44 protein-coding genes and 2 pseudogenes (2 of these 46 only partly in view) are annotated in these 57,671 nt (G+C 43.0%); 39 read left to right on the plus strand and 7 right to left on the minus strand.

Annotated elements, in window-relative coordinates:
* Nucleotides 1-339, minus strand: partial view of a TetR/AcrR family transcriptional regulator gene (locus OB236_RS11820; RefSeq protein WP_262684184.1) — the 5' portion only. 252 nt of this gene lie to the left of the window's left edge; only the first 339 of its 591 coding nucleotides appear in the window; its start codon is at nt 337-339; the stop codon falls past the left edge of the window.
* 184 nt (nt 340-523) lie between these two features.
* Between OB236_RS11820 and OB236_RS11825 the strand changes: the two genes are divergently transcribed.
* The 6 genes from OB236_RS11825 (at nt 524) to OB236_RS11850 (ending at nt 6,435) form a co-directional block, all read left to right on the plus strand.
* Complete coding sequence (locus tag OB236_RS11825) at nt 524-1,555, plus strand: aldo/keto reductase (RefSeq protein WP_262684185.1); 1,032 nt, start codon at nt 524-526, stop codon at nt 1,553-1,555.
* 786 nt (nt 1,556-2,341) lie between these two features.
* Complete coding sequence (locus tag OB236_RS11830; RefSeq protein ID WP_262684186.1) at nt 2,342-2,611, plus strand: CD3324 family protein; 270 nt, start codon at nt 2,342-2,344, stop codon at nt 2,609-2,611.
* A gap of 243 nt (nt 2,612-2,854) precedes the next feature.
* Nucleotides 2,855-3,826 (plus strand): alpha/beta hydrolase, encoded by a 972-nt coding sequence (locus tag OB236_RS11835; protein ID WP_262684248.1) that lies wholly within the window; start codon nt 2,855-2,857, stop codon nt 3,824-3,826.
* Nucleotides 3,827-4,355: 529 nt separating this feature from the next.
* Nucleotides 4,356-4,703: a VOC family protein gene (locus OB236_RS11840; protein ID WP_076238140.1), complete on the plus strand. Its 348-nt coding sequence runs from the start codon at nt 4,356-4,358 to the stop codon at nt 4,701-4,703.
* 191 nt (nt 4,704-4,894) lie between these two features.
* Complete coding sequence (locus OB236_RS11845) at nt 4,895-5,365, plus strand: pentapeptide repeat-containing protein (RefSeq protein ID WP_262684187.1); 471 nt, start codon at nt 4,895-4,897, stop codon at nt 5,363-5,365.
* Between the two features lie 173 nt (nt 5,366-5,538).
* Nucleotides 5,539-6,435, plus strand: a complete 897-nt coding sequence (locus OB236_RS11850) for an RCC1 domain-containing protein (RefSeq protein WP_262684188.1) — start codon at nt 5,539-5,541, stop codon at nt 6,433-6,435.
* A gap of 380 nt (nt 6,436-6,815) precedes the next feature.
* Here OB236_RS11850 and OB236_RS11855 read toward each other — a convergent pair whose 3' ends face one another.
* Complete coding sequence (locus OB236_RS11855) at nt 6,816-7,208, minus strand: MerR family transcriptional regulator (RefSeq protein WP_262684189.1); 393 nt, start codon at nt 7,206-7,208, stop codon at nt 6,816-6,818.
* 123 nt (nt 7,209-7,331) lie between these two features.
* Between OB236_RS11855 and OB236_RS11860 the strand changes: the two genes are divergently transcribed.
* The 4 genes from OB236_RS11860 to OB236_RS11875 all read left to right on the plus strand — a co-directional run bounded on the left by OB236_RS11860 (nt 7,332) and on the right by OB236_RS11875 (nt 13,768).
* On the plus strand, nt 7,332-8,090 hold the full coding sequence (locus OB236_RS11860) for an SDR family NAD(P)-dependent oxidoreductase (RefSeq protein ID WP_262684249.1): 759 nt from the start codon (nt 7,332-7,334) through the stop codon (nt 8,088-8,090).
* 805 nt (nt 8,091-8,895) lie between these two features.
* Nucleotides 8,896-9,669, plus strand: a complete 774-nt coding sequence (locus tag OB236_RS11865; protein ID WP_262684190.1) for a TerC family protein — start codon at nt 8,896-8,898, stop codon at nt 9,667-9,669.
* Nucleotides 9,670-10,410: 741 nt separating this feature from the next.
* Entirely contained in the window at nt 10,411-10,647 is a 237-nt protein-coding gene (locus OB236_RS11870) for a hypothetical protein (protein WP_262684191.1), read from the plus strand.
* Nucleotides 10,648-11,116: 469 nt separating this feature from the next.
* A complete protein-coding gene (locus OB236_RS11875) occupies nt 11,117-13,768 on the plus strand; it encodes a family 16 glycoside hydrolase (protein ID WP_262684192.1) in 2,652 nt (883 codons plus the stop codon).
* Here OB236_RS11875 and OB236_RS40050 read toward each other — a convergent pair.
* Nucleotides 13,707-14,090 carry an SDR family NAD(P)-dependent oxidoreductase gene (locus OB236_RS40050; protein WP_408638447.1) on the minus strand — a complete coding sequence of 128 codons (384 nt, stop codon included), beginning with the start codon at nt 14,088-14,090 and terminating at the stop codon, nt 13,707-13,709. The genes OB236_RS11875 and OB236_RS40050 overlap by 62 nt on opposite strands.
* Before the next feature lie 257 nt (nt 14,091-14,347).
* Nucleotides 14,348-15,568, minus strand: a complete 1,221-nt coding sequence (locus tag OB236_RS11880) for a leucine-rich repeat domain-containing protein (RefSeq protein ID WP_262684193.1) — start codon at nt 15,566-15,568, stop codon at nt 14,348-14,350.
* 165 nt (nt 15,569-15,733) lie between these two features.
* Between OB236_RS11880 and OB236_RS40055 the strand changes: the two genes are divergently transcribed.
* From OB236_RS40055 to OB236_RS11955, 16 genes and pseudogenes are all read left to right on the plus strand, one after another.
* Nucleotides 15,734-15,802 (plus strand): hypothetical protein, encoded by a 69-nt coding sequence (locus OB236_RS40055; RefSeq protein WP_408638452.1) that lies wholly within the window; start codon nt 15,734-15,736, stop codon nt 15,800-15,802.
* A 474-nt stretch (nt 15,803-16,276) separates the two neighbouring features.
* On the plus strand, nt 16,277-16,609 hold the full coding sequence (locus OB236_RS11885) for a winged helix-turn-helix transcriptional regulator (RefSeq protein WP_262684194.1): 333 nt from the start codon (nt 16,277-16,279) through the stop codon (nt 16,607-16,609).
* Between the two features lie 338 nt (nt 16,610-16,947).
* Nucleotides 16,948-17,676 carry an NAD(P)-dependent oxidoreductase gene (locus OB236_RS11890; protein ID WP_262684195.1) on the plus strand — a complete coding sequence of 243 codons (729 nt, stop codon included), beginning with the start codon at nt 16,948-16,950 and terminating at the stop codon, nt 17,674-17,676.
* A 14-nt stretch (nt 17,677-17,690) separates the two neighbouring features.
* Complete coding sequence (locus tag OB236_RS11895; RefSeq protein ID WP_262684196.1) at nt 17,691-18,149, plus strand: DUF2269 domain-containing protein; 459 nt, start codon at nt 17,691-17,693, stop codon at nt 18,147-18,149.
* A 523-nt stretch (nt 18,150-18,672) separates the two neighbouring features.
* Nucleotides 18,673-18,828 carry a hypothetical protein gene (locus OB236_RS11900; RefSeq protein WP_262684197.1) on the plus strand — a complete coding sequence of 52 codons (156 nt, stop codon included), beginning with the start codon at nt 18,673-18,675 and terminating at the stop codon, nt 18,826-18,828.
* A gap of 256 nt (nt 18,829-19,084) precedes the next feature.
* On the plus strand, nt 19,085-19,819 hold the full coding sequence (locus tag OB236_RS11905; protein WP_262684250.1) for a PHP domain-containing protein: 735 nt from the start codon (nt 19,085-19,087) through the stop codon (nt 19,817-19,819).
* Between the two features lie 116 nt (nt 19,820-19,935).
* Nucleotides 19,936-20,829 (plus strand): annotated as a pseudogene (locus OB236_RS11910) (dihydrodipicolinate synthase family protein).
* Between the two features lie 199 nt (nt 20,830-21,028).
* Nucleotides 21,029-21,757 carry a histidine phosphatase family protein gene (locus tag OB236_RS11915; RefSeq protein WP_262684198.1) on the plus strand — a complete coding sequence of 243 codons (729 nt, stop codon included), beginning with the start codon at nt 21,029-21,031 and terminating at the stop codon, nt 21,755-21,757.
* Nucleotides 21,758-21,881: 124 nt separating this feature from the next.
* Nucleotides 21,882-23,444 (plus strand): extracellular solute-binding protein, encoded by a 1,563-nt coding sequence (locus OB236_RS11920; protein ID WP_262684199.1) that lies wholly within the window; start codon nt 21,882-21,884, stop codon nt 23,442-23,444.
* A gap of 107 nt (nt 23,445-23,551) precedes the next feature.
* Nucleotides 23,552-24,457, plus strand: coding sequence for an ABC transporter permease (locus tag OB236_RS11925; RefSeq protein ID WP_262684200.1), 906 nt, complete (start codon nt 23,552-23,554; stop codon nt 24,455-24,457).
* 9 nt (nt 24,458-24,466) lie between these two features.
* Complete coding sequence (locus OB236_RS11930) at nt 24,467-25,333, plus strand: carbohydrate ABC transporter permease (RefSeq protein ID WP_262684201.1); 867 nt, start codon at nt 24,467-24,469, stop codon at nt 25,331-25,333.
* Nucleotides 25,334-25,347: 14 nt separating this feature from the next.
* A complete protein-coding gene (locus OB236_RS11935) occupies nt 25,348-26,304 on the plus strand; it encodes an ABC transporter ATP-binding protein (protein ID WP_262684202.1) in 957 nt (318 codons plus the stop codon).
* The gene (locus tag OB236_RS11940) at nt 26,288-27,151 is read left to right on the plus strand and encodes an ABC transporter permease (RefSeq protein WP_262684203.1); all 864 of its coding nucleotides are present in this window, start codon (nt 26,288-26,290) and stop codon (nt 27,149-27,151) included. The genes OB236_RS11935 and OB236_RS11940 overlap by 17 nt, the downstream gene beginning before the upstream one ends.
* 2 nt (nt 27,152-27,153) lie before the next feature.
* Complete coding sequence (locus OB236_RS11945; protein ID WP_262684204.1) at nt 27,154-28,593, plus strand: GldG family protein; 1,440 nt, start codon at nt 27,154-27,156, stop codon at nt 28,591-28,593.
* A complete protein-coding gene (locus OB236_RS11950) occupies nt 28,594-30,075 on the plus strand; it encodes a DUF4340 domain-containing protein (RefSeq protein WP_262684205.1) in 1,482 nt (493 codons plus the stop codon).
* 17 nt (nt 30,076-30,092) lie between these two features.
* Nucleotides 30,093-30,812 (plus strand): metallophosphoesterase family protein, encoded by a 720-nt coding sequence (locus tag OB236_RS11955; RefSeq protein WP_262684206.1) that lies wholly within the window; start codon nt 30,093-30,095, stop codon nt 30,810-30,812.
* A gap of 560 nt (nt 30,813-31,372) precedes the next feature.
* Here the strand turns inward: OB236_RS11955 and OB236_RS11960 are convergent.
* Nucleotides 31,373-35,644, minus strand: a complete 4,272-nt coding sequence (locus OB236_RS11960) for an S-layer homology domain-containing protein (protein ID WP_262684207.1) — start codon at nt 35,642-35,644, stop codon at nt 31,373-31,375.
* A 1,796-nt stretch (nt 35,645-37,440) separates the two neighbouring features.
* Here OB236_RS11960 and OB236_RS11970 point away from each other — a divergent pair.
* The 11 genes from OB236_RS11970 (at nt 37,441) to OB236_RS12020 (ending at nt 54,038) form a co-directional block, all read left to right on the plus strand.
* Nucleotides 37,441-37,710 carry an RICIN domain-containing protein gene (locus tag OB236_RS11970; RefSeq protein WP_262684251.1) on the plus strand — a complete coding sequence of 90 codons (270 nt, stop codon included), beginning with the start codon at nt 37,441-37,443 and terminating at the stop codon, nt 37,708-37,710.
* 100 nt (nt 37,711-37,810) lie between these two features.
* Nucleotides 37,811-39,730 carry a family 43 glycosylhydrolase gene (locus tag OB236_RS11975; protein WP_262684209.1) on the plus strand — a complete coding sequence of 640 codons (1,920 nt, stop codon included), beginning with the start codon at nt 37,811-37,813 and terminating at the stop codon, nt 39,728-39,730.
* Nucleotides 39,731-40,530: 800 nt separating this feature from the next.
* Nucleotides 40,531-42,009, plus strand: a complete 1,479-nt coding sequence (locus tag OB236_RS11980; protein ID WP_262684210.1) for an Lsa family ABC-F type ribosomal protection protein — start codon at nt 40,531-40,533, stop codon at nt 42,007-42,009.
* Nucleotides 42,010-42,478: 469 nt separating this feature from the next.
* Nucleotides 42,479-43,456, plus strand: coding sequence for an ABC transporter permease (locus tag OB236_RS11985; RefSeq protein WP_408638448.1), 978 nt, complete (start codon nt 42,479-42,481; stop codon nt 43,454-43,456).
* 52 nt (nt 43,457-43,508) lie between these two features.
* Nucleotides 43,509-44,393, plus strand: coding sequence for a carbohydrate ABC transporter permease (locus OB236_RS11990; RefSeq protein WP_262684211.1), 885 nt, complete (start codon nt 43,509-43,511; stop codon nt 44,391-44,393).
* A 57-nt stretch (nt 44,394-44,450) separates the two neighbouring features.
* Complete coding sequence (locus OB236_RS11995) at nt 44,451-46,064, plus strand: type 2 periplasmic-binding domain-containing protein (RefSeq protein ID WP_262684212.1); 1,614 nt, start codon at nt 44,451-44,453, stop codon at nt 46,062-46,064.
* 37 nt (nt 46,065-46,101) lie between these two features.
* On the plus strand, nt 46,102-46,791 hold the full coding sequence (locus OB236_RS12000) for a DUF1961 family protein (protein ID WP_408638453.1): 690 nt from the start codon (nt 46,102-46,104) through the stop codon (nt 46,789-46,791).
* Between the two features lie 83 nt (nt 46,792-46,874).
* A complete protein-coding gene (locus tag OB236_RS12005) occupies nt 46,875-49,892 on the plus strand; it encodes a chondroitinase family polysaccharide lyase (RefSeq protein ID WP_262684214.1) in 3,018 nt (1,005 codons plus the stop codon).
* 28 nt (nt 49,893-49,920) lie between these two features.
* Nucleotides 49,921-52,161 carry a helix-turn-helix domain-containing protein gene (locus OB236_RS12010; RefSeq protein WP_262684215.1) on the plus strand — a complete coding sequence of 747 codons (2,241 nt, stop codon included), beginning with the start codon at nt 49,921-49,923 and terminating at the stop codon, nt 52,159-52,161.
* Between the two features lie 40 nt (nt 52,162-52,201).
* A complete protein-coding gene (locus tag OB236_RS12015; protein WP_262684216.1) occupies nt 52,202-53,620 on the plus strand; it encodes a sulfatase-like hydrolase/transferase in 1,419 nt (472 codons plus the stop codon).
* A gap of 256 nt (nt 53,621-53,876) precedes the next feature.
* On the plus strand, nt 53,877-54,038 hold the full coding sequence (locus OB236_RS12020; protein ID WP_262684217.1) for a hypothetical protein: 162 nt from the start codon (nt 53,877-53,879) through the stop codon (nt 54,036-54,038).
* 407 nt (nt 54,039-54,445) lie between these two features.
* On the opposite strand, the gene OB236_RS12025 is transcribed toward OB236_RS12020, so the two are convergent.
* Nucleotides 54,446-55,276, minus strand: a complete 831-nt coding sequence (locus OB236_RS12025; RefSeq protein WP_262684218.1) for an SDR family NAD(P)-dependent oxidoreductase — start codon at nt 55,274-55,276, stop codon at nt 54,446-54,448.
* A gap of 199 nt (nt 55,277-55,475) precedes the next feature.
* On the opposite strand from OB236_RS12025, the gene OB236_RS12030 reads away from it, so the two are divergent.
* Nucleotides 55,476-56,426, plus strand: a complete 951-nt coding sequence (locus OB236_RS12030) for an AraC family transcriptional regulator (RefSeq protein ID WP_262684219.1) — start codon at nt 55,476-55,478, stop codon at nt 56,424-56,426.
* A 55-nt stretch (nt 56,427-56,481) separates the two neighbouring features.
* Here the strand turns inward: OB236_RS12030 and OB236_RS12035 are convergent.
* A pseudogene (locus tag OB236_RS12035) lies at nt 56,482-56,742 on the minus strand (transposase); the annotation flags it as partial.
* A gap of 871 nt (nt 56,743-57,613) precedes the next feature.
* Between OB236_RS12035 and OB236_RS12040 the strand changes: the two are divergent.
* Nucleotides 57,614-57,671, plus strand: partial view of an NUDIX hydrolase gene (locus OB236_RS12040; protein WP_262684220.1) — the 5' portion only. Its footprint extends 440 nt past the window's final position; 58 of the gene's 498 nt are visible here — the first part of the coding sequence; the start codon lies at nt 57,614-57,616; the stop codon falls past the right edge of the window.

Here is a 57,671-nt window from a genome sequence, read left to right on the forward strand (position 1 = left end):
ATGGAATAGTGCTTTAAAAAAACTAGCATGCTTATGCAAGTATTGAAAGGCTTTGGTGATTGGAGGATAAGCTCCTTGATGATCAGGATGTTGCATCAACTCTTGAAGATTGATAGGTTCGAATACACTCAATAATCCTTGAATAAACGACGTTTCCTCAATCAGATGAAAAATATCTTTATAATGCAAATAAAAGGTGCCTCTATTTATTCCCGCTATTTCACAAAGGTTTTTAACTGTCAGCCCTTTAATACCTTCTTTCTCTAAAATATACAACAATGCGTTCTCCATTAGCGTACGACTGCGGATTACTCTCATATCAGTACTATTTTCGATCATTTGTTATCCTCCCACTATGAATATTGTACTTAATTATCAACACTATTGTCGATGTATCTATTAATCAACACTTGGCCTTTTATGTTCATTGACCCTCTCGTCATGCTTGATTATAATCGGTTCTATAGCCTTAATCAACACGAGTTCATTACCTTTGGGCTGTATAAATTTAAGGAGGAGAACGATGGAATATCGATATCTTGGAAGGACTGGTACTAAAGTCAGCGCGTTTGCGTTAGGCGGATCAAGTTTTGGATCTAGGACAAGCGAAGAAGAGAGCATAAAAATTATTGATGAAGCATTGAACTTTGGCATCAATCTGATTGATACATCTAATAGATACGGAAAGGGGGAATCAGAACGTATTATCGGTAAAGCTATTAAGAACAAGCGGCAGAATGTCATATTAGCTTCTAAATTTGGAGCGGAGGCTACTAATGAATTAAATCAAAGTGGTGCATCTCGTCGTTGGATACGAACTGCTGTTGAACAAAGTCTATTACGTTTGCAAACCGATTATATAGACCTTTATCAGCTTCATCTTCCTTTTGAATTTGTTGCCTATGAGGAGATTCTAATAACGTTGAACGATTTGGTGAAGGAAGGGAAAATTCATCATATCGGCACTTCAAATCACCTGGGTTGGCAAATTGTTCAAGCACAAGCCATTAGTGATCGATATCATATTCAGCGATTTGTAAGTGAGCAAACACCATATTCTATTATTAATCGACGAATGGAATTTGAACTTGCTGAAATAGCTAAACAATATGACCTTTCTCTATTTGTGTACAGTCCCTTATCTGGTGGCTTACTAACTGGAAAATACACGGCTGGTCAGGCCGCACAAAGCGATTCACGAGCTGCTACATTAAAAGGATATGTGGATACATTAGATCCTGAACTAGCTGAAAATGAATATAAGTTTAAGATAATTGCAAAGTTGCAACAGCTGGCAAATGAAGCGGGGATTTCACTAGCGGATATGGCGATAGCTTTTACCCAAAGTCATCCATCCGTCACATCAACTCTATGGGGACCACGCACTTTAGAGCAATTGAAAGCCTATATTTCCGGTTCACAGATGAGGCTCGGCACAGATGTGTTGGATGCTATTGATGCAATTGTTCCACCAGGCAAACGTATCGATGACAAAGAGCAAACTTGGACTCCTGAGTGGATGAGTACCGAACGGCGCAGGCGACACATTAACTGAAGAGTCATTGGAAGGGGAATTAGCCTGCTCTTAAATAATTGATTTCGATTGGTAATATCACTTATGATGACACTTTCTGTGAAAGTAATGAATGGTGTTTTTGTAGGGTGTAAGGACTGTTCTGATATTTTCTCTCAGTGGTTTGACTACTGAGAGATTTTTTTGACTGTATTTTGAAATTTTTGAGAAATCCATAGCAAATCAGAAGTATGTTCACCAAGGAAATAAAAGTTCACGCAACCGTCCATCGTCGAGATGCGGTATTTATGAGTCGGACGAATAAGGCAGGGAGATCGTGTTTGACTAAACGGGAGCTATGCTCGTTGACCCAAACATAAGAACACAAATGCTGCATCCTGTCGGGATAGAGTTCAGACGGGCTTTTTATGTTGTAAATGAAGAACGGATGCAGTACACGGCAAGCGAAGCCGACAGATGGATTTGCACATCGTTTTGTCGTTTCTCTGTCGGGCGGATAAGATGGAAGAGGAGACGACTGTGCGTGAGGTATCGGATGAACGGGCAATAACATGAAAAAAGGGGCAAATGATCATGTCAACATGATTACAGGGCGAATTAATTTGAAGTATGGTATACTGGAAAAATAAAGGGGGTGCTTTACTGATGGAGAATCTCTTAAGATTGTCTGTGACTTCTTTCACTCATGCAAAGCCAATATTGGAAAAGCGTTACTTTGTATGGGGCGAAATTTTTTCTAACGCTGAATAAGCTTTTTCTAATATTGTGGCTTTGCAACCTTATTTCCAAAATAAGGAGTGAAGCGGATTGAAATATACGAATGCAAAAAAAATATTACCCGAAAAGCTAATCATAGAGATTCAACAGTATGTCCAGGGAGAGACGATTTACATTCCTAAGCAGGAGAAGGAATATAATCATTGGGGAAGCTTAAGTGGTGGAAGACAGTGGTTAGATCACCGAAATGCTGCTATTAGACACGCTTTTAAGAAAAATAGCAGTATTGAACAGCTTGCTAAGGACTATTTTCTCTCCATTGAAACCATTAAGAAAATTGTTTATTCAGGAAATAAGTAGCAAAGGACACTGATGAAGTTTCTTCATCAGTGTTTTTTATGTCGAAAACGATTCTAAATTATTGTTTTCATTTTAATAGCTTATTGTGCTCTTTAGAATATGAATAGGCGGAACAGGAGGCAATGCGGCAAGAGAAAAAGTATCTTTTGAAATCAAAGGGGAATACTGAACCCATCATCATGCGATTTCAGGGAGAGCAACAAGTGAATGGAAATTATCAAGAAAGCGGGGGAAACGGTAACTATGAACGAACAAAAAAGCAGAAGCAGGCATCTGATTGATCAGGAGATTATTAGTGCGATTGATTTATATCCGACAAGCGATCTTTCTGATACTACGCTAATGGAATCACGGCAAAATCAATCAAAAATGGTACCGCAAATCGATGTAACGCAGCTGTTTCCTGTCACATTCGAAGAAAGGGCGGTGCCCAGTTATTTTGGAGGCCCCGATATTCGCATAGAAATTATTAAACCCCACCAACCCAAGTACAATAAGATGCCGTTATATTATTCGATTCACGGTGGGGGAATGGTTTTAGGAAGTCCGGTCGTTGATCGTCGAGGGAATGCGGCACTGGCTGCGCAACATGGTTTTTGCTGCGTATCTGTGTACTACAGACTAGCGCCGGAACATATTCAGCCAAGTCAATTGCAGGATTGTTATTCAGGCCTGAAATGGTGCATTGAACATGCCGAGGAATTAGCGATAGATACTCAGAAAGTAGCACTTGCGGGCAGCAGCGCCGGTGGCGGATTAGCAGCGGGTCTTTCCCTATACGTTCGCGATCAGAAGGAATTCGACATCCATCATCTAAGACTGCGCAGCCCAATGCTCGATGACCGTACGAGTATCTCGTCAGAGCATCCATATGCTGGCGAGTTTGTTTGGACAAGAAGAAGCAATTATTTTGGCTGGAAATCGGTATTAGGGCATGAACCCGGTCAAGAGGGGACAAGCGAGTATTACGTGCCTGCGTATGCAAAATCGTTGGCTGGTTTACCACCAACTTATATAAGCATAGGTAGCATTGACTTGTTTATAGATGAAGCCTTAATGTTTGCAAAACAACTAGCCTTTGACGGTGTCTTAATTGAATTACATGTATACCCTGGATATCATCATTTGGCTCCAGCGTTTCCGAATGCTCATTATTCTCAAGAAGGCGCCAAATCAAGTGAATACGCCTTACTGAAAGCTCTGGAATTACTTTGATAGACTTTATAAAACAAATACGCTTATCAATAATCCCCGGAAATAATGAAGAGAAAAAAGCTGCTGAAAAATATTTGGCAGGCTTGAAAATAATATCAATAATTCGATAAAACTAATTTTTTACAAACATATTGATCGGAAGCACCGGAAATAAAACCACAAGGACAACATACCGATGCCACTGAAAAAGTCCGCAAAATCAAAAAAGTAACTTCTACACAATTTATGTGTGCGAAAGTTGCTTTTTTGTAATCCAAGTGAAGCTTTTTATTGTGCAAAAGGGCTTTTGCAAATTCTGCCCATAGAACGTTGGTGTACGACAAGAATGTAGGAAGACTTGTATCGGGTGATAAAAACATTATCTCATTCCCGACGAATTCTCTTTAAAGCGAAAAGGAGGTATACGAAAACTCCCATCGGGATTAATACGGACGGGCAGTATAGTTGAAAAAGGAAATTAAATTTAAATCTCGAATATCTAATGTAATCGGATAACTAAAAATTTGATGACAGACAGGAGTTAGATACGATGATAAAAGGTTTCGGAGGAATATTTTGGAGAACTAAGAATCTTGAAGCTATAAAAAAATGGTACAGTGAAGTGTTGAAGATTGAAATAGAAAATTGGAATGGGACTGTGATAAAACCCGAATTAGGAAATGAGACTATCTTTTCTTTCTTTACCGAGAATGACAGTTATTTTCCAACTGAACAACAAGTGATGTTAAATTTCCAAGTACATAATCTGAACGAGACTATTAAGCATCTTGAACATATTGGTGTACCTCTTGCAAAGAAAAAAGAGATTAGTGAATTTGGAAAGTTTATTTGGATTGAAGATCCTGAAGGTCGACTGGTCGAGCTTTGGGAGAAGTAACGAGTTGTATTATAGCTCAATAAACAACTAAGACGCGGCTGCTGGCATAGATCGGCTGCCGCATTGTGCTAGCTAACGGGTAGTAGAGCGTGATGGTTACATGCTTGTTATTTTAGATATATGGGAAATAAAGGGATTCCCAAAGATGTATTGAATATTGTTTGATATTAGTGATTTGGAGGTTGATGAAGATGGAAATAAAAGTTGAACGTTTAGATTTTGAAATGGCGGACATTTCTGGGTCGAGGTTTCAGAAGGTTAAAGCAGAGGAATTAAATTTTGACAATGTTAATATGGCCAAGACGCAAATTAATAATGCAAATATGAGAGGAATGGCATTAAACGATGTAAATATGTCCGAGCTTAGAATTTCGGATGCTAATCTCTCAGGTACAGAAATCAAAAATGCTAATTTTAGTCATGCTGTTATTGACCATGTTCATTTATTTGGTACTGAATTTCGTAATGTAGTTCTCCCTATGGAAGGCGATGGTAATTACAATCCAAATGGTGTTTACAAACCAATTAGCTTTATTAATTGTGACCTCTCTAACAGTCAATTAACAAACTGTAATTTAGCAAATATGGATATTCGCGATTGCGATATATCTGGATTGAAGATTAACGGGGTGTTAGTAGAAGACCTAATAAATAAAAAATAAAAATGAATCATCAATTATTCAAGTAACGAAAAACGAGAGTGCAGGAGCTGCTTGTGGCGGTTCCTTTTTTATTTCCGTTGAAGTAAAGGGCAGCATAGTTTAATGGTGTTTGCGAAGTTCGCAAGGAGCATGACCTGATAATAAAATAGGTCTTGTTTTCAAGGAGGTAAAACATGGATTACACTTCACCGATTGAAGCGGCGTTAAAGGTGAAACGGTGGCCTAAAGATACCATAGCGGCGGGTCGTCGTCATACCGTTGGTCTTAAATCGGACGGAACGGTGACGGCTGTGGGTGATAATAAATATGGCCAATGCGATGTAAGCGGCTGGCGCGATATGGTGGCGGTGGCGGCTGGTAATGTTCATATGGCAACGAACACGGGTAATGCTCATACAATCGGGCTTACATCTGACGGCACGGTGGCGGCTGTGGGTTGGAATAAGCATGACCAATGCGATGTAAACGACTGGTGCGATATTGTAGCGGTCGCGGCGGGTTGGCGTCGTACCGTCGGGCTTAAATCGGATGGCACGGTGGTCGCTGTGGGTCGAAATAATGAAGGCCAATGTAATGTAAGCAGCTGGCATGATATGGTGGCGGTAGCGGCGGGTGACTGGCATACCGTCGGGCTTAAATTGGACGGAACGGTGACGGTTGTGGGTAATAATCGGTATGGCCAATGTAATGTAAGCGACTGGCGCGACATAGTGGCGGCAGCGGCGGGTTACCTTCATACCGTCGGCCTTACATCTGACGGCACAGTGGCGGCTGTGGGTTGGAATAAGCATGACCAATGCAATGTAAGCGATTGGCGCGATATGGTGGCGATAGCGGTGGGTAGTAATCATACAATCGGGCTTAAATCGGATGGTACGGTGGCGGCTGTGGGTTGGAATGAGCATGGCCAATGTAATGTAAGCGGCTGGCGCGATATTGTGGCGGTAGCCGCGGGTTGCGCTCATACTCTCGGACTTAAATCGGACGGAACGGTGGTTGCTGTGGGTGATAATGAATATGGCCAATGCGATGTAAGCGACTGGCGTGGCATCCAACTGCCCGGCAATTAGTAAATAATACATATAAGCCTTAAGTCTGTGGGACGTCGTAAATACGGGAATGTTACGAGAAGGTATTATGCTAAAGGGCAGAAATGCTTAAGAATCGTTAACTTAATAATGATTTGATATGATTGTATCAATGGTGGATATCTTTCACGGTAAGTTGCCTATCTATTTCGAGAAATACGAAAAAAAACGAATAACGGCTCTTTCGCAAACGATGCGAACAGAACCGTTATTTTGCCATTGTTCCACGGAACTAAAATCGGCGGTGGAATTTGAGAGAATATCGGGATTGAAACTGTGGATCCATCCGAAATTATTACGTCAAATGATATTATTATGTAATGATATAGTTCTTATGAGACTGAGAGTAATGTAGTTGATCATTAATTCTTCATGTTTGTCTCGCAAGCGGAGGATTGCTTCTGTTCAATCTTCTTTTTGTAGCCCGCGATTTTTGCCTCCAGCAAGTGATCCGTCGCATTCAGGCTCTCGATTTGTTGTTGAATAAAGGCGCGGTGCGCTTGCAGTAAATTCAACCGTGCTTCCGCGGTATGCTCACCTTCTAAGACGTATTGTGCATACTTTTTGATTTGGACAATGGGCATTTGGGCTTCTTTAAGCTTGAGTACGAATTGTAGCCATTGGAGATGTAAATCGCTGTAGACTCGATTTCCTTGGGAATTGCGATCCGGCTTAACGATTTGCTCTCGCTCGTAATAGCGCAGGGTGTATGTGCTGAGGTCCAACAAGTTGGCAAGCTGACTAATAGAATACATGCGGTGTCTGGTCTCCTTTGCGGAATCAACGATCCGCTCGAACGTAGTTTGAAAATAGTTTGACTTAGAGTTAACTGTAATGAGTATAATTCTTAATTGAGAGGAAAAAAAGGAGGAATTATGATGAAATACACCGTCATTACGGGTGCCAGCTCTGGGATCGGATATGAAACAGCACTCGCATTCGCAGCGCGCGGCAAAAACTTGATTATCGTTGCCCGCAGGTTGGATAATTTGGAAGAGCTGAAGTCTCGAATTCAGCAGATGCATGCTGACGTTCAAGTGGTCATTCGAACAACGGATCTATCCATTTCCGGCAATGCGCTCAAACTTTACGAAGATCTAAAGGCGTATCAGATTGAAACGTGGATCAACAATGCGGGTTTCGGCAACTTCGCTTCGGTCGGCGAGCAAAATCTGGACAAGATCCAAGCTCTGCTGCATCTGAACATCGAGACGCTCACCCTACTCAGCTCACTCTACGTTCACGATTACGCCTCAGCGGAAGGAACGCAGCTCATAAACATTTCATCGGGCGGCGGATATACAATAGTGGGCAATGCGATCACGTATTGCGCGAGTAAATTCTATGTCAGTGCATTTACGGAAGGACTTGCCCACGAACTGAAAGCGAATGGTGCGAAAATGAAGGCGAAGGTGTTGGCCCCGGCTGCGACCGAAACGGAGTTCGCCAAACGCTCGATGGATTTGGAGCAGTTTGAATATACAGGTATCGTTCCGAAGTTCCACACGGCAGAGCAAATGGCCGGATTCTTGCTGGAACTGTATGATAGCGACAAAGTGGTTGGCATCGTCGATGGTTATACTTACAACTTCGAATTGAAAGACCCAATTTTTCCGTATGTAGCAATGATTAGATAAACTTAATTCGTTAGGGTAATTATTTCGGTTTTGGTGCAAGAAAAAAACAAAAACGTGTGAGTCAATAACAACGGGTCGGAAAAAGTAAGCGTTGATGGAAATTCGAATGGCATTATCCGAATGAAATAATAGATTGGAAAACCGCATAAATGCCGAGCTTTTGTTTTCATTCGGTCAAGTTATTGTCGTTCGTCGAAGACAATAACTTGACCCTTTTGTTGGTGATAATTCATAGTGCAATATGGCAATATCAAAGTATTATGAAAACGCATATGTTTGTGTCGCAAATGTATCTTTGTCGGAAGTCAACATCATTATTACATTGAAAGTCGCTTAAATTGCGGCTTTTTTAGTTATAGTAATGTTACTGTTTTCACAAACTAACAAGCAAACTTTCTTGGCTCAATCATGTAAAAGGACAATCCTACTGAGGAGGCAGCGAATAAAGCTCAGTCTGTCCTCGTCAACTTATACATTAAGTCGACCATCAAATTTACTGCGAAAGTTTTGTTCAATACTGAATTAAGGCGCTCGTCGGTTCTTTTAATATTTCCAACAGTTGGGTAACGGTAGCTGTCCCTTAACAAATGCCGTTACTCAACTTAATGACAGTAACACGCAGAAAAATCAACACATCCAATGAAACTTACAATATAAACTTTCGTAATAGTCTATAATCAGAGGCTACCTCGTTAAGCTATAGGCTAGATAACGAGCGAATTCGTTCTGAAATCGGGAAAATGGGGAAATGGTATATTAAAGGCAAGGAAAATAAAGCTAACATTTTGGGGAGGGGCAATAGTAATTGGAATCACTCTGGCTGCAGTATGCGTGGACATTATTAATTCTTATTGGATTGGAGGGCTTGCTATCGGCCGATAATGCGCTTGTTCTGGCGGTAATCGCGAAACATTTACCGGAGGACCAGAAGAAGAGAGCCATTAATTATGGAATCATTATGGCCTTTGCTTTCCGGTTTGCTGCTCTTTTTGCGATTTCTTTTATCGCCAATGTTTGGCAAGTGCAGGCGATTGGGGCAGCCTATCTTCTATATCTCGGTTTAAAGCACATCATCCAAGCACGCATAAGCAAAGGAAAGGAAACTCTTCACGGTGAGGTGGCAGAACAATCCGCTGGGAAAGGCTTCTGGCCAACTGTAGGAAAGATTGCTTTTGCGGATCTTGCATTTGCGATTGATTCCATTCTTGCTGCAGTAGCTCTTGCGCTTGGTCTGCCGGATTCGCCGCTTGGCGATTTCGGCGGAATGGACGGAGGACAATTTATTGTAGTCGTACTTGGTGGTATTGCTGGTTTAGTCTTAATAAAATACGCGGCTACATGGTTTGTGAAGTTGCTTGAGCAACGCCCCGCTCTGGAGACAACGGCTTATGCGATCGTAGCCTGGGTTGGGGTGAAGCTTACCGTAATTACCCTTGCTCATGGCGATATTGGTGTCTTAGATCAACATTTCCCACATAGCACAGGTTGGACTCTTATCTTTTATGGGGTTTTGGTTGCTATTGTCATTCTTGGCTGGTTTGCGCCGGCTAACAAACAATCTCAAGCAGATCATACCTAATTGAATATACACACTCTAATTAAATTCATATGGGAAATGGATGGACTTTATATGCACCCACAATAGCTTTGTGGCACAACATGAGCATACCATAATAGTTACAAAGAATCAGCTAATAATCGTGACTGCAGTATAGTAGAACCTTTAAAAAACTGCTGCACATCTCTTATGTATTTTTGAATTCCGCGAGGCTTTTGTGCAGCCAATAAACAAAGGTTCATGAAAATGGAGACCAATAGGACTCTCGGTTAGAGAAGAATGTCGTTGTTCTGGTGAAAAGCGATAATGGAAAAAGGGTTATATCCAAAAGGCAGTGCGCAGGATGGAAGGAACCTCGTCCTTATTTCGATCGAAAAACGCGAGATGAGAGAATAGAAGCACGTATGGTGCAAAGCTTATCCTTATGGGAGAGATCGGAAAGGAAGCTGACCGCAAAGCGCTAACGGGTATACTCGCTCATTCGAGGTATGCCCGTTTTGCTTTTCCATAAGATAGCACCAGAAATACAAAGATTGCCACCTTTTGGGAGAATACGATGCTGGCTATACTAAACACATCACATCTTTGCCCGAGATGAGTATGAGCGAATCCGAACTGCAAACGGGGGACGGCTCTTGTCCAAGGCCAGAAGGCGAGATCAGGCCGGAGGAGACTGTTTTGCATCAACTACGACCTGTAATTTGCTTCTCGTCCCCGGATTGCTAAGGCGTTTGGCGGCCAGCCTTGCTCAACTGGTCCGACATGCCGAAGACGCTCGATGCACTGACCAAGAGCTTGCCTACCGCCAAAGCCATCTACATCTTGATGTTGAAAAGCAAGGTTGGCAGGGCGGGGATGTCCGTCTTGAACGGCTTCGACCGGCTTAGTTATGCGCCTAAAGCTTCCAAGTACCCGGAAGACGCAGTTAGGTGGATGGACACCAAGCGGGAGACACAAACCTTTAAGGGTATGGTGATCAGCGAAGAGAGTAAACACTAACACACAATATAGACAGCGCTTACAAACTGATTCTACCGATCTTTAAAACGGATGCGCCTGTACGACGCCTGGAACTTCATCAACAACTCGCAGCCGGAGAACACGAAATTTTTGGACGCGCTTGGCTTCGCGCCGTACTCGCCGAGTTCTCGAAGGACTACTCGAAGGATTACCAGAATCTTGAGACAATGACGGGAACTATATGACGAAGCTCAATTTCGGTGCCAAGAAGATCAGCGGTTTGGACGCATTAATCGTCAAGTACAAAGTTATTCGTCCGGCATCGTGCTGCTCTCTCCGGAGGCGCCGTACGAGACGCCTCGGCGGGTTCCGCTACGATGTCATTTTCCCGGGCGGGATGAATCTGGAAACTCTGGGGAGGTGAAAAATTATTACGGCGCAGAGGATATGTGGAATGCCTGGCGACCAGTCATGATGGAAAAAACATTAATTTTAGTGGGAGGTATTTATGCTTAAAAGCAAAGTATATGGTTTATTGTTACTTCTTGCCGTAATTATATCAACTACAGGATTTTTACCACAGACATCACATGCGGCCGCAGTTATTCAAAATTACCCGATGCCATCCATTTATACCGCATCCAACGTATTTTCATTGAAAGCGGATAACCAATCGGTTCCAGTAATCAGCTATAAGGATGACTATGACTATGCTCAATTTTCTTTCTCCGGCGCGGTTAGTATCGAAGTTACTGCTAATGTGCCGATTACATCTTATTCCATCAGTCCAATGGCCAAAAACATCGAGGGGACGGTCAACGGGAACAAGCTAACATTTACGCTTTCTTCTTCAACCTATGTGATCGTAAAAATCAATGACCAGACGAAGAAAATTGTCATCGCAGCAGATCCCTTGGAGACGAATATTCCCTCGTCCACAGGAGCCGGGATCTATAATGTGACCCATTCGCCATACAATGCGGATAATACGGGGACATCGATGGCATCGAACGCGATTCAGCAGGCTATCGATGCCGCCTATCAAGCTGGCGGCGGCGTTGTATTTGTTCCAGCCGGTGTCTATAAGAGCGGGAACCTGACATTAAAAAGCAATGTAACCTTTTATCTGGCCGGAGGCGCCGTCATTGTCGGTACAGGCAAGGGTGAAGACTACGCGATAGATTTCCGCAAGGATTCACGAAATGCGGATGGAACGTATTTTATTCGTACTGCCGTAGACTCCAGCAATATTACCTTACGGGGACGGGGAACCATTGATGGAAAGGGCATAGCGATGCGAGAACGATTGATGCCGTCACCGAATAAAAATGAAGGATTCTTGAATAACCTGCTGGTTCCGATCGCAACCACAAACTTTAATTTTGATGGTTTAATATTGCGGGATGGCGGTTTTTGGTCGTTCATGGTTGTTCGTTCCGACAATGTGACCATAAAAAATCTCAAGGGATTCCAGGATTTATACAAAATTGAGAATGATGTTATCGATATAAACGAGAGTCAGAACGTGCTTGTTAAACATGCGATTGCAATATCGGATGATGACACTTATTCTACTAAAACCTGGCTGCAAACGGGGATGTCCAAAGGGTGGCCGGGAGCGCTTGAACATTTGGAAAATGTGGTCTTCGATGACGCTTTTGCATGGACAAGATGCGCGGCTTTCAAGATTGGTATGGGAGTAGCACAGCCGCAGATCGGAGTGACCATCCGAAATTCATATGTGTATCAAAGTGCCCGGGCATTGCTGATTGATCATGGTTACCAATATAATACGCTTCCGGAGGAAGGTTACGCTCAAAATATTACGTTTGAGAATATCGATATCGAACGAGTCGGTATCAATCAATTCGGGAACTATTGGCTTGGAGTTTCTACTAGTACTTCCGGCGATGTAAACAATGTTATATTAAAGAACATTAATGTTCGCGAGCTGGGATCTGAGCAATCCAGAATTTCCGGGAATGTCACCAAAGGCGGGATGGTTAACGGTGTCATGTTCTCAGATGTTTATATTAAAGGCAAACTCGCAACAAACCTGAGCGACTTGAAAGTTACCGTTAATAGCAATGTAAACGGCATCAACTTTGCCAATTCCAAGCCGCTGTTCAGCGACAATTTCGAAGACGGAGATACGGCGGGATGGACATCCGTTACAGGCGGCTGGACCGTACCGACAGTCGGCACGAATAAAGTGCTGTCCAGCGGCAGCCAGACAACCACATCCCTGATTACCGCCAATGCCGGCGGCTCATGGACGGATTACGCGTACGAAGCCAGAGCGAAAATGGGCATTACCGATGCCAATGCAGGCATTGTCTTCAGGGTTCAGGACGCCAATAATTATTATATGTATCGAATTAATTCATCGAATCAAAAGCTGGAGTTGTACAAATCCGTGAACGGACAACTGGCGTCTGTAGCCAATACTCCGTTCATAGCCCTGGAGAAGCAGTTCTATACGGTTAAGGCGGTTATAAAGGGTAACAAGATTTTCTGTTATGTGGATGGAGAATTAAAAATGGAATGGACCAATCCAATAACAGAACTGACAACAGGAGGAATCGGATTCCGCACCACCTCGGCAGGCGTCCATTTTGACGATGTAACTGTTACCCCAATCCTCCTATTCAGCGACAATTTTGAAGATGGAAATACGACAGGATGGGCGTCTGCTTCCGGTTCTTGGAGTGTGACAACAGACGGCACGAAAGTATTGACCCAAAATAATTCAGCCACTGCCCTCATTACCAACGGTGATGCATGGACGGATTATACGTATGAAGCTAAAGCGAAAATGCCCATCGCTGATGCCAATGCAGGCATTATATTCAGGGTACAGAATGCCACTAATTACTATATGTATCGAATCAATGTATCGAATCAAAAGCTGGAGTTGTACAAGTCCGTGAATGGACAACTGACCCAAGTATCCAGCACCTCTTTCACAACTCAGGCGAACCAGTGGTATACGATTAAGGCCTCCGTTCAAGGCAATACCATAAAAGGTTATGTGAATGGGGCATTAAAGACGGAATGGACCAATCCTGTAACGGAATTGACAGCAGGGAAAATCGGATTCAGGACCACCTCGGCGGGTGTATCTTTTGATGACGCTTTGGTTCTGGCTCCTCCTGCCTAATGTCGGTCGGCGAGCATAAGAAGGAGCTGTCCCCAAAGCCATGAAACGGCTGCGCGGGACAGCTTCGTTTCGTGTTGGATATTACACGAATAATTTGTGCCTTCCAGTAATTATCTCTCCCATCAATAACCGTCATCTTGCCTTTCTCTCTTGTTTCTGACCATAATGCCTCACTCCAAGAAATGATAAATGCCTTTGTTGCACCATAAACGGCCATGAAGGGCATCGATTGAAAACCGGCTGCTGCTGCTACATTGATAATGGCTCCTTGATGGCGTTCAAGTATGTCTTGCAAAAAGAGGTGCGCTAGTTCCAGAAACATTAAATAAGGGGTTTCACATACTAGTCATATCTAATATGTGAAACCCCTTATTGTTAAACTATCATACTCCATTAGTCTTATAAAACTTGATAGAGAAGAACTTATCCATATTCTACTATCATCTTCATGGTTCCAAACATAAATATCGTTTTAATCACCTAAGGAGCTCACCGAACTTTCGCTTGCACGTCCAAACAGCGGCTTTCTCCTTCTGCTGTTTCGCTTGTCCAGGCAAACGGACTCATTTGTATCATCCGTCAATATGTTTCATACACAAGTGTGTCGTCGAGTTGAAACGTTTTCTGAAAGACTGCGTAGATGAGCAATTGTCCTGCCGGCGTTTCCCCTGCATCGTAACCAAGTCGAATGGGGCCAAGCTCCTCGAACACCAGCTCAGACAGCACCAGTGTGCTGACATCCTCATCGGGATGCGTATTTGCAATGAGTGTCAATGCTTGATCATGCATCGTCGCCATGTTGTCCCATACTTTCTTCATGACCGGTGACAGCCGTTTCATTTCCGCCTTTGTGCGCACCGCTGCTATAACGTGAATGTCGGTTCCGTGAAACGGCAGTGTCACCTTGTAGTCTGACACCGACATATCATAGGTAAATGTCCCGACACCTTTTACGGTATGGTCTGGTTCCCGAATCAGGTTGTTGGCATAATCCAGCCGTTCCAGCTTTGGAGCCTTGCTTGTGTCCAGTACCACAATTTTGTTATCCGAGCAGTACACTTCGACCAGCTCAGGGTGGTTCAGTTGCAGCTTCGACAGATGGTTTTGAAAACAGCGCAAGCTTTCCAGCCTCGGACTGCTGCTAATGTCCAATTCGGTCAAATGATTACCATTGCACCGCAGTTCCAGTAAATTTTCACAGTTCGTCACCCGCAGTTGGATCAAATGGTTGCTGCCGCAGTCCAGCTTCTCCAGCATCGTGTGATGGTCCAACTCCAAGGTAAACAAGGCGTTATAGCCGCACTGCAGATGGCGCAGCAGCGGATTGCGCTCCAATTCAAGCTTGGACAAGATGTTCCAGTAACAAATCAACTCCGTCAGCATATGATTCTGGCTCACGTCCAGATTGCGGATCCGGTTGTATCCGCAATCCAACGATTCCAGCGCCGCATTCGCCGACAGATCCAGCGCCAAAATCGCATTGGAATTGCAGTGCAGCCGCTTTAGCGCGGAATTGTGGCTTGTATTGAGCGCATTCAACTCGTTGCCGTCGCATTCCAAGTCCACCAAACGTGTGTTGCGGCGAATATCCAGCTCAGTCAGCTTATTGTATGCGCAATTCAGGACATCCAGCGACGTAAAATGCTCCAGTCCGTTCAAGCTTGAGATGTCTTTGTGCGAGATTTGCAGTTCGCCAATCCCTTCTACATCACTTGTTTGAATCGAATCCCGGCCGTCGCAATACGTTTTCAAAAGGAACGTCCGGAACTGTTCATCAATAAAATCGTGGGTAATATTCATCTGTCCTACTCCTTTCAGCAATCGGTCCAAGCTACTCTATCATTTTATACCGGCAGAAGGCATATGCACCACCGCCAAAACTCCCATATGTTTCCGCTTAGACAAATTCCGGAGTGTTTTGGGTTCCTGCTCGAGTGCTGCGATACGATCTTCTGATAATATGTCATCCTTCTCGGTGCCGCTGTGGCAACACTGTTTGCTAATGATGGATCCGCACTCATTTTGAAGAAATAAAGGTAAAACATTGTGTTAAATCTAATATTTATGTAAAAAAGCGTGAAGTTAAAGTAATTATATATCTAAATATAAATCACAAGTTTTGAGAATATCAAAATTGTTTGAATGTATTAAATCGTATTATCAACTATTATTTCATAGCAAGAAATTTAAGGTTTATTAGTATGTTGATTTGGAGTTACTTTATTATGTGAATTTTTTTTCTTGAAGAGAGAACAACTGTCATCGTTGGAAAAAACAACAGTGGCAAGAAATCGCTAGCCGAGCTATTCCGTCGATTACTTTCTGAAACCAAATGACAAGAACTTTATCCCATTCCCGACGAATAGTAGGCGGAAGTGAGTACTGCATTCGTTAATGTCTTTATCCTTTTTAGTTTCAATGATTGACTTGATTGTAGCGCTATCGTAAAATTTTGTTATGTTAATTTTAGGTAATGCACTTACTTAAAACTAAGGGGATGATTTATCAATGATTCATCAGCGTGAATGTCCAGTTGAGACACTCATTCATGTTTTAGGTGGCAAATGGAAGCCAATGATTTTATGGCATTTGATTGAATCCAAAAAGAGATTCAACGATCTGGAAAAGCTTATACCTGATGTTTCACAAAAAATGCTTTCACAACATCTCCGAGATTTGGAACGAGAAGGCATAGTCGATAGAACGGTCTATCCTGATATCCCTCCAAAAGTAGAATATTCTCTTAGTGAATACGGCAGATCATTGATTCCTGTAGCAGAAGTCATGTGTGCTTGGGGAGAAAATCATAATAAGCGAAAATATGAAGAGTCAGCGTCATAAAGCTGGTTCAATGAACTTGTACACTAATTCAATCAACTCAAACCAAAAGCTGCCACGGGATTCCGGGCAGCTTTTGGTTACCTACAGTCGCACTCCTGATATGAAATTAATTATCGGGTTTGAGATAATAAAACTCCTTGTAGTGTAGAATTGTCGCCAATCTGTATATAGAGTTTTCCTGTCCTCCCGATCTCCGCGTTTAATTATGGTATTCCTTTCTGTCATGCTTACCTTTAAGTAAGTACCCTACTTTAAAGTGGGTTCTTAACATAATTTTGAAGCGATGCTAAGCTTGAGTTAACCCAATATTGGGGTCCATTTAAGAGGAGGAAAGAACAATGAAAATTATTGTTTTTGGAGCGACGGGGAATACAGGGAAAAGAGTGTTGGTTCAAGGGATAAAAATGGGGCATGAAATGACCGCATTTGTGCGAAATTCTGAGAAGCTTTATGATCAACTAGGTGAGCATTCTGCAAAGCATGTGAAGGTGATCGTGGACGATATTATGGACCCTGTGAGCGTCGGTGAGGCTCTCGCGCATCAAGACGCCGCTATTATTGCAGCCGGCCATGCGGGCCAGGGAGAAGAGTTTGTTCGTATCGTTGATAACATTATAAGCCAATGTGAATTCCAACCTAGTTTCTCTGGGCGGGTATGGATAATGGGAGGAGCTGGCCTGCTGGATATTCCATATACGGATCTTATCGGCAACAATTTACCCGGCTTCCCACCTGAGTATAGAAATCACAACCGGAATTTCGAAAGGCTACAGCAGACTCAACTCGATTGGTCCATTATGTGTCCGGGAACAATGATTGATTCGAGAGAGCACCCAGATCCGGCTCATCTACATGTAACAACGGAAACCTTGCCCATTCCGATTCCGGAGACGATCAAGGAATATTCCGAGGCAGATATAGCCGGTTACTTGTTCAGCCGACTTCAAGAGCTGAATGTTGCTTATGACGATGTCGCAAAATGTATGTTGGACCATCTTGAGCTTGGAGGAGCGTTTAAAAGAAAAAGGGTCGGTTTAGCCTATCAAAGCAATATTACGGTGTGCTAAGGAGAAGGGGGATAATGGGTTTGTTTGGATTACTGATCGTTTTGCATATACTGGCTTCGATCGCCATAATTGGCCCCGCTTTCGGGATGCCCATCATTCGAAGATCCGCTAGAACCGTCGGCCAACTGCATTTTGCTTTTGGTATAACGACCAAACTTGCCATAATACCTAAAATTGGTGGATCCGTACTTATTTTAACCGGGGTTTGGCTTATGTTCATAACCAAGATGGGGTTATCCCAAATGTGGCTGAATGTATCCATCCTTTTATCGCTGCTCATGGTCGTCATGATCGACGGATGGATCGAGCCGCGTATGAAAAAGATCATAAAGATCATATCTGAAAATCAAGACCAGGGTAATGAAATACCCGCCGAGTTCGGACTGCTGATAAAAAAGATCGTACCAATCGAGACGGCTGCACAGCTGCTGATGATTGCCATATTGGTGCTTATGGTCGTTAAGCCATTTTAAAGAAGCCGATAGGAGTCTCCTAACCACATTTTGACCGCTAACGCATCGTAAGCATCAGTAAAAGGACTTTCGAATGTGGAAAAGGCAGTGCTTGCTTATTCATAGAATAATGCATTATGCATGATGCTCGTGCAAGAGTAATTCCTCAATGTTAGACTAGCCATGTATGAATGAAAGCGCTTATAAATTAGTTTACATACAAAAAAACGTTTGTTATAATCATATTATCTTAATCATTAAAGTATATAACGAAGTATGGGGGAAATATCCAATGTTGCTGACTGAGAAGCAGTTGGAGAGATGGATTACAGAATTGGAGAAATACGGAGCTGGATCGGATGGCTGCCCACGTTGATGTGATTGGTGTCATTGATCAAGAAAAACTAATGAAGTCGAGGTCTTGCTCAGTATTTAAGAATTTCTCCCTCCTACAAGAAAGTCAACACGAAATAATTACAGCAGGGTTCAATTGTCGGATCGAGTAGGCAAACCCTGCTGTTTTATTTTGGGTGAAAAAGGTGCCATGTGGATTAGAATTCAATTACGTACATTTGTTCCGACAGGAGCTGTTGCGCGACCCATCGATATCACTGGAGCCGAAGATTCGTTCATTGCAGTTTTGATCTCGGCATTGGGAGTAGGCTGCAGCGGAACGATGGCTGTGGCATTCACTCAATAGGCTGCTGGGAATTATAGGTAACGGAAGTGTCGCTAGAGCTACAAAGGAGCGATTTGCATCGAACTCGAGGGTCATCGGTTCCAAGGTGCCATCAAGAAAGACCAGCAAGGCATTGTGAAAGCCTACGAACACTTGGTGAAATACTTTAAGTGATTCTTTAAAAAAGACTCCTCGGTTTTGACAAGATGAGTGTTTTCACAAGAAATTATCTTATTGATTAAAATAAAAAATGAAAGGAGGCGAGCATGTGTACAAAATGGAGCAAACCTACGATTTGGAACGATTAATCCAACAAAATCTGCATATTCACACTACGTATTCGCCTTGTGCCAAACCTGAAATGATTGCTCGCGATATTGTGAACAAGGCAGTGAAGGACAACATTCGGGTCATCGCGTTTACCGATCATTATAACAGTGGAGATTTTCCGATACTGAACACGAATCGCGAGTTGAAGAACCAAGCGGAGGAATGCGGCACGGATCTAAAAGTTTTGTACGCCTCCGAGTTGTCAGCATACGGTGTCGGCAAATTTCTCGATGCGCCTGTCATTAATGAAGCTTTGGATTACCGCCTGTATGCCTACAATCATTATCACCTCGATTACTGGGAACACCCCGAAGACAAGTCACCACGAGGGTATGTGCGGCATGCGCTGCAAGTACTGGAGTCGTTATTTGCTACAAGTAGGGCCGATTGCATAGCCCATCCTTTTATCGGCAGATTTATTCATTGTTTCGAAGACAAGACGCTCGTTACGAAGGAGATCACTGATAACGAACTGGGGGATATACTGAAAAAGGGGAAACAAAGCCAGGTTGCCTGGGAATTGAATGTGCCGGCTTTATTCGCCGATCCGGAGTTTTCGAAACGATACTGGCGTATAGGCAAAGAGATTGGAGTTGTGTTCCATTTGGGTACTGACGCCCATTCGATGGCCGCCGTCTCGACGTCCCAGCACTTGGAGCGATTGAAACAGTTATTGGAGTAGATAGGTTCCTAAAGCGAATCACACCTTCAGATACGCCAATCCGGGAGTGGATTATACTACGTCGAGCGGCGGTGCACCATTGAAGGTTAAATTTCGAATATTGAGGAAGTGATAGTATGTCAAACGTTCATGAATTGAAACATAACAATCCATTCTCCGGTGTGTATTCATTGCTTCTTACTCCATTTCTGCAAGACGGAAGTATAGATTGGAACTGCTACGATAAATATGTAGATTGGCAGCTCTCCATGCAGCCAAACGGCCTATTTGCAGTTTGCGGCAGCAGTGAGATGGGGATGCTGACCTTGGATGAACGGTTGTCCCTTGCGGAAATTGCTGTGAAGAGAGCAGGCAATACTCCAGTTGTCGCTACTGCCAACGTCAGCCCCAACACTGGCAACCACGCTGAAGAATTGCGCCGTATGGAGGAGACCGGCGTGTAAGGTGTGGTTTTCATTCCTCCAAAAGGAATGGGTGAAAATCAAGAACGGCTTGGTGCATATTTTGCTGATCTGGCCGGTCGATCATCGGTGCCCGTCATTTTGTATGAGTGTCCGTTAAATAAGCCGCATCTTATCGATCCACATGTGTACAGCAGCCTTGTTGTTAATCATGGAATTGTAGGGATAAAGGACACGACTTGTACGATCGAAGGTATTGAGGCGAAAATCAAGGGTGCTCCAAATAGTATCGTCTACCAAGCAAATACGCAGCATATGTTGGATGCAATTCATCTCGGTGCAAGAGGCATCATGGCCATTACGGCAACGGCTGCGGCTGACGTCGTGATACAGCTATGGCGCGAAGCATCAACCCATTCCGACGTGGCTGTCAAGACTCACAAGAAGCTTGTAGCTTTAAATGACGCGCTTGGCTTGGGCTATACAGCAACTGCGAAGTATCTTGCGGCATTACGTGGAATACCAATGAATAATGTAACGAGATCAAATAAAAGCCTGAGCGAAGAAGCGGCAGCAGCGATACGCGCATGGCACATTTCAACCATATGAAAAACAAACAATCATTTAGATGCATTGTCGTACCAAAGCAATGTAAACGCTTTAATGGGATAGTATTTGAGACTCTAAATGATAAAGTAAATATCTTAATAAAGAAGGGGGTGATTGAAGAAATAAAGGACAAATGGAACATCATTTTTCTGGATTGAAGAAAAGTAGGAAAGGTTCGTGAAGGAGTATGACCATAAGGATGTATATCGTCAGGCATGCCCAGCCTGCGAATCAAGAGCCAGGCTATACAGGCGGGCCTAATTACCCGCTGGGCAAGCTTGGATTGGAGCAAGCAGCATGTGTAGGAGAACAATTCGCCAATTGGCTGCCACTGGATGCTATGTATTCCAGTACCCTGCAAAGAGCACTTCAAACAGCAGAAGCGATCCATAAAAGAAGGAGCGTAGCTTGGTATGTGTATCCGGCGTTGTCTGAAACGGATCGCAGAGGCTGGCCACTGATGCGTGAATTGGTAGGTGCAGGGAGTTATGAGGTTCATGCTGAAGAAGCTGCTGCCAACAAAGCCGCCCAAAGCGAGCATTACCCACTATTATCTAAATTAGGAGAGCTGTTCCCCGGTGTACAAACAGGAGGGAACTTCGATTGGCCGGATATTTGGCAGCCTGCTCTAGAAGCGGAAACGAGAGAGAAAACCTATGATCGCGCGAGACGTGTCATGGCGACTATCAGAAAAATTCATGAAGGCACAGATGTCACGATTGCTATTGTATGCCATGCGGCGTTTGGTTCCGTTATGCTTAACGACCTTCTGGGATGCGATCCATGCGACCATAACCGGTTCAGCTTCTCACATGCCGCCATTGCCAGGGTTGATATAGAGGATGACGGTGGGGTAAGTCTTCGATTATTGAATTATATTGGGCATCTTCGGCAGGATATGGTCACTGAAGGTGTGGAATTTCAATAGATAAATCAAAAAATCGTAAGGAGTGTTGTGGATAGACATGATAAATTTCTAAGCATGAACATGTTTGTAAGCGTGTGCGAAACAATCGTCAAGTCCTAACAAATAAATTTTTGGAGGAATTACAATGAGTAAGAGTTTCAATTTATTTGGTAAAGTTGCTACGTTTGGATTAACCGTTGCTATGATGACATCGTGTTCAAGCTCTGGTGGTACTACGGCTTCACCTGCACCTTCCGGATCATCTTCAACTCCTGCGGGGCCTGCGCCAACAATCAATATTGGTTTCAAAGGCGTGTATGCAGATGGTGACCGAACAAACAACCCAGTATTAGCAGAATTGCAGAAAAAAACAAACACGGTTATTAAAGTTCAAGAAATGCCGGACGATAGTTATGTTCAAAAAATCACCTTACAATTTAACAGTGGTACGGCACCTGATATCGTTCATGCTAGTACGGATACAACAACAATTGGTATGATTAACAACTTTGGCGCAAACGGTTTGTTAAAGAAAATGTCTGATCTATTACCTAAAATGCCTAATGTTCAAAAATTTTATGATAAAGAGATGCAAAGCAAATTTGTAAATGCAGATGGCAGTTTATACATATTACCTACACCAAGAGACGTTGGTTATGGCGCAGTATTTATTAGACAAGACTGGTTGGATAACCTAGGTTTAAAAACTCCCAAGACATTTGATGAATATAAGGAAGTTTTAAAACAGTTTGCAACAAAAGATCCAGACAAAAATGGTAAAGATGGCGATACTTACGGCGCTGTTTTTGATAAACAAAGTGGTCTGGAGCCCGCATTAGCACCTTTCGGTGTTCCTTACGCAGATTGGATGAAAACAGCTGACAACAAATTAGTTTGGTCACAAATAACTCCTGAATACAAAAAAGCAATCGGTTTTGCCAGAGAATTAGTTGCAGCCAAAATAGTTGACCCTGAATTTGTAACCTATCAACCAAACAATGGTAAAACTCAACTTATAAGAAACAGCAAAGTCGGTGTATATCAGGGAGTTTCGTCCGGTGCTGCTGCAGACTTAGCTATTATCCAGGAAAAGACACCTAATGCTAAAGTCGTTGTTCTTGAGGTTCCACCAGCTCCTGGAATTGCAAAAAGTGTATCCGCTTATGGAAACATTATTAAAAAAAATAAAGATGGTTTGCCTGTTGGTTTCTCTAGCATATGGGCTGTGAATTCAAAAGTAAATGCCGATGTTTTAGACGGTATTGCAAGGATTTTTGACTTTACATCTGGCGACAAATTAATGACAGTTGGTGTTGAAGGTAAGGATTACACAAAATCAGGTAATGATTATAAACTATCCAAAGACTTAAAAGGTTTAAGACAAGATGGGGCTTGGGACGTTTATACCATCGGCAATATGGAGGGGCAAAGAGAGTTCTGGAAAGACCTGTGGCCGGCAGAAACAGCTACTAACATGGCTAATACAGGATTATCCACTCAACCAAGAGTTATCTATTTCTCTACTCCTACAACGGATGCACAATTAACACAAATTACAGCTAAAGCAACTGAAATATTTACACAAATTATTTCAGGTAAAGTGGAATTAGAAGCAGGTTGGGCTGAATGGGAAAAACAATTTAAATTGTTAAAAGGCGATGTCATGTCTCAAGAAATAAACGAAAGATATGCTAAAAACGCTAAGTAAAGTAAGCGAATTATTTTAGTACTTACAAGTGCAAGGATAAAGAACATCTTGTCCTTGCACTTATTGACTAAAAGATAAACTCCGTTTAGTAAAGAGGAGATGCCAAAATGTTTGTTCAAAATATCAAGAAACACTTTTCACTTTATATGCTTTTATTGCCTGGACTCGCATTTTATATCATTTTTAAGTATGTGCCTATTGTTGGTTATTTAATGGCTTTCCAAGATTTCAAAATTGGTAAAGGACTATTCGGGAGTCCGTGGGTTGGCTTAGATAACTTTCGCTTTATGTTTCAAGACAACAATTTTGTGAATGCTTTAAGCAACACGCTCATAATCAGTGTATATAAACTTATTTTTGGAACTATCGGCCCGATTGTTTTGGCATTATTACTAAATGAAGTCATCGGTACTAAATTCAAAAAAATAATCCAAACCATATCGTATTTGCCTCACTTTATATCATGGGTCATCATTGCCGGTATATTGACAGGGATTCTTTCTTCTAAAGGTATCATAAATTATGTTTTAGTTGAGATGCTTCATCAAGATAAAATTATATTTTTGGCAGACCCCATTTATTTTAGAAGCATTATGGTCATTACCGAAGTATGGAAAAACCTGGGCTGGGGTACCATTATTTATTTGGCTGCTATCTCCGGAATAGATTCTGAAATGTATGAAGCGGCAATTGTTGATGGGTGTTCCCGATTTAAACAAGCCCTGTATATAACACTTCCATGTATGATACCAACGATTATTGTGCTGTTGATTTTGCATTTAGGGGGTATTCTTAACGCGGGATTTGAGCAAATTTACTTGTTCTATACGCCACCTGTATATCCTGTTGCGGATATTTTGGATACATTGGCTTTACGTATTGGTATTCAGAATAATTTCAACTATGGAGTTGCAACGGCTATCACCATATTTAAATCAGTTGTAGGTTTACTCTTGATTATTGCTGTAAACAAAATAGTCAAATATGTGGATAAAGAACATGGCATATGGTAGGAGGCTAAGATGACAAGACGAACAACAGGTGAGAAAATATTCGGTTACTTTAATGGGTTGCTACTAATCATTTTCTGTATAACCATTTTATATCCATTTATTAATATTATTGCTATCTCTTTTAGTTCTACGGCTGCTGCTAACACTGGTTCAATAACTGTTTTTCCGATAGGTTTTAATATAGCAGCCTATAAATATCTGGCTAATTACAGTCAACTTGTGACGGGTTTTAATGTAACTATGTTTGTGACGGTCATAGGTACAGCTTTAAATTTAATTTTTACAGTAGTTACAGCGTATCCGTTATCAAGAAAATATTTACCTTACAGAAAACCAGTTAAATTTTTCTTATTACTTACCATGCTTTTTCCACCAGGTATTGTGCAGCTTTATATTCTTTATATCAATTTAAACTTAATTGATTCGATATGGGTTTTAATTATACCGGGACTTATTAATACATTTAACGTCATTGTTATGATCAGCTTCTTCGAAACGATTCCACAAGAAATTATTGATGCTTCCAGAATTGATGGTTTATCAGAGATACAAATGATTTTCAGAATTATATTCCCGCTATCCATGGCAGCTATAAGCACAATTGGTTTGTTCTATGCTGTAGATCACTGGAATGCTTGGTTTAATGGATCTATTTTTATAAACACCAAGGACAAATGGCCTTTACAGCTAGTGTTGAAAAATATTTTAAGTACAACGATAGCCGCCGACACTAATGTGGATACGGGTACAGTTCCTCCAGCCTATCAAATTCAAATGGCCATGGTATTTATTACAACTTTACCTATTTTGCTTGTATATCCATTTATCCAAAAATACTTTGTAAAAGGCGTTATGATTGGTGGTATAAAAGGTTAATTCAGGAGGTACTTATGATAGAAGTAAGAAACTTAACGAAGCATTACGGAAAACATGTAGCGGTAGATCATGTAAGTTTTACAATAGCCGATGGAGAAATTGTAGGCTTTCTTGGACCCAATGGAGCAGGTAAATCGACTACAATGAATATGATGACCGGATACATGGCTTCAACAGAAGGAGAGGTTATCCTAGCGGGACATAATATTTTGGATGAGCCGGAAAAAGCAAAATCTAAATTAGGCTATTTGCCTGAACAACCACCGCTCTATTTTGACATGAAAGTAGATGAATATTTAAACTTTGTGGCTGATATAAAAAAAGTCAAGTCAAGTCAAAAAAAGGCAATGATTGAAGAAATAAAAGAAACGGTACGGATTAAGGATGTGTCTAATAGATTAATAAAAAATTTATCTAAAGGCTATAAGCAAAGAGTTGGTTTAGCACAAGCTATGATAGGTAATCCTGAAATCATTATTCTTGATGAGCCTACAGTAGGGTTAGACCCTAAACAAATTATTGAAATGCGCGACGTTATCAAAACATTAGGTACTAAACATACAGTCATATTAAGCTCACACATCCTTTCAGAAGTTAGTGCAGTTTGTGACAGAGTGATCATTATAAATAAAGGCAAAATAGTTGCTAGCGAGACCCCTGACCAATTGTCAAATAACTTGATACAAGGTTCTAAATTGTTGTCTCGTATTAAAGGGACAGAAGCAGAAATTAAACATGCGATTGCTAGTTTTCCATTCATCAAGCATGTACAAATAGTGGGCAGCAAAGAATGCGATACGCTGGATGTTATTTTTGAGGGCGACAATCACACAGATATAAGAGAATTTATTTTTCATGCTATGTCAAAAAGTAATTTACCGGTATTAACACAACAACCGCTTAATCTTTCCCTGGAAGAAATTTTCTTAGAAGCAACAGGAGAAAGGATCCATTATGACAAGCATAATTAAAAAAGAATTAAGAACCTATTTTACTACCATGTCAGGATATATTTTCTTGACATTTTTATTATTACTTTCAGCGGTATATTTTGTAATTGGAAATATAAGTGCACAATCAGCAGATTTTTCGGGAGTATTAACAAGTATTGCGGTTTATTACTTATTTTTAATTCCCATATTGACCATGAGGTTATTTGCGGAAGAGGCTAAATTAAAAACAGACCAATTATTGTACACATCGCCTGTTTCCATAACGGATATCACTGTGGGCAAATTTATAGCTGCTTCGATTGTATTAGGTATCGGTACGGTACTTACATTCATCTTTCCTATCATATTAATACTGTTTTCAGATATTAACCTGATGCTCATCGTTGTTAGTTATTTGGGATTTATATTGTTTGGTTTAAGCTTAATCAGCGTTGGCATGTTTGTATCGTCTTTAACAGAAAACCAAATCATAGCTGCGGTTATCACATTTGCAACGGTATTTTTGTTCTTTATCATGGACGGTTTAGCAAAAGCACTGCCAGCTGATAAAATGAGCTCCATATTTTTTATTACAGCAATAATAGGTATATTTGGATTCATCGTATATGACAGTACGAAAAATAAAGTTGTGGCAGTTTGTATAACCCTTTTATTCTTAGCAGTAGAAGTGGTTTTATATTTCATAAAGCCAACCTTATTTGAGGGTACAATTGCTTATGTTTTACAATGGTTTTCCGTGTTTAACAGATTTACTAATTTTCAGCGAGGCGTTTTACATGTATCTGACATTATTTATAACCTTACCTTTTTTATTGCGTTCACCTATTTAACTATAAATGGAATTGAAAAGAGAAGGTGGAGGTAATAATGAATAATTTAATTCATGCCTTGAATAATAAAAAATTTAGATATGGAGCATTTTCAACATTAACAGCAATAGTCGTTTTAGCGGTGTTGATCATTGTAAACTTAATCTTTTCCAGTTTAAATTTAAGTTATGATGTCAGTAAAAACAAAGCATACTCCATATCCAAATATTCAATAGATATTATTAAAAAAGTACAAGATCCCATACATATTTATATTTTTACAAAACCTGGGGGTGAAAATCCTGATTTTAAAGATATTATCCTCGATTATACAAAATATAACAGTAACATTCAGGTTGCTGTAAAAGATCCCAATTTATATCCGCAGCTTGTGGAAAAATTTAAATCGGACCCGTCGCAAGCGGTTTCAAGCAATAGTGTTGTGGTGGAAAATGGAAAAACAAATAAGTTCAAATTAATAGATGCCGGGCAAATGATTACAATCGGATTTGACCAGCAAACCTATAAAGAATACGTGCAGTCCATCGATGTTGAGCCTCAAATTACGAATGCTATTGAACATGTTACAAGTGAAAAAGCACATATCATTTATAGCATAGCAGGCAACGGAGAGCTATCTTTACCAGAAAAATTAATTAATACTATTAAACTTGCCAATTATGAAATGAAGGATATAAATCTATTAACAGAAGAGGTTCCCAAAGAGGCAAACTTAATTTTTGCAACAACACCTGCCAAAGACTGGACGCCAAATATGGTAAATAAAGTAAATACATATTTACAAAATGGAGGACGAGCGGTTTTTGCACTTAATTTTACTACTTCTGCTTTTCCTAATTTAATGTCAGTTGTAGGTGCCTATGGAGTGTCTGTAGACAATAAAGTGATCATAGAACCTAATACAAATCTTTCTTTACCAAATCAACCTACGGTATTGCTGCCTAACCTGGAGGCCAGTGAAATCACCCGGAATTTAGCAGACAAACAATACAAAGTATTATTGCCGGTAGCAACTGGCATAAAACAAAATGATATTAAGAGAAATTCATTAAAAGTTACTCCGTTATTAACCAGTTCAGCAAAGTCATATGCCAAAAATAGTTCAGCTCAAAGTGTTGAAAAAGCGAGCGGCGATATGTCGGGGCCATTTAATTTGGCAGTCATGATTACGGATTTTACGAATACGAAATCGTATTTGGAAACAAAATTAGTCGTTATTGGTACAGATACGTTAATATCACCTGAATCAAACTCCGTATCCGGAGGAACGAACTATAATTTCCTCGTAAATTCAATAAATTGGACTCAAGGCAAAGAAAGCGGAAGCTACATCCCTCCTAAAGCTCCTAATGCTGCTGCACAATTACAATTAAGCGGCGCACAAGCAGTTATCATCACATTAGTGACCGTAATTGTTATTCCATTGATAATCTTAGTTACGGGTATTGTGGTTTGGGCTAAAAGGAGAAATAGCTAAATGAAAAGGAAAATCATATTTTTTATCGCGGTAGTCGCAGTTTTGGTTATCCTGTTGATTATTCAATTTGCCATTCAAACTAACAATCAAAAAGAAGGAACTCAAGCAGCGGCAGCGGCAACTACCGTATCAACACCAACATTTTCGATTGGTGGCAGTGAAAGCGATGTAAAAGAAATCAAAATCGTTAACACAGCTGGTGTGATTAAATTGGTACCTACAAAGGGGATTTCGGGTAGCGAGAGTATAGATTGGGTTTTGGAAACCAAGCCGGACTTTCCAATTGACCAGAATTTGTTAAACAATATGGCTGTAAGTGCTTTAACCAAATTCAATTTGCTTGATGAACATGCAACGAATTTAAAGCAATTTGGGTTAGACCCTGCACATGCTGAAGTGAATGTTACTCTTAATAATGGTAGAGAGCATACAATAAAAATAGGTAAACCAACTCCGGATCAGGCAAATTATTATGTTGTTATTAACAATGAAAAGGGAATATATTTAATGAATAGCGGTAATGCAAAAAAATTATTAGTAAGTTTAAACGATCTGTTTGACAAAAAAATTCCTGAAATTAATTTAAAAAACTTAAAATCGATGGAAATCCTTAAATCAGGAAAGCTTTTTTTAGATCTAAAAGCAAAACAAAATAAAGAATCTACACCTTCATCTTTACCTGGAGCACATCTATTACCAACTAATCATTTAGTTATGAAGGTTCCTGTACCTGACAGAGATGTTTACTTGGAAGATTTTGCTAAAAGGACTTTTGGATTGCCTGGGGGTACTACCCATATAACTAATGCTACAATAAAAGTATTATCCATAGTTGATGAGAAGCCGCTAGACATGGGACATTACGGACTTTCAGTGCCTGCATTAGAGATTAAAATTCAAGATGATAAAAATGGATATCATTTAATGTTAGGTGATGCAAGCGGAGATATCATTTATGCTAAATTTGCTGACAAGAACTATATATTTTCGATAAACCGAGAAAGTATCCGTTCCTTACTTACATTTGAGCCCATTCAGTTTATAGATCGCTTTTTAGCTTTAATCAATATTGTTGATTGTGATCAAATTTCAATAGAAGCTTCATCTTCGAAATTCAATGTAGTAATTAATCATAAAGAATTACCCTTAGCAAGAGGACAATCAACTCAAGGAGAAGAACAAAGCGGAATATTTAACGGTAAAGTGGTTGAGGTTGATCAATTAAGAAAGTTTTATGAAATGATAATAGGACTAAGTTTTGATGCAGTTATAGAACCTGTAGAAAAGCCTGGAAATTCTTTAACTACGATAAAATATACAACTAAAAAAGGAGAAAAGACAGTAACTTTCTATACATATAATGATAACTTCTATTTAGTAAAAGTAGATGATGGAGCTGCTCAATATTTAATAAATAAACAAGCCGTTGATGAAGTCATAATGGCCTGTAAAGCTATGCTGTCAGATATTCATATCACATAATAAGGGGATGGCGCTCGATGAAGGCACTGATTATTTCCGATATCCACGCCAATATTTATGCATTAGAAAACATTTGGAAACAAGAAAAAGACAGCGATGTCATTTATTGTGCAGGAGATTTGGTTGATTACGGACCTTTTCCCAAGGAAGTACTACAATGGATTACGGAGCATAAGGCTTTGTGCGTGAAAGGAAACCATGATGAGCGTGTAGCTGCCTTATATCGCAACAAAGATCAATTGTGGAATGTTTCGCTTGAAGAGCGAACTTGGGCGCATGACAATGCTCAAAAGCTTAGTGAGGCGGATATTGAATTTTTGGAAAATCTGCCTCATTCACTTGCATTCACTATGGATTCTATTGGATATACCATGCAGCATATGTACAACAATTACGAGACCATTCCTAGTCTCCATCATTATTATAGCTTCTGGGAACAGCAGACCAAGGAACCCATTACGAGCATGGAACATAAACGAATGATATTCGGCCACACGCATCGAAGAGCTATTCATTATCTAAGCAACCAGGAACTGTGGATGAATCCCGGAAGTATCTCGTATCGCAGACCTGACGATCCATGTAAAGAGGCACATTATATGACGATTACAGATGGACGTATCGATATGAAGAGCTTACAATACGATCGCTCACCCCTACTGCAGGCAACCTTGTCCACAACACTCAAGCAAAGAGGAGAACTAGATGTAGCTCTTGTCTTTTTCGGGGAAAACTAGAAGTAGAAAGGATCAAAATGAGGAAAATCAAATCCAGGTGCTTCGGGATCTCGGAGTAGAGATTTTCAGGCTTCTCGATCGGACACCCGATGCCCAAGTCGACGAGGACCGTGGGGGGGACGTCGCATCCGCCGCCGCGGTCGGTCGGTGGGACTTGGCCTATGCCGCCGTATGCATCTTGCGTGCCGCCGTCTGTGAAGAGGATCTGTTCGACTTTGAGAGGAGAGGAGCCATGAAGGCTCCTTTTCTGTTCTTGCTCGCCGTCTACTGCTTCTGGTTATGCAGGTGCGTCATCAGATCGTCCAGCGTATTGGACCAGCCGTCGTAAAAGTACTTATCGCCGGGGTGACCGGCCAATCCGCGCAGGTGGAAGATCATCTCGGTGTGAGGGTTAGGGTCACGACAGGGGAAATCTCGATGGGATCATCTTTCTTGCCTCATCGAACAGCCGCTGGGTAACCGGTCAATTGATTGATGCAAGAGCTAGGCTTTTGAGGGAAAACATAAAAACACGGTAGGCACTGAATTAACAGTACCTACCGTATGAGTGATATCGATTATTACTCTAAGTCTAGTGTATGACCCAGACTGACGTTTAGCACGCGCATTACCATGAGTAGCGACTCTAATCTAGTAGCATTAGCATTCGGTTTGAACGATCCATCGTCTGTACCTTGTACGATACCCATACCGGATAACGTATTAATCTCACCCTCTGCCCAGTTACCCGAAACATCTTTGAACTTAGCTTCTTTTACTGAAGTAGTGTTCATCACTCTTGAAAGCATGGCCACTATTTCTGCTCTGGAAATAGACTCATTCGGTTTGAACGTTCCGTCTTGGTAACCGTTAATAATGCCACTTGCTTTTAATATAGCTATTGTATTTGCCGCCCAATGATCTTTGGTGTCCTCAAAGCTGGAACCACCTTCTGACACTAAACCGAGCGCTTTTACTAACATCGTTGCAAATTCCGCTCTAGTTACCGTAGCACTCGCATGGAACGAACCATCCGCATACCCTTCAATGATCCCAAGCTTAGTCGCTAATACGATTGCTTTAGCGTATTGGTCATTTGCAGGTACATCCTTGAATGTTACTGCGGGTGCAGTTTTTTGTTTTTCTACCAGAGCTCTGATTAAATCAATATTAACCTTTTCATTGAAGAATGATTTTGGCGTTGGTGTAACTGTTGATGGTGTACCTGTTGATGGTGTACCTGTTGATGGTGTATCTGTTGATGGTGATCCTGATGATGGAGTACCTGTTGATTGTGAACTTTTTCTTGGTATTGCATTAATCACTGCCGTTCCATTTTTACTTGAATCAACGGTCGATGTTGCTGTAATGGTATAATCGCCTCTCACTGCATCTGCTGTAACCGTTACTAATCCATTCGCATCAACGGTTACTTTCGAATCGCTGCTTGTCCATGTTACTGTTTGTTCCGCTCCGCCCACTACTGTTACTGTAGCTGTCAGTTGCTGTGTTGCTCCTTGAGCCACAATCGCTGATGTTGGACTTACGCTTACACTTGTTACTACTGGTGCTGCTATTACTGTAATCGTTGCTGTTCCTTTTTTACTTGAATCAACGGTTGACGTTGCTGTAATGGAATAGTTCCCAGTCGCTGCATCAGCTGCAACCGTTACTAATCCATTCGCATCAACGGCTACTTTCGAATCGCTGCTTGTCCATGTTACTGTTTGTTTCGCGCCGCTCACTACGGTTACTGCAGCTGTCAGTTGCTGCGTTGCGCCTTGAACCACACTAGCTGTTGCTGGACTTACGCTTACACTTGTTACTGCTGCATCCTTTTTCTCGATGGAGTAATTGTCAAACATATCCCCGTTTACTGTGTGGGCTTGAATAGAGATCTTATCATGGCTAACTTGAATTGCAGAGTATACCGGAACGTCATCATCGAACATGAAATCAAGATACGCATACTTTGTTCCATCGTAGAACTTCCAGCCAGATGCTCCTCCGTCCAAATAGACTGTCCCACGCTCGCCATTCATCAAAGGCTTACCCTTTTTCATCGGATACGTACGCGAGTAGACGTGGTCGTGGCCTACCAGCACCAAATCTACTTCCAATTCTTCCAGTATCGGTGCGAAATAGGTACGAGAATCTTCAATTAATTCGCTGCGTCCGCTTTCGGTATGATAAACGGGCTTATGGAACATAACCATTTTCCATTTTTTATCACTCTTCTTGATATCCTCGCGCAGCCATTCTGCTTGCTTGGACATGGTTACTGCGTCTGCTTCGGAATTCAACACGGTGAAATGTACCTCGCCTGAATCGAAAGAATATACGTATTTCTTCTGATTCTCCGGTCCGTTATTTGGAAGCTCCAATCCCTTGACAAAAACCTCTTTGCCTTCACCTTTAACATCATGATTACCCATTGTGTAACCCGATGGAATTGAGGTTGCATAGAACGACGAAGCTTTCCAGAACTGGTTCCACTCATCTGACAATTTTCCGTCGTCAACAATGTCACCACCATGCATAATGAACTGGGCATTCGGGTAATTTGCGAAAGCGTTTTTGAGCAGTTTTTGATAGGCCTCAAGCCCATTATCACCTTTGGTATGCGAATCCGTTACGTATACGAAAGAAACGGGCTTATCCAGTGCGGAATCCGCTGTCTTGTAATCGTTCCATGCACTCCAATGTCCTTCGTAGCCAACCCGATAATGATATTTCGTACTTGGTTCGAGGCCAGTAACCAGCGCCTTATGGAACTTTATTTCGCCCAATGGACCGTTATTAACATTCTGCATTACTTGTACTTCGTATTTCGCGACCTGCTCGATTAATTTCTCTGATGCATTAGCAAAATCGCTATCCTTCACGTATTGAATTGTGGTTTGTTGGACTCTAGGTGCAGTTTGCCATCCTACGCTCATCATTGTACCCATATTTTCGTTAACAAAGGTTTGAACATATTGCGGGTTTTCGTCACCAAACTGAGAAACAATTTCCATGTTCATACTCTCGCTGGTGCTGCCGTCCTTTACTGCTTGAACTCTCCAAGTGCCTATCGCAAGGGTTAAGAGCGACGTAAGAATTTCTCCTTTGGAATCCGTTAAGCCCAAGCCTTGTTTAAGATCATTCTGCTGAACATCAGCGGAAGGTATAAAACCTTTCTTGGTTCCATCAGGCGTAAACACACTTACAAATCCGGAAGTACTTCCTGTTGTTGCGAAAAATTGCTGATCTTTCTTTACCGTCAGCAACACGGAGGACGCGCTGTCAGCGCTCTTATATATCTTGGAATTTGCAGCTGTCACGGTCACATAGGTCTGAGGACCGTTTGCATCATTGAATTCAATCGCCGCTCCTGCAACCGGTGCTCCAGCGTGATTTGTAACAGTGATTACGCTCTGCGTTTGCAAACCTGCTCCTTTGATTGCCATTTTGTACGGGAACCCGATCTTATAGTTAATCGGAGCGGTGAAGGAATTTACCGAAGTGCCGCCAGTATAACCGAAGCTGCCTTCGGCCATGCGTATTTGTTTAAACATCTCGCCACGTTCCATCTTGGCCGTTCTACTGAATTCGAAATCGATGCTTGCCAAAGGTTGCACGTTGTTTCCTTGTAATCCATCTGCGTTAAACGTAACAAAACCGCCTACATTATCGATATTGGTCTGCACGTTGGTCAACTCGGAACGCCCTGTTATTGCTTTCGCTTGCAAAGTCGCTGGGTCGAACTTGAGCTTGACGTGTGCGCTCTTGGCTACGCCTACATCCTTCGCTCCGAGCTGCAATCGGTAAATCTCGCTGCTGAGTGATTCTTCTGGTGCCTCCATGGTATACCGTGCCCCATGCTCTATGTTGAAAGAATAATCTGCTGTTGCGGGATTACCGGATTTATCTTTAATTGTTGCATGCACTTCATAATAGCCGCCATCAAGCGGTGTGTTTGGATGATACGTAATCAATTTATTATTCAGATCGTAGGCGTAGGTCGCCGATGAAACAGATTGTCCATTCACGGACAGTCGTATCGAGTTTGGATCGATGCCCGAGGCGTAGGTCGCGGATGTAACAGACTGTCCATTCCCGGACAATCCAACGTCGTCCGCAGACAGGGTAATACTGGAGATAGGTGCATTCAAAGTCTGGTTTGGTGTCGGTGAAGTCGGAGAGATCACAGGCACGGTCATATCTTCACTAACCGGTTCATCATAGATGAGCCTGACGTCGTCAATCCAAATCGAGCCTTTATTCTTTTTGCTCATTTGCCTTTCCTTCATCTGGAAGTAAAAAGCCAGAGTGCCCGGTACAGTCATATCCGCCCCTATTGGTGCTTCTACATACTTCCAACCACTCCAGTCTATACCTGTCACTTCATCCCTTATATCATAGGTTCTAGAACTTCCACTAGGAATGTAGAACTTACTGGTTAGACCATGTCCTTCGTTATTGGCGTATACCCACATCCCGATTTTCTTGGGAACCCTGTTGGTCAACGGCAATTGAGTTGCCGGCCCCACAGCAACTTGAGAGGGATTATCTGTAATTCCAATAAAATCATAATCAATTCGTAAGGATTTTGCCCCGTTACGAACGTATTTCGGATTCGTTTCGAGTGACATACTGGCGCTGTAAATGCGTGCCTGGTCCAAATATAAATCAGCCAAGTTGACATTTTCGAAATCTTCTACCATGACGACACCGCTAGGATTCGCAGGAATCACGGGTGCGGCAGAAACGGTGGACGAGGATGAAAGGGATGCTGGAATGTACGGGAGTAGAACCGCCATTGCCAATATTCCGGTCAAAACTCTCTTAAAAAATGGATGATGATAAATCACGAACCCTCACGCTCCTCAAGTTGTTGTACTTATTTGACCTATGTATAAGAACCATTGATAAGCATAACGTTACAATGTCATCGCAGTGTCACCCCAATGTTAAGCAAAAAATAAGCTTTACTAGAGTTTCTCACCAGGCTTGTACATCAGAGTAAGCTGACATTTCCGAGGTGCAAGCTGTGAAGGCTGTCCGTTGTAACCACAATGTACGAAAGCCAAGGTAATCGTGAAGTGAAAGCAAGCATGAAGTATTTTCCATTAAAGTAAAAGTCGTAGCCCAGAAATCCGGAACGATTAGTGCTACAATGGCAATGCAGCAATTAGATATGAAGCATCGGACGTTTTATAGGCGTGTAAAGGAATATGAGAAAGTTGAGTTATAAATTTAGGGGTTCAGCCAACATTTTAACGGAATCATACGTTAAAGGCTTTATCGAGCGTTAAGTATATAATGATAATTGAATAGGAGGTGCTGTATCTAAATGGAATTTATAGAAACAGGAATAAAACTATTTGTGTTTATAATATTTATTTCACTACTCTTTAGTTTGGTAGGGTTCCTAGTCCAAAAATATCTAAGTGACTTCTTTCAAGGTTCTTCTAAAACAATAATAAAAATATTTAGTTTATTTAAAGGGATTTTTCGAAAAACGAGCTGACCATATGGTCAGCCTGTTGAGAAGCCTCTTTAAGTGACAAAATGGTCAGGTAATGGGAGTGTTGCAGACGCAGCATTTGTTCCTTTTTCGAATGTTAGTCATTCAATTTATAATGGTACGGCAATTAGTGGTTATTACGCGGATAACACCTTTGGAATAGATCAAACCGTTACAGTCTGTGGAGCAACTTTCTATCATCAAAGAACAGCAACAGGACCTGTGACGAATAGCGACAGTGGTGGTCCAATATGAGGAGATACTAGTGGTAGTAATTATGCTGAGGGAATTATAAGTGGAGAAACTCCTGGATTGTAAATATAAAATTATTACAAAAATAATTTATAAAATTACATTTTAATAATAATTCATGAAAGTATAATTCTTTACATGAGATCTCTTTATAAGATTTTGCTCAAATTATTTCGTAGGAGGTTTTTTTGTTGAAAATTAGTAGGAGAGGGACGAAACAAATGAAAGCGGTTTTATAAAACTATAGAGAAAATATCAAAATAAAGAATAAGAACAGTATCGTACATAGCTTAAAAAGAGATGCACTCTTATATCTACTCTTACTGTTGCCAATAGCGTATATCCTCATCTTTAGATATGCCCCCATCTATGGCGTGTTGATGGCTTTTCAGGATTATAGAATCCGCCTTGATTGACGGTTGTAATGAACTGGGGATCCTAGTACGAATTGTTCTTCCGTTATCTTTGCCTTCTATAGCAACGTTAAGCCTCTTTTACGCGGTGGACAGATGGAACGGTTTTCAGGATGCGCTTATTTTACAGATAAAAATCAGTATCCGTGCAATTAAAGCTGTACCAAATCATCACTGCGAACCAACAGCTAGCTACCCAGCAAGGTGAAGGCAAGTTGGTTGCAGAATACCTGGCAGCAGGCGGGCAGGCTGTTACGGATGAAAATGTGAAAATCTACAAGGCAATGCAAGTAAATAAGAAGTAATTGGAAGAACATTGCAATTCAAATAAGCCGTTGTCCAATCATCGGTTTATTTGAAACTAAGTAAAGTTGAGGGCAGAATGTAGTTCATTGTAACTTGGTGTTTACAAATAAAGGAACTGGAAAAGCGCTGGATCTAATTGGAGAATGATTCAAGGAACAATGGCGTGTAGATTCATAATTGGGATTACAGGGATAAGACTGCGCATCAATGGAATTTTGTCGATGTAGGTAATGGCTTGTTTAAAATCATCAATGTGAATAGCGGCAAAGCCCTTGAAGTTGCAAGCGGAAATACGGCAAACGGAGCAAAGGTACAGCAAAATGATTACACCGGAGCAGCTAGGCAGCAGTGGCGGATACAGCTTGTAGGAGGTGGTCAATATGTAAATGGCACCGATTTTGAGAGCGCTTCCAAGCAAACAGGGATTAGAACAGGGTGATGGAAGCTTTAAGTTTATCTTTTAAGCATTCTGGCCAGGCATGGGAGTCAAAGTGTTCAACAAGTAACGTAAATTGTTAGTCAATAAAGGAGGTTGTCTCATGGGAAAAATCAAAAAATCTAATTTGGTATTGTTTTGCGTTTCAATTGTAATTTGTTTGTTTTTATATTTGCCGGGACTAGCTTATGCTGCTCCGATTCACTCTGGTCCACAATTTGGGGAAGGCTCTTATGCAGACCCTGATGTACAGGTTTATAATGGGACATATTGGGTGTATCCGACTCGTTCGACTCAAGTTGGCGAGTCTGGCACTGGCGCAAAATCTATAGACATATTTTCTTCAACAGATATGGTTAATTGGACAAAATACTCAAATGTAATAAGTTCTGCCAATATATCATGGTTACAACATTCATTGTGGGCACCAAACGGGGCTTATCGCGATGGGAAATACTACATTTATTTTGCTGCTAACGCAATCAATGGCGATGGACAATTAGGCGGAATAGGCGTTGCAGTGGCTGATAATCCACAAGGTCCATATACCGATGCGATTGGGGCACCACTTATAAATGTTGTAAGAAATGGCGCAGGTCCAATGGATCAAGATGTATTTATTGATGATGACGGTCAGGCTTATATGTATTATGGCAGCTGGGGAGAGTGTAATGTTGTAAAGCTTAACGCTGACATGAAGTCTCTGGGAACATGGCCTGATGGAACCGTCTATAAGAAAGTTACTCCCACTAAAAATGGCGATAATGATTATTTTGAAGCGCCTAAAGTGTTCAAGAGGAACGGGATATACTATTTGACTTATGCTGCCGGTGTATGGGCTGATTCATCTTATAAGGTCATGTATGCAACTTCGACCTCTGTAACAGGGCCATTTGTACCAAAAGGTATTATGCTGCATACGGATACTACAACAGCAGATGGACCTGGTCATAATGGTATTGTTCAATCACCTACAACAAATGATTGGTACATTTTTTACCATAAGCGTTATCTGAGTAGTTCACAACGCGTACTGGCCTATGATAAATTTGAGTTTAATACAGATAATACGATTATACCAGTCGAAATGGCAGTGGAAGATAACTTTGATGACGGTAATGATGTAGGGTGGACAAAATATGGCGGTACATGGACAGTATCAGGCGGTCAGTATAATGTAGCATCAAATCCGGGTGCCAAGGCCCTTCTGGACACCAATTTCACAGATTTGATGTATGAAGCTGATGTGACACCAGGTTCAACCGGCAATGCGGGTCTGGTATTTAGGGTATCAAATCCTGGAACAGGTACTGATGCTTACCAAGGCTACTATGCTGGACTCGATGTTCCTAATCAGAAGGTTCTGATTGGGAAGGCAAACAACAACTGGACATCGCTTGCCACTGCTTCTATGAGCTTAACGGCTAATACAAAGTATCATGTTAAAATTTTTGCGCAAGGTGACTCCATTAAGGTTTATGTTGGTGATATGACTACACCTAAGATTAGTGTGACGGATTCAACCTATATGAGGGGTAGTATAGGAGTTAGGACATTTGATTCAGCTGCAAAATTTGATAATATTTCAGTTCAAAGCAGTCGATATGAAACAGAAAATTTAAATGTAAGCGCAACCTCGGGCGTCAAACATTCCATGTTCGGAAATGGATCGGCTACGGACCCCAATCTGAGCGGTGGATATGGAACTACGCTGGAAGCCAATGCAGTCAATGACTATGTGACATACACCGTGAATGTGCCTGAGGCACGCAGCTATAGTGTAAGGGTTGGTGTGAAAAAGGGACCCAACAGGGGGCAGTTCCAGATGTCGGTAAACGATGTAAATCATGGTTCGGTTCAGGATTTATATTCAACTGGATTAAACTATGTGGAACTGAATGTGGCAAATATAACCTTCAGCTCGGCAGGCAATAAATCCTTCAAGTTTAATGTTGCAGGTAAAAATGGTTCAAGCTCAGGATACCATCTGTTACTTGATTATATTAAACTAGTACCAAACTGATGCAAGTATGTAAAGAGGACGGTTAATATTAACCTTCTCTTGTGATGAAAACTTATACAGCTCTTAACCACTCTGTAAGCAACCTCACTTCTATACCTGCCTACAGTTAAGCTTTACACCTAGGCCCTAGCCTAGGTTTTTTTACTTTGATGGGATTGTTTAGATGCGTGGGAACAGTTTGGTTATAAACGCACTCCACCCGCAGGTCTATGGTAAAATACTGTAATTAGAGGAGAGGAAAAATATGAATATTGATTTATTCTTGATTCCATATGAAGAAAAAACAGTCATTTATAATCTTTATTATGCGGAAGTATAGGCGAAGAGGCGTTGCCAGAGAAGTTGCCTTGTTGCTCTTTGAAAAGTTTCATGGTACCTGGGAGATCAAGGCGGCCTCATTGCTGGAGGATGTCGACTTTACCTTTTAGGAAGAAGGCTTAAGCATTGGTTTCTTACATAACGGGAATTACAAAAGGAAGCAGCATATCTCAAGGAATTTATATAGGTGATACTAACAAGAAACTCATTTATTGAAATTTAATTATAAGGATGATATAATTCTCATAAATTAATGACTGGAGTTGAAAGTATAATGTAGTATTTCTTGCTAACGATAAAACAGTAAAAGCGATATTTTTCGCATGTTTTATTTTGTATGCAAGAAAGTTACATTATCTTTGACTCAAACAATATATCCTTTTATTTAACTCCGTAATGGGGTTGATTAACTGTATTTATTTGAGCTACAAGAATGTAACTTTCTTGTAGCTTTTATTTATTTCATACAGGAGGACAATTTTATGTCATTAATAAATGTTACAAACCTGACGTTTGCCTACGAAGGAAGTTACGATAACATTTTTGAAAATGTAAATTTCCAAATCGATTCCGATTGGAAATTGGGATTTACAGGAAGAAACGGTAGAGGTAAGACGTCATTTCTCAATTTGTTGCTTGGTAAATATGAATACAGTGGGAGTATTTCTGCTAATGTCAGTTTTGAATATTTCCCTTTTCCTGTAGAAAATAAAGAAAATAATACGCTTGATGTCATCAACGACATTTTTCCAGACTATGTTCACTGGCAATTCATGCGTGAGCTTTCATTATTAAAGGTTTCTGAGGATGTTTTATATCGGCCATTTGATTCATTATCTAACGGAGAGCAAACGAAGGTTTTACTGGCTACTTTATTTATTAAGGAAAATAGTTTTCTGTTAATTGATGAACCTACCAATCATCTTGACATGAATGCAAGAAAACTGGTCAGTGATTATCTCAAGTCTAAAAGCGGATTTATCTTGGTGTCTCACGACAGAGCTTTTCTTGATAACTGTGTAGATCACATACTTTCCATTAATAAGACCAACATAGAAATACAAAAAGGTAATTTTTCAAGTTGGTGGGAAAATAAAATGAGGCAAGATAGCTTTGAGCTTGCAGAGAACGAAAAACTTAGAAAAGACATTAAACGTTTGTCAGATTCCGCTAAACGGACGGGCAACTGGTCACACGAAGTGGAAAAAACAAAAAACGGAACAAGAAATTCCGGTTCTAAGGTAGATAAAGGATATATTGGCCACAAAGCCGCTAAAATGATGAAACGCTCTAAAGCTATTGAACAAAGACAGCAATCTGCTATTAATGAAAAGTCTAAACTCCTAAAAAATATCGAGAGCTCGGACAGCTTAGAGATTTCACAGCTTGCTTTTCATAAAAACCAACTTGCTGAACTTGATCATGTTTCCATTTTTCACGGTGAGAGGATCATTTGTGCAGAGGTAAGTTTTACAATTGAGCAAGGCGAGCGAATTGCTCTTACCGGTAAAAACGGCTCTGGAAAATCAAGTATCCTCAAACTTATTTGTGGTGAGCATATTAACTATACAGGTGCCTTCAGGAAGGACAGCCAGTTAAAAATATCCTACGTCTCACAGGATACCTCCCATCTTCAAGGTAATTTATCTGACTATGCTGCAGACAGCGGGATTGATGAAAGCCTTTTTAAATCGATTTTAAGAAAACTTGATTTTTCCAGAAATCAATTTGAAAAGGATATTTCATCATTTAGTGGAGGACAAAAGAAAAAAGTATTGATTGCCAAAAGTCTTAGTGAGAATGTTCATTTGCACATTTGGGATGAGCCGCTTAATTTTATTGATATTATTTCTCGCATACAAATTGAAGAGTTACTACTTGAATACTCACCAACCATACTTTTTGTCGAGCATGATAGGGAATTTTGTGGAAATGTTGCAACCAAGATTATTGAACTCTGATTTTGTTTCTAACCAGAAAGTAACTAGAAAGTCGCCATACATTGGCGGCTTTTCCTTTTCTATTTGAGTCCTGAATGACCGATTATTCACACACGCCTCGGAAGCCTACGAAGGGAAGGTAACCGGGGCTATTATTATTTGTAAGCTTACAATCAATATAATGATTGAATAAATCATAAAAATGATTTATGATTTCATTAATAATTAGCTCACCTATTCAGAAATCAAGGAACAAGCAACGGCCATTGAGGCTGCATCGGATCAATTAGAGCAAAACTCGCATATGCGTTGGTCATTTTTGACTTATTACTTAGTAAAAAAAGCAGAATGTCAATTTTAACATACTCTCATTGGCGATGTGACTTATATACACGTCCAGCTACAAATGATTAAATACGAATCATCAGAGCTCATCTGGGATCTTGGATTCTAAGAGTTCTTACATAATAAAGAGGAGGTGTAAAACAAGATGTCCTTACAATCCAATGCGGTGGATGTCAAACTGGAGAGACGTGCCAAGCGGCGAATGTCCAAAATTGAGCTGACGAAAACGATCAAAAAAATCATTCGGAATTATGATCTGTACTTGCTGCTGCTGCCGACGCTCGCGTACTTTATTGTTTTCCATTACGTACCGATGTACGGATTGCAAATCGCGTTTAAAAATTTTAATCCGGTCAAAGGAATCCTTGGCAGTCCATGGGTAGGCTTTGATAACTTTGAACGCTTTTTTGAATCGTATCAGTTGGGAACCATCATTAGAAATACGCTGGGTATCAGCATTTACGAATTATTCGTGGCATTCCCTGCTCCGATTATTCTGGCGTTAATGATTAATCAATTAACAAACGAGCGTTTCAAGCGATTCGTGCAAACGGTTACATATGCACCGCATTTCATCTCTACAGTCGTCGTTGTCGGGATTGTCTACTTGCTTTTGTCTCCGCAAACGGGAGCGGTTAATAACCTGCTAGGTTTATTTCGGATCGATCCGGTATTTTTTATGGGTAGCGCCGATTGGTTCAAAACGGTGTTCGTTTTCTCGGGTATTTGGCAAAATATTGGCTGGGGAACCATCATTTATCTCGCTTCGCTCACCGGGGTTAATCCGGAATTTCACGAGGCGGCGGTTGTTGACGGAGCGACGAAGCTGCAGCGCGTGATGTTCATTGATATTCCTGCGATCATGCCGACGGTCATTATTATGCTGATCATGAACATGGGCCATATGATGAGCGTGGGTTTCGAAAAAGTGTATTTAATGCAAAACCAGCTGAATGTCGATTCGTCCGAAACGATTCAGACATACGTTTATAAAGCGGGTCTAGTGCAAGCGCAGTACAGTTATGCTTCTGCGATTGGTTTGTTTAATACCGTAATCAACTTTATCTTATTAATCACCGTGAACAAAATTGCGAAATCTTTAAAACAGACTAGCTTATGGTAAGCATTTACTTACGAAGTTAGTTTTCTAAAGAAAACTCTAAGGGAGGAAGACTATGAAGCTAGCGAAAACAAGGGCGGACGTTCTCTTTGACTGCTTCAACCTCACATTGATTGCGATATTAATTATCCTTGTCCTTTACCCGCTTTATTTCGTTGTAACCGCTTCTGTGACAAATCCTGATGTGGTGTATTCCGGGAAGCTGCTGTTTGTACCCGAACAAGTAACTTGGGACGGCTACAAAAGACTATTTTCCGAAGCTTCGATTTGGCTGGGGTTTAAAAATTCACTGTGGTACACGATTACGGGGACAACGATTAATGTTGTGCTCACGGTAATGGCCGGCTACGCTCTTTCCAGAACGGATTTGGTCGGCAGAAATGTATTCATGTTTCTGCTGGTGTTTACAATGTTTTTTGGCGGGGGGCTTATACCCACCTACCTGCTTGTCAAAGATCTCGGGCTGTTGGATACGACATTGGCGATGATTCTTCCGAATACGGTTTCTGTTTTTAACGTCATTATTGTTCGTACATTTTTCCAATCGAACGTGCCAAGTGAGGTGCTCGAATCGGCCATGATTGACGGCTGCACGAACCTGAAGTTTTTCGTAAAAATCGCCATTCCTTTGGCGCTGCCGATCGTGGCGGTTATGGTGTTGTTTTATGCGGTTGGCCATTGGAATGCCTATTTCCAGGCGTTAATTTATTTGAAAAGCAACGTTATGCTACCGCTGCAAATTATTTTGCGGAACATCCTGATCATGAATGAGGGCTCCGATGTGCAGAATTTGCAGGATGGCGCACAAGATCAGCAGAAAAAGCTGGAACTGATGAAATACTCCATTATTATTGTGTCCAGCTTGCCTATGCTTATCTTGTACCCGTTCCTGCAGAGATACTTTGTTAAAGGTGCATTGGTGGGCTCATTGAAAGGGTAATCGAGGATATCTGACTGGCCAAAACGCTCATATCTAGGAAGAAAGAGGGTCTAAAGCATGAATAAAAAATTTCTTATAGGCAAAATGTTGCTTACACTAAGCGTTACAGTCGGGCTTGCAGGCTGTGGAGGCAATCAAGCTGTACCAGCGGACGATAATCAAGCTGAGGCAAAAGCATTGAGCAATTTGAACATGAAGGATTTTCCGATCGTTAAAGAAAAGCTGACGTTAAACATTGCTGGTTTCAAACCACCGTCAGGCAAAGATTTGAATGAGTATAAATTTTTTCAGGATGTGGAATCGAAAACGAATATCCATATCAATTGGAATTTGACACCTGGGAGCAATTGGCAGGAAAAAAAGAACTTGCTGTTTGCCGGCGGGGAACTGCCTGACGCATTCTACGCGCATGGTATTTTGAACGAAGACACCGATATTGTTAAATATGGCTCACAGGGTATACTCATTCCGCTGGAAGGATTCATCGATAAGTATGCGCCGAACATCAAGAAGCTGCTGCAGGACAACCCAACCTACAAAAAACAGCTGACGGGACCAGACGGACACATTTATTCACTGCCGACGATCGACGAAACGTATTCGAGCACAAAATCAACGATGTTTATTAACAAAAAATGGTTGGATGAGCTGAAGCTTCCTATGCCGACAACGACTGACGAATTGTATACCACGTTGAAGGCATTCAAGGATAATGACCTTGGCGGTAATGATAAGAAGGATCAAATTCCGATGTCATTCCTTCAAAATTGGAACAGTGACGTAAACTCCTTATTTGGCGCGTTTGGCCGTATCGATCGCGATGTTCACAAAGTAGGGAACAATCACTTATCCGTTGAAAATAACAAAGTGATTTATACGGCTGCACAGCCCGAATACAAGGAAGCGATCCAATATTTCAACAAGCTGTTTACCGAAGGTTTGGTAGACAAGGAAAGCTTTACGCAGGACAGCAAGGTATTCAATGCAAAAACAGCCAAAGGGATTGTGGGTGTTGCTTTCGATTGGAACCCGGCTAATCAAGATTACGTATCGCTCCCGCCGCTAAAAGGACCCAAAGGACAGAAGCCAGTGTGGGCGGAGTATCCTGCAGGCATTCTATTGAAAGGTTCGTTTGCGATTACCAATGTGAACAAGTATCCGGAAGCAACCATACGCTGGATTGATAACATGTACGATCCGAAAAATTCGCTTCAGCTTAGCAAAGGCGTAATTGGAGGACAAAGCTTGAAAGAACGCTCCGATGGCAAGTATGAAACAGTGTTACTTCCACAGGGCGCTAATGATGACGACTTCAAACAAGTACCACCTACGGCATATTCGGTATGGGCTACTACTATGGCCACAAATGACATGGTTGTATCCACACCTACAGGTAAACGATCGAAAGTAGACATCGATAACGTATATGCCCCGTATCTAGTTAACAATGGTTTCCCGAAAGCTTATTTCACTGCGGAAGAAAGCGATCAAATTTCGCGTTACTTGACCGATATCGATGCGTATGTCAGCAAAATGTATGCGAAATGGATGATGTCTGGAGGCATCGATAAAGAATGGGATGACTATGTGAAGAAGATGAACGATATGGGTCTTGATAAAATGATGAAGATTAACCAGTCTGTATACGATCGCTACCAGTCTACCAAATAACGGCGTATAAGGTTCACAACCTATTCTAGAGGAGGGGATCAGCCCGTTGCTCAGCATTCATAAGCGTTTGATTTATGAAAATCCGCTCTCCTCGGAAAAGGATTTAAGAAATTTTCGCCTGGAGGGGGAAGCGTCGATTACGTTTCCGAACGGCCGGATGCGTATGGAAAATATGCTTGATCCGGCGGAGGGTCAGGCATCAAATTTCGTATACTGGTGCCCTGAAGATTTTCCTTCGGACATTACTGTGGAGTGGGATTTTTGGCCGGTTCGGGAGCCGGGACTGTGCATGCTGTTTTTTGCGGCCAGCGGTCGTCACGGCGAAGATCTATTCGATCCAAGGCTGCCAAAGCGAACGGGAGAATACCAGCAATATCACAGCGGTGCGATCCATGCGCTCCACGTCTCGTACTTTCGCCGCAGGTACCCGGAGGAACGGGCGTTTCACACGTGTAATTTGCGCAAAAGTTTCGGCGCGCACCTCGTTTGCCGAGGAGCCGATCCGATTCCCGGCGTGGAGGATGCACAAAGCCCGTACAGGCTTGAATTGACGAAGCTCGGGCGGGACGTTGTTTTTGTAATTAACGGACTGACCGTCTTTCAGTGGCGAGACGACGGTCAGTCGTACGGTCCATTACTGGGCGAGGGTAAAATCGGGTTCCGTCAAATGGCGCCGCTTATAGGCGAATATGGCAACTTTCGCGTGTACGCTTCCAATAAAGCATAACGCCGTTGCCGGGTGGGGAACGGCCGTATGTAGAAGGTAGGGAGTCATGACGATCTTTGATTCGGCAAAAAAGGGGAATGAGGATGTCCATATACAGTTTTGAAAGTGGTATACCCGCATTATTCTCAAGCGACGAACGTTCCCGCTTATCGATCAGCGAACAGCATAATAAAGACGGGTCATCCTGCCTGCAATGGGAATACGGGGTCGATTCGTTCATCACTATGAAACAGCCGATCGGCTACTCTCCGTTTCAAGAAGGGGCTAAAAGCCAGGCACGCGACTCGTTCGTTGTTTGGATTTATAACTTGGTGCCATGTGACGGACGGCTTTCATTTGAATTCGGCCGTGGAACACATGTCGACTGTCGATTCGATTTTGGACTCAATTTTCAAGGCTGGCGAACCGCATGGGTCGCTTACGAACGTGATATGCAGGGAACGCTGCATCCGGATATGGACACATTGACTGTCCGCATCCCCAAGGAAGCGGGTAGCGGTACTCTGTTCATCGACCAATTGATGCTGAACACGCCGATAGATCCGCGGTTTCATACGCGGGATTTCCAAGTTACGACCGTCAATCTGGACGCCGATACGTCTGCTAATGCCCATTGGCTGGCGCTTTATGCCTTCGAGCAGTTAAAGCCGCTGCTGGAGCTTCCTGAAACGGTGTCAATGGAGCAGGTAGCGGCGCATACGCAAATGAATGAACGGTTTGAGGCGCTATTTTACAAAAAGCACGCCGTCAGCACTAAGCAGGAGGACGTCGAACGTCTCCAGCGCCGATTTGCAGAGTACGGAATCGTGCGTAGGGGGGATTCCATCATAGGTCGGCCGATTGAGCTGCCGTTTTTCGACCACTTTCCGAAGTCGCTGAAGGAGGAGTTAAAGGCGATTGCTAACAGTGTGCAGCTTAGCGAACTGACCCGTTTCCTAATGGAAACGGCGATCTGCTACCGGTCCTCCCAACGAGTGGAGCAAAGGGCCAAGCTGCAGACGATGTTTATAGATACGCTCGATCATCTGGATGACCAAGGGTGGTCGTATGGCAGCTCGCAAGGGACGGTTCATCATTTCGGGTACAACTTCCGCGACTATTATCCAGCCGTTTTCCTCATGAGGCACACGCTGAAAGCAGCGGGGAGACTGGAGCGGACGCAGCGGACGATGCGTTGGTACAGCGGGGCCGGCCGGATCCACACACCGCTTGTCGAAGTGGAAGGTAATATCGATATCTTCAACACGACACTGCATGGAATGCTCGCCAGTTTGCTGATTATGGACGAAACGGTGGGGAAAGTGCGCGAACTGCAAGCGTTCCGCGAGTGGCTTGGCCAATCGCTGCTGCCCGCTCCGGGCTTGCGCGCCGCATACAAGATTGACGGCTCGGCCTATCATCATGTGAATCATTATCCGGCGTATGCGGTCGGTGGCTTTCAAGGTGTAACACCGGTGATGTACGTGCTCAGCGTCACGTCGTATAAGATCGGCGAACAAGCGCACGGAACCATACGCAAAGCGCTGCTCTCGATGCGACTTTACAGCAACAAACGAGAATGGTTGCTTAGCCTCGCAGCGCGCCACCCTACCGGTAAATGGGCGATAGACCCCGAGCCTTTTGCTTATATGGCGCTCTCGGGTACGCCGGACGGGAAGAAAGCAATCGACGAAGAGGTAGCCGCAGCCTACCTACGGCTGCTGGAGCCGATCGAACGGACGGAAGCCGCGCAGTTTTTTGAAGAAGCTGGCATCTTTGCGGAAGCGGACCCGAACGGCCACTGGACGATGAACTATGCAGCGTTAGCTATTCACCGACGCGGTTCATGGATGGCAGGTATGCGCGGGCACAGTCGCTATTTATGGGCGAACGAAACGTATATAAGCGCTAATCTGTACGGCCGATACATTTCGCATGGTCATCTCCAAATCATGAGCCAAGGTGAACCAATCAATAATGAGGACAGCGGTTACCGTCACGAGGGTTGGAATTGGAACCGTTGGCCAGGTACAACAACGATCCATAAGCCGATCGCCGAGCTGCGCTCGGACGTCCGTAATGTGGATACGTTCAGCGGCTTCGAAGAAATGCTGCTTTCCGACGAGACGTATGCCGGCGGGCTCCATCTAGAGGGCCGTAACGGGATGTTCGCGATGAAGCTGCACGAGCATCCGAAATACGAAGGGAGCCACCGGGCCCGAAAGTCGGCGTTCTTTTTCGAAGATCGAATCGTCTGCCTTGGCACCGATATTGAGAACGACAATTGCGAATGCCCGACTGGAACGACACTGTTTCAAAGTTATTTACTTGCTCCTGAAGATCCGATCTGGGTGGACGGAGCTGAGTCTGTCAGTGCGTTTCCTTATTTCCATACAACAAAACTAGACCACCCAGTGTGGTTGATGGACAATAAAGGTAACGGATATTATGTGGCAGCCGGACAAACGTTGTCGGTCTCCAAAACGACACAGCATTCCAAGCATCAAGCAACGGATGCCGATACACAGGGTGATTTTGCCGCAGCGTGGCTGGAGCATGGGACTTCACCGAAGGGTGGCGGCTACGAATACGCGATATGGGTTGGGGCGGATCGTGAGCGGATCGAGGATTTTTGCAAACGAATGCAAGTATCGGAGAAGGCATCGTACACCGTGCTGCGCAAAGATCGTTCAGCCCATGTTGTCTTAGACGCGGAGAGCCGCACGACGGCTTACGCACTTTTTGAGGCGGACGATCATATCGATACCGGGCATCTGGTTGCCGTCGACACGCCTTCTATGGTCATGATTAGGGAAGATGGCGACAAGCTCATTGTCAGCGTTGTCGATCCCGACCTACGCTTCTACGCAGAGACCGAGTCGGATCAATATGATGAGTATGGCGTTCAGAAGGAAGTTAGCGTCTATTCGCGAAAATGGTTGCATGCGGAAAGTAGGGTCCATACGCTGCGCATCACGCTGAAGGGACAATGGGCTGGGAAAGCGGATGTGGAGGGTGTTCGCGTCGCTGCAAGCGAATTGATCGGTACAGTCATCGAGGTGGCCTGCAAGGATGCGAGCCCGTGTGAGTTTACGTTAGTACGGGTTACCCCAATGAACTAACTTCAAGAACGAAGCGGGAGGCTAAAGAATGAAATCCATGATTAACCGATTACCGGTCTTTTATCGATATCTTTTGTCCTACCTTGCGCTGTTCTTGCTGCCGCTGCTCTTTTTGGGGATGACCGGCTATTTCCAACTGGCCGATATTGTTGGCGGCGAGGTGGAGCGAAACAATCAGGCGCTTCTGGATAAGCTGCAGGACGAAGTGGATAACAAGCTTATTTTGATGAACCGCATTGCTGGGCAAATATCGGGTGCTCCCGAGCTGTCTCCTTATGCGCTGACGCATGACTTGTTCAACGTCTATCAGGGGAAAAAGCTACTAGAAAGCAAAGTCGTGGACGATAGCATTAAGGAGATCGCTCTACATATTCGCGGGACGGATTATTTATTTTCATCGTTAAGTATTTACAAGGTTAATCAATTTGTAGATGAATTATATCGATATGACGATTGGACAGTACAGCAGTTCAGCGACGATTTGAACAACCTGAAAGCCCCGCTGCTAAGGCCGGCGGAGAACGTCAAGATCGACGGGCTGCCCGATCAGCGGCTCGTCACCTACATCGTGCCCATTCCGATCAACAGCCAGCATCCTTACGGCACCGTCCTGTTCGTGCTGAAAGAAGACGCATTGCTTAAGGGGCTTAATTTTGGTTTATCTATGCCAGATGGTAACGCGCTCGTGTTCGATCGGAAAGGGCGCGTATTGACAGCGCACAAGCAGGCCGACTATTTATTGGACCCCAGTTTTTATAACAAAATTGTTAGCGGCGACTCGCTGTATCAGGTTGCGACTATTCAACATACGAAATACGCCGTTTCGTTCCAGAAATCCGATAAAAGCGGGTTTACCTATGTGACGATGCTCCCCAAATCATCCCTGGTCGCGCCGATCAACCATGCGATTTGGCAATGGATCGGACGGATGTCGATCATATTTCTCGTGGGTTGTGTGCTTGTTTATTTGTTAATGGTGTTTAACTACAATCCGGTCAAAAAGCTGTCAATGCTTGTCGAGGCGATTCGCGGACATTCGATTCGCAGGGCGAACGAATTCGATGTGATAGGCAGTGTCATTCATGACATGGCTGATTCGAATAGGAGCCTTGGAATTAAGTTAGAGGAAAACCGCTCCGCGATCAAGGAGCATTTGCTCGGCAGCTTGCTGAAGGGTGAGCTTGAATCGCTCGATGCATTCAACGAACAGGGGAAAGAAGTAGGCGTTGTTCTGCCTTTTGCGGAAACCGTGGTGTTGATCCTCGAGTTTCCTGGCTTCCTTACGCCATTTAAAGAAAGACTAATCGCAGAAACGGAGCGGCAATTCAGCGATGATGTGGTAGGGTATTGCAAAGATAGTCTGGAAGAGCGGGGAATGATGTTTATATTGTCAGTAGGATGTTCGCCGGACGCTTTGAGAGAATGGCTGGATCGTCTGCACGAGCATTTGACCACCTCGTTCCAGGCGCCGATTGCGATGGGCGTCGGCAAATGCTACGCGGAATTGTCGCAAGTCGGACGCTCATATTTGGAGGCGTCGACAGCGATCGATTATAAGCTGATTAAAGGCAGTCAGCGGGTGATCTTTTTTGACGAGTTGATGGCATTTAACCATGCGGATATCTTGAATCCGCGACGTGTGCTGGAAGATCTGGATATCGTGCTTCAGAATGGAAATTCCGAGCGCATCGCCGACGCCGTCCAACAAATTGCCATGCGCATGAAACAGAGCGGGCTAACGCTGTTTATCGCGCGGGAGCTGTGCTACGACATCATCCGTAAGTTCATCGCTTTCACAGAAAAACACACTCCCGGAAGCCCAATGGACAGCTTCCCCGACGTGTTGACACTGACCGATTATACGACGCTGGATGAAATCGCAGATCTGCTCACGACCGCGCGAGTGACATTGTGCGATTCACTGACTGCGCAAAAATTGGTTAAGTCAGCCGCTTTGATCGATCAGATTACACAATACATTTCATTGCATTATGGCGAGTACGATTTTTCTGTGCAAAAAATCGCCGATTCCTTCTCGCTATCTTTATCTTATTTGAGCCGCTATTTCAAGAAGCAGACCGACCGAACCATCACGGACTACATGAACGAGCTTAGGATCGATCAAGCGAAGCTGCTGCTGCGGACGAATGATAGCTCCGTGAAAGACATCGTCCAACAGGTCGGCTACTATGACGTATCCAGCTTTATCCGCAAGTTCAAGCAGTCGGTAGGCGTAACACCTGGCGAGTATCGCAAGCAGCACCGGTAAGTACCGCTAATTCAGTGCTTAATATGAAGAGGAGAGATGGATGAAGATGAAAAAAGGTGATAAACAACCGAATATCGTGTTTATTTTATCCGACGATCAGGGTGTGTGGGCAATGGGCTGCGCGGGTAACCGCGAGGTACGGACACCGAACCTCGACAGGTTGGCGGCTCGCGGTGTGCGGTTCGATAACTTTTTTTGTACGTCGCCGGTATGTTCACCGGCTCGTGCATCGCTATTCACAGGCCGTATTCCGTCTCAACACGGTGTGCACGACTGGATTCGTGAGGGCAGTATAGGCCCAGGCGCGATCGAATATTTGGCCGGACAAACGGCCTATACCGAGGTGTTGGCTGAACATGGATACGTGTGTGGGCTAAGCGGCAAGTGGCATCTTGGTGACAGTGTGAAGCCGCAGAAGGGTTTTACGCACTGGTTCGTGCACCAAACAGGCGGCAGTCCTTACTACAACGCTCCGATGATTCGCGATGGAAAGCTGTATAATGAACCGGCGTATGTGACCGACGTCATCACCGATGACGCGCTGCAGTTTATCGACGATAGGGTAGGAGCTGAGGACGAGCGTCCGTTTTATTTGAGCGTCCATTATAGCGCGCCGCACAGCCCTTGGCTGAACGGCAACCATCCGCAATCATACCTCGATCAATACGCCGATTGTCCAGGGGAATCGTGTCCACTCGATACGCCAAGACATCCGTGGCTGATCAAGACGGCGCCTGGCGAGGACAACCCGCTGGACAATCTGAGAGGTTATTATGCATCGATTACGGCGATGGACGCGAATATCGGGCGCATTCTGGACAAGCTGGAAACGCATGGTCTAACCGACGATACACTCATCATATTCATGTCCGACAATGGCTTCAACTTCGGTCATCACGGGGTGTTCGGCAAAGGCAACGGAACGTTTCCGCAAAATATGTACGACACATCCATCAAAGTGCCAGCGTTGTTCAGTCATACAGGCCGTATCCCGCAAAATGTCGTCAGTGAGGCGATGGTGAGCGGCTACGACTTTATGCCGACACTGCTCGATTATGTCGGTTTGCCAAATCCGGCGGCGGACAGTTTGCCGGGACACAGTTTCCTGCCACAGCTACTCGGCGATGTGGCGGACGAGCGGGACAATGTCGTTATTTATGACGAGTACGGGCCGGTGCGGATGATCCGGAGCAAGGTGTGGAAATACGTGCACCGGTATCCATATGGTCCGCATGAGCTGTACGACTTGGTTCGTGATCCTCAGGAGTCGGTCAACCTGAATGATGCTCCTGAATGTCGCAGCCAGCGAGAAGCGATGAAGTCGCAGTTGGAGCAGTGGTTCGTACAATACGTCGATCCTGCAGTCGATGGCGTGCGCGAGCCCGTAAGTGGCTTTGGGCAGCTCGCGGAGGCGGGCGTTAGGGGAAAAGGCAAACAAGCGTATCATGATCAGGAGTAGGAGCAAGTGCGAAACGATGGTTAATCGGTTTCTCACAGGTAATTTTGTCAAGATCTGGACAATATATCGAAATGTCGGGCCTAATATAAATAGTAAAGATAACAAATTTCAGAACACGTGGAGCTCTAAATCATGACACTGAGACTTATTCCCTATTTAGTTTTGGGCGGAAACGCAAATGAAGCTATCCAATTTTACGTAAAAGTACGGTTGCACAGGAGTATTCGTTTTTTAGTTTCAGGCGTATCAACAAGAATTGAATAGTATGTTACTTCAATTGGCGATGGCGGCCGGTGCCGGTGTGGGCGGTCTTGTGATCGAATGGATCTCGCTGTCCTCGATCACTTGGATTGCCGCTGCTTCCATTGCTTTGGCATTCGGGGCTGTATACTTATCACGACGAATGAGCGGTCATTGACCGCTCTCAAAGTGTCGAGAATAAAACCTCGAGTTTCTTTTTACTTTTTTGGGAGAAACGCCTGGAAAAATGACGGCTATCTCCGGTTTTCCAGGCGTTTCAGGTGGAGCACCATCTTCTTTATGTTCTGCACGGGTGTCGCCATGAGCGCTTGTACTCTGAGGTTTTGCAGTCCTCGTAACCGGAAATAGTGAACCCATAGGGCACATTGGCATCCAGCTTGAGGTTTTATATTCCAATTTTTAGAATATCCTTCATTTGGTCAATTCTTCTTGATCTGGCAAAAACGGTGTAGTCTTCTTTGTTTAATTGAATTGAAGTTGCTTTGCCAGTGCTTGATGAAGCTCCTATAACGATTGCCACTTTTTACTCATAACAAAATCTCCCTCAAACGGTCTTTGTTTGCATCATTCATATTCCGTTGAGATAGTAACGGCATGCCACCGTTCGGCATCGGCAGCACGCTGTTCTTCAGCTAGTTCAGCACCCTGCGCAGCCTCTTTCCCAAGCAGCAGATGTGCAGGCAGTTCGTCCGCATATGCCAACTGAAGCACTACCTCTGCCACCTTTACCGGATCGCCCTTCTCTTGGCCCTGCAGACCATCCATCATTCGGAGCAGCTCGCCGACCGATGCTTCGTAGTCCGAAAGCAATTGAGGACGGTTTTTGATTGCGCGATTTACCCAGTTTGTTCGCATTCCTCCAGGCTCTAGCGCACTGATTTTTACGCCGAAGGGAGCCATTTCCATAGCCAGCGCTTCCGTGAAGCCGCCGACCGCCCATTTCGCTGCATGGTAGGCCGCGCTTCCCGGAGTTGCGAGCCGTCCGCCGACCGATGAAATCTGAAGGATATACCCGCTGCGCTGCTTGCGCATAATGGGCAATGCCGCGCGAGTCAGATTAACCACCCCATAAAAGCAGGTATCCATCAGCTTCTTGAAATCCTCAGAGCTTGTTTCTTCGAAGGGGCGGATATCGCCATAGCCAGCATTGTTTACCAGGACATCAAGCCGTCCGAAGGCGACCAGCGCAAGCCGAACCGCCGCTTGTGCCGCTTCCTCATCGGTCACATCTAGCGTCGCAACCCGGATCTGATCGCCATATTGCTTAACCAGATCATCCAACTGCTCGATATTACGGGCTGTTGCGACAACACGCTCCCCTTTGGCAAGTGCAGCTTCCGTAATATGTCGGCCGAGTCCGTTGCCGCTTCCCGTAATTAACCATACTTTTGACATTTAATTTTCTCCCTTATTTTAGTTTTTGTTATTTGGCAAGCCGGTATTCGGTGGCTTGTGTCTTTAATTGTAATGAGATTATAATTAAGGAGATAGTCGGATTGTGCCTGATTTTTGCCTAAAACTCCGATGATTCGGATGCGTATACCCTTGCCGGAAGGCTGCTGTGTTGCGGAGGCTTATAAAGAGGAGGAGGCTTATGCCCCACCATACCAAAGAGAGTTCAGATAGCTTACAGCGGTTGCTGCACCTTTGCAATACTTATTCCTTTGCCAGTGGCATCCACGAGACCGGCATTTCGTTTGTTTCGCTTCTGAAGGCGGATCGGCCGACCACGATTCAATATGGTTTTTTTCAGCCTGGGATATGTGTAGTCCTTCAAGGCAACAAAACACTGATTGTCCGCAATAATACCTACAACTATGGAGCTGGAGATTATATCGCATCCAACATCGATATGCCGATCAAAGGCCAGGTATCCCAGGCCACGCAAGAAGTGCCGTACATAGCCATCCGAATTTCCTTTACAACTGACGAAATTGCATCCGTTGCACTGGATGCCAAGCTCAAAACTGTTGGCGAGAATCAGCTGACAGAAGGTGCGTTTATCGGTAAGACGGGGATTGAAGTACTGCGTGTACTTGAGCGGTTGCTGCAACTGGCTACAGACAGTGAAGCAGCCGATTTTCTCGCGCCCGGTGTGAAGCGCGAGATGATTTACCGCTTGCTGACCGACGAAGACGGCGCGCGCTTCTACAACAATATGCTGCTGCATCATGATGCGGCAGGCATCAGCAAGGCTATCCATTATGTCAAAGCAAACTATACACGTACCCTTAGCGTAGAGGAGATAGCCCGAGCAGGCGGTATGAGCCCTTCTACCTTACATCACAAGTTCAAATCCGTCACTGCACTGAGCCCGATCCAGTATCAGAAGCAACTCCGGCTTCAGGAAGCACGTAGAATTTTGCTTACCGACGATACTGATGTCACCTCAACCGCGTTCGAGGTCGGATACGAAAGTTTGACGCAGTTCAACCGCGAATACAAACGGTTCTTTGGCCTGCCGCCGCTGAAGGACATTCGTACTATTCGGGCTAATGCCAAGACAAGTGGACATGAAGCTGATTATGCTGAAAAAATATTGTAGCGCAAAATGCTGGCCGATATGTTCGGGAAAGAAAATCTAGAGATGGAGCAGGCCCCCAGTTTTGTACACGACCTGTCCATTTGCGGGTGATATCTGTCGTGGCTAGATAGAGCATCTTGAGCAATGCCTCGTCGGTCGAGAAGGTACTTTTTCCTTTTGTCACCTTTCGAAGCTGGCGGTAGTCGCTTTCAATGATGTCGGTCGTGTAGATCAGCTTTCGAATCTCGGGTGGGTACTTGAAGAACGTTGCGAGCTCGTCTCAATTCGTAATCCAAGACCGGATGATCAGTGGATAGTTACTTTCCCAGATCTCTTCAAAACGGTCTAATCCCAACAATCCAACGATAGCGGCGGAAAAGAATTCTAGCAATCCCGTAAAGATTTGAAATATAACAAGTATGCATTTTCTGAATATTTATCCCAAAAATATTTAATCTAACAATAGTTGATATAAGTATTTATCTGTCGACATTTAAAAGAAGCAGAACACCTCCGAATAGGATTCCTGCCTAATCGTTCTCCGATATCCATTGGAATCTGGAGTTATTCACCAACCTTCTCCCCAATTAGACTCGGCCATTTCATGTCGTTTTATTGTGTTACATTACTATGAATAAAGCGGAAAGAATAATTATAACGGTTTATTGGACGAATCAAATACGAGAAGGGGATACATACTTTCCGTACCTTTTGGATAACTTGCTAACCAGTACTTTCCCAAAAAAACAATCCATAATAAAGTGATTCCAACAAAATAGTATTTAAAGTACCACTTTGAATAAGATCACGATTATTACAGGGTTATTTGTAGAAAATTGTAAATATATATTACGGTATAAAGTTGATAGACTGGGTGAGCATTAAACTCCTATGAAAATTAAAGAGTTCTAAATCTTAAATTAGGCAAATTAAAGTAGATCCAAGGAAATACTTTTTTTAAAAAGGCTGAGCCTCTGATTGATCATTATGGAGTTAAGTGGTAGTTTAGCAACTTAATGGCACCATAGTCTATAGACCTTCTTCTCGCAGCCCTAGTAGAAGTATTGACCGATTTTATCCATTTTCATCCTCAGTGGTGCAATGCCGATAGGCAGGTTAACGTGATAAAAGGAGTTTGTTACTGAGTTAAAGAAAAGGTAAGTGATTAAGAAATGGTTTCAGGTTAGATATGCTAGGGGGATATGTATATGGATGGTATCACCGACAATTTTTATCGTCATATGGGCGTATACGGAATTAGCGTAG

Source organism: Paenibacillus baimaensis, from assembly GCF_025567575.1.

Coding starts and splice junctions, on each gene's coding strand:
- OB236_RS11825 (WP_262684185.1), top strand. CDS start 524: ATGGAATATCGATATCTTGGAAGGACTGGTACTAAAGTCAGCGCGTTT.
- OB236_RS11835 (WP_262684248.1), top strand. CDS start 2,855: ATGAACGAACAAAAAAGCAGAAGCAGGCATCTGATTGATCAGGAGATT.
- OB236_RS11840 (WP_076238140.1), top strand. CDS start 4,356: ATGATAAAAGGTTTCGGAGGAATATTTTGGAGAACTAAGAATCTTGAA.
- OB236_RS11845 (WP_262684187.1), top strand. CDS start 4,895: ATGGAAATAAAAGTTGAACGTTTAGATTTTGAAATGGCGGACATTTCT.
- OB236_RS11850 (WP_262684188.1), top strand. CDS start 5,539: ATGGATTACACTTCACCGATTGAAGCGGCGTTAAAGGTGAAACGGTGG.
- OB236_RS11855 (WP_262684189.1), bottom strand. CDS start 7,208: ATGTATTCTATTAGTCAGCTTGCCAACTTGTTGGACCTCAGCACATAC.
- OB236_RS11860 (WP_262684249.1), top strand. CDS start 7,332: ATGAAATACACCGTCATTACGGGTGCCAGCTCTGGGATCGGATATGAA.
- OB236_RS11870 (WP_262684191.1), top strand. CDS start 10,411: ATGCCGAAGACGCTCGATGCACTGACCAAGAGCTTGCCTACCGCCAAA.
- OB236_RS11875 (WP_262684192.1), top strand. CDS start 11,117: ATGCTTAAAAGCAAAGTATATGGTTTATTGTTACTTCTTGCCGTAATT.
- OB236_RS40050 (WP_408638447.1), bottom strand. CDS start 14,090: ATGTTTCTGGAACTAGCGCACCTCTTTTTGCAAGACATACTTGAACGC.
- OB236_RS11880 (WP_262684193.1), bottom strand. CDS start 15,568: ATGAATATTACCCACGATTTTATTGATGAACAGTTCCGGACGTTCCTT.
- OB236_RS11885 (WP_262684194.1), top strand. CDS start 16,277: ATGATTCATCAGCGTGAATGTCCAGTTGAGACACTCATTCATGTTTTA.
- OB236_RS11890 (WP_262684195.1), top strand. CDS start 16,948: ATGAAAATTATTGTTTTTGGAGCGACGGGGAATACAGGGAAAAGAGTG.
- OB236_RS11895 (WP_262684196.1), top strand. CDS start 17,691: ATGGGTTTGTTTGGATTACTGATCGTTTTGCATATACTGGCTTCGATC.
- OB236_RS11900 (WP_262684197.1), top strand. CDS start 18,673: ATGTGGATTAGAATTCAATTACGTACATTTGTTCCGACAGGAGCTGTT.
- OB236_RS11905 (WP_262684250.1), top strand. CDS start 19,085: ATGGAGCAAACCTACGATTTGGAACGATTAATCCAACAAAATCTGCAT.
- OB236_RS11915 (WP_262684198.1), top strand. CDS start 21,029: ATGTATATCGTCAGGCATGCCCAGCCTGCGAATCAAGAGCCAGGCTAT.
- OB236_RS11920 (WP_262684199.1), top strand. CDS start 21,882: ATGAGTAAGAGTTTCAATTTATTTGGTAAAGTTGCTACGTTTGGATTA.
- OB236_RS11925 (WP_262684200.1), top strand. CDS start 23,552: ATGTTTGTTCAAAATATCAAGAAACACTTTTCACTTTATATGCTTTTA.
- OB236_RS11930 (WP_262684201.1), top strand. CDS start 24,467: ATGACAAGACGAACAACAGGTGAGAAAATATTCGGTTACTTTAATGGG.
- OB236_RS11935 (WP_262684202.1), top strand. CDS start 25,348: ATGATAGAAGTAAGAAACTTAACGAAGCATTACGGAAAACATGTAGCG.
- OB236_RS11940 (WP_262684203.1), top strand. CDS start 26,288: ATGACAAGCATAATTAAAAAAGAATTAAGAACCTATTTTACTACCATG.
- OB236_RS11945 (WP_262684204.1), top strand. CDS start 27,154: ATGAATAATTTAATTCATGCCTTGAATAATAAAAAATTTAGATATGGA.
- OB236_RS11950 (WP_262684205.1), top strand. CDS start 28,594: ATGAAAAGGAAAATCATATTTTTTATCGCGGTAGTCGCAGTTTTGGTT.
- OB236_RS11955 (WP_262684206.1), top strand. CDS start 30,093: ATGAAGGCACTGATTATTTCCGATATCCACGCCAATATTTATGCATTA.
- OB236_RS11975 (WP_262684209.1), top strand. CDS start 37,811: ATGGGAAAAATCAAAAAATCTAATTTGGTATTGTTTTGCGTTTCAATT.
- OB236_RS11980 (WP_262684210.1), top strand. CDS start 40,531: ATGTCATTAATAAATGTTACAAACCTGACGTTTGCCTACGAAGGAAGT.
- OB236_RS11985 (WP_408638448.1), top strand. CDS start 42,479: ATGTCCTTACAATCCAATGCGGTGGATGTCAAACTGGAGAGACGTGCC.
- OB236_RS11990 (WP_262684211.1), top strand. CDS start 43,509: ATGAAGCTAGCGAAAACAAGGGCGGACGTTCTCTTTGACTGCTTCAAC.
- OB236_RS11995 (WP_262684212.1), top strand. CDS start 44,451: ATGAATAAAAAATTTCTTATAGGCAAAATGTTGCTTACACTAAGCGTT.
- OB236_RS12005 (WP_262684214.1), top strand. CDS start 46,875: ATGTCCATATACAGTTTTGAAAGTGGTATACCCGCATTATTCTCAAGC.
- OB236_RS12010 (WP_262684215.1), top strand. CDS start 49,921: ATGAAATCCATGATTAACCGATTACCGGTCTTTTATCGATATCTTTTG.
- OB236_RS12015 (WP_262684216.1), top strand. CDS start 52,202: ATGAAGATGAAAAAAGGTGATAAACAACCGAATATCGTGTTTATTTTA.
- OB236_RS12025 (WP_262684218.1), bottom strand. CDS start 55,276: ATGTCAAAAGTATGGTTAATTACGGGAAGCGGCAACGGACTCGGCCGA.
- OB236_RS12030 (WP_262684219.1), top strand. CDS start 55,476: ATGCCCCACCATACCAAAGAGAGTTCAGATAGCTTACAGCGGTTGCTG.